Annotated in this window: 37 protein-coding genes and 2 pseudogenes; 14 read left to right on the top strand and 25 right to left on the bottom strand. The window is 60.6% G+C overall.

The genetic code is table 11. The features are described from left to right. Nucleotides 1-184: 184 nt before the first annotated feature. The 3 genes from yaaA to tapT are packed head-to-tail and all read right to left on the bottom strand — an operon-like array spanning nucleotide 185 to nucleotide 3,178. Nucleotides 185-958, bottom strand: coding sequence for a peroxide stress protein YaaA (gene yaaA / locus ACW5W8_RS15780; RefSeq protein WP_498628639.1), 774 nt, complete (start codon nucleotides 956-958; stop codon nucleotides 185-187). A 47-nt stretch (nucleotides 959-1,005) separates the two neighbouring features. Further along, nucleotides 1,006-2,115, bottom strand: coding sequence for a type IVa pilus ATPase TapU (gene tapU, locus ACW5W8_RS15775; protein WP_498628641.1), 1,110 nt, complete (start codon nucleotides 2,113-2,115; stop codon nucleotides 1,006-1,008). A 28-nt stretch (nucleotides 2,116-2,143) separates the two neighbouring features. Beyond that, nucleotides 2,144-3,178, bottom strand: a complete 1,035-nt coding sequence (gene tapT, locus ACW5W8_RS15770) for a type IVa pilus ATPase TapT (protein WP_234662958.1) — start codon at nucleotides 3,176-3,178, stop codon at nucleotides 2,144-2,146. A 39-nt stretch (nucleotides 3,179-3,217) separates the two neighbouring features. Between tapT and ACW5W8_RS15765 the strand changes: the two genes are divergently transcribed. From ACW5W8_RS15765 to ACW5W8_RS15745, 5 genes are all read left to right on the top strand, one after another. Continuing rightward, nucleotides 3,218-3,919 carry a YggS family pyridoxal phosphate-dependent enzyme gene (locus ACW5W8_RS15765; RefSeq protein ID WP_498628636.1) on the top strand — a complete coding sequence of 234 codons (702 nt, stop codon included), beginning with the start codon at nucleotides 3,218-3,220 and terminating at the stop codon, nucleotides 3,917-3,919. Nucleotides 3,920-4,061: 142 nt separating this feature from the next. After that, nucleotides 4,062-4,886, top strand: a complete 825-nt coding sequence (proC, locus tag ACW5W8_RS15760) for a pyrroline-5-carboxylate reductase (protein WP_498628633.1) — start codon at nucleotides 4,062-4,064, stop codon at nucleotides 4,884-4,886. A gap of 11 nt (nucleotides 4,887-4,897) precedes the next feature. Next, complete coding sequence (locus ACW5W8_RS15755) at nucleotides 4,898-5,449, top strand: YggT family protein (protein WP_498628631.1); 552 nt, start codon at nucleotides 4,898-4,900, stop codon at nucleotides 5,447-5,449. Then, nucleotides 5,449-5,760: a DUF167 family protein YggU gene (gene yggU, locus ACW5W8_RS15750; RefSeq protein WP_498628629.1), complete on the top strand. Its 312-nt coding sequence runs from the start codon at nucleotides 5,449-5,451 to the stop codon at nucleotides 5,758-5,760. The genes ACW5W8_RS15755 and yggU overlap by 1 nt, the downstream gene beginning before the upstream one ends. Before the next feature lie 41 nt (nucleotides 5,761-5,801). Further along, a complete protein-coding gene (locus ACW5W8_RS15745) occupies nucleotides 5,802-6,221 on the top strand; it encodes a DUF4426 domain-containing protein (RefSeq protein ID WP_498628627.1) in 420 nt (139 codons plus the stop codon). Between the two features lie 102 nt (nucleotides 6,222-6,323). Here the strand turns inward: ACW5W8_RS15745 and ACW5W8_RS15740 are convergent, their stop codons facing one another. The 7 genes and pseudogenes from ACW5W8_RS15740 to ACW5W8_RS15710 form a co-directional block, all read right to left on the bottom strand. Further along, nucleotides 6,324-7,520, bottom strand: coding sequence for a NupC/NupG family nucleoside CNT transporter (locus ACW5W8_RS15740; RefSeq protein ID WP_498628625.1), 1,197 nt, complete (start codon nucleotides 7,518-7,520; stop codon nucleotides 6,324-6,326). Between the two features lie 182 nt (nucleotides 7,521-7,702). After that, nucleotides 7,703-8,637, bottom strand: a pseudogene (locus ACW5W8_RS15735) (LysR family transcriptional regulator). A gap of 82 nt (nucleotides 8,638-8,719) precedes the next feature. Beyond that, entirely contained in the window at nucleotides 8,720-9,256 is a 537-nt protein-coding gene (locus ACW5W8_RS15730; RefSeq protein WP_139408516.1) for a glutathione peroxidase, read from the bottom strand. A 58-nt stretch (nucleotides 9,257-9,314) separates the two neighbouring features. Next, complete coding sequence (locus ACW5W8_RS15725) at nucleotides 9,315-9,878, bottom strand: NnrU family protein (protein ID WP_498628623.1); 564 nt, start codon at nucleotides 9,876-9,878, stop codon at nucleotides 9,315-9,317. A 232-nt stretch (nucleotides 9,879-10,110) separates the two neighbouring features. Continuing rightward, on the bottom strand, nucleotides 10,111-11,244 hold the full coding sequence (locus tag ACW5W8_RS15720; RefSeq protein WP_498628621.1) for a glycerate kinase: 1,134 nt from the start codon (nucleotides 11,242-11,244) through the stop codon (nucleotides 10,111-10,113). A 9-nt stretch (nucleotides 11,245-11,253) separates the two neighbouring features. Further along, the gene (locus ACW5W8_RS15715; RefSeq protein ID WP_236562198.1) at nucleotides 11,254-12,516 is read right to left on the bottom strand and encodes a GntP family permease; all 1,263 of its coding nucleotides are present in this window, start codon (nucleotides 12,514-12,516) and stop codon (nucleotides 11,254-11,256) included. A gap of 118 nt (nucleotides 12,517-12,634) precedes the next feature. Continuing rightward, nucleotides 12,635-13,750, bottom strand: coding sequence for a sugar diacid recognition domain-containing protein (locus ACW5W8_RS15710; RefSeq protein ID WP_139408522.1), 1,116 nt, complete (start codon nucleotides 13,748-13,750; stop codon nucleotides 12,635-12,637). 209 nt (nucleotides 13,751-13,959) lie between these two features. On the opposite strand from ACW5W8_RS15710, the gene ACW5W8_RS15705 reads away from it, so the two are divergent. Both ACW5W8_RS15705 and ACW5W8_RS15700 read left to right on the top strand, forming a co-directional pair. After that, nucleotides 13,960-14,334, top strand: coding sequence for a YacL family protein (locus ACW5W8_RS15705; RefSeq protein ID WP_031227767.1), 375 nt, complete (start codon nucleotides 13,960-13,962; stop codon nucleotides 14,332-14,334). Between the two features lie 53 nt (nucleotides 14,335-14,387). Further along, nucleotides 14,388-14,684: a hypothetical protein gene (locus ACW5W8_RS15700; protein WP_005348860.1), complete on the top strand. Its 297-nt coding sequence runs from the start codon at nucleotides 14,388-14,390 to the stop codon at nucleotides 14,682-14,684. Between the two features lie 119 nt (nucleotides 14,685-14,803). Here the strand turns inward: ACW5W8_RS15700 and ACW5W8_RS15695 are convergent, their stop codons facing one another. Further along, the gene (locus tag ACW5W8_RS15695; RefSeq protein WP_498628617.1) at nucleotides 14,804-15,508 is read right to left on the bottom strand and encodes a substrate-binding periplasmic protein; all 705 of its coding nucleotides are present in this window, start codon (nucleotides 15,506-15,508) and stop codon (nucleotides 14,804-14,806) included. Nucleotides 15,509-15,670: 162 nt separating this feature from the next. Here ACW5W8_RS15695 and ACW5W8_RS15690 point away from each other — a divergent pair. Further along, nucleotides 15,671-16,491: pseudogene (locus ACW5W8_RS15690) on the top strand (CPBP family intramembrane glutamic endopeptidase). A 2-nt stretch (nucleotides 16,492-16,493) separates the two neighbouring features. On the opposite strand, the gene ACW5W8_RS15685 reads toward ACW5W8_RS15690, so the two are convergent. Further along, the gene (locus ACW5W8_RS15685) at nucleotides 16,494-17,723 is read right to left on the bottom strand and encodes a DEAD/DEAH box helicase (protein WP_498628615.1); all 1,230 of its coding nucleotides are present in this window, start codon (nucleotides 17,721-17,723) and stop codon (nucleotides 16,494-16,496) included. A 144-nt stretch (nucleotides 17,724-17,867) separates the two neighbouring features. Between ACW5W8_RS15685 and ACW5W8_RS15680 the strand changes: the two genes are divergently transcribed. Then, nucleotides 17,868-18,695, top strand: coding sequence for a transporter substrate-binding domain-containing protein (locus tag ACW5W8_RS15680; protein ID WP_498628614.1), 828 nt, complete (start codon nucleotides 17,868-17,870; stop codon nucleotides 18,693-18,695). 58 nt (nucleotides 18,696-18,753) lie between these two features. Here the strand turns inward: ACW5W8_RS15680 and tpx are convergent, their stop codons facing one another. Beyond that, entirely contained in the window at nucleotides 18,754-19,254 is a 501-nt protein-coding gene (gene tpx / locus ACW5W8_RS15675; RefSeq protein ID WP_498628612.1) for a thiol peroxidase, read from the bottom strand. Nucleotides 19,255-19,438: 184 nt separating this feature from the next. Here tpx and ACW5W8_RS15670 point away from each other — a divergent pair, with 184 nt between their 5' ends. Further along, a complete protein-coding gene (locus ACW5W8_RS15670) occupies nucleotides 19,439-21,886 on the top strand; it encodes a zinc/cadmium/mercury/lead-transporting ATPase (protein WP_498628610.1) in 2,448 nt (815 codons plus the stop codon). Nucleotides 21,887-22,096: 210 nt separating this feature from the next. On the opposite strand, the gene pulA is transcribed toward ACW5W8_RS15670, so the two are convergent. Continuing rightward, nucleotides 22,097-26,161: a pullulanase-type alpha-1,6-glucosidase gene (pulA, locus tag ACW5W8_RS15665; RefSeq protein ID WP_498628608.1), complete on the bottom strand. Its 4,065-nt coding sequence runs from the start codon at nucleotides 26,159-26,161 to the stop codon at nucleotides 22,097-22,099. A gap of 262 nt (nucleotides 26,162-26,423) precedes the next feature. Here pulA and ACW5W8_RS15660 point away from each other — a divergent pair, with 262 nt between their 5' ends. After that, on the top strand, nucleotides 26,424-26,837 hold the full coding sequence (locus ACW5W8_RS15660; protein WP_498628606.1) for a hypothetical protein: 414 nt from the start codon (nucleotides 26,424-26,426) through the stop codon (nucleotides 26,835-26,837). Between the two features lie 47 nt (nucleotides 26,838-26,884). Here the strand turns inward: ACW5W8_RS15660 and dmeF are convergent, their stop codons facing one another. Then, entirely contained in the window at nucleotides 26,885-27,850 is a 966-nt protein-coding gene (gene dmeF / locus ACW5W8_RS15655; protein WP_498628604.1) for a CDF family Co(II)/Ni(II) efflux transporter DmeF, read from the bottom strand. A 71-nt stretch (nucleotides 27,851-27,921) separates the two neighbouring features. On the opposite strand from dmeF, the gene ACW5W8_RS15650 reads away from it, so the two are divergent. Further along, nucleotides 27,922-28,197, top strand: a complete 276-nt coding sequence (locus ACW5W8_RS15650; RefSeq protein ID WP_108572003.1) for a metal/formaldehyde-sensitive transcriptional repressor — start codon at nucleotides 27,922-27,924, stop codon at nucleotides 28,195-28,197. A gap of 39 nt (nucleotides 28,198-28,236) precedes the next feature. On the opposite strand, the gene bcsC is transcribed toward ACW5W8_RS15650, so the two are convergent. The 7 genes from bcsC to bcsG are packed head-to-tail and all read right to left on the bottom strand — an operon-like array spanning nucleotide 28,237 to nucleotide 40,101. After that, entirely contained in the window at nucleotides 28,237-31,680 is a 3,444-nt protein-coding gene (bcsC, locus tag ACW5W8_RS15645; RefSeq protein ID WP_498628602.1) for a cellulose synthase complex outer membrane protein BcsC, read from the bottom strand. Beyond that, nucleotides 31,662-32,771 (bottom strand): cellulose synthase complex periplasmic endoglucanase BcsZ, encoded by a 1,110-nt coding sequence (gene bcsZ / locus ACW5W8_RS15640; RefSeq protein WP_498628600.1) that lies wholly within the window; start codon nucleotides 32,769-32,771, stop codon nucleotides 31,662-31,664. Before bcsZ ends, bcsC begins: the two co-directional genes overlap by 19 nt. A gap of 3 nt (nucleotides 32,772-32,774) precedes the next feature. Further along, on the bottom strand, nucleotides 32,775-35,000 hold the full coding sequence (gene bcsB / locus ACW5W8_RS15635) for a cellulose biosynthesis cyclic di-GMP-binding regulatory protein BcsB (RefSeq protein WP_498628598.1): 2,226 nt from the start codon (nucleotides 34,998-35,000) through the stop codon (nucleotides 32,775-32,777). Beyond that, the gene (bcsA, locus tag ACW5W8_RS15630; RefSeq protein WP_498628597.1) at nucleotides 34,997-37,561 is read right to left on the bottom strand and encodes a UDP-forming cellulose synthase catalytic subunit; all 2,565 of its coding nucleotides are present in this window, start codon (nucleotides 37,559-37,561) and stop codon (nucleotides 34,997-34,999) included. Before bcsA ends, bcsB begins: the two co-directional genes overlap by 4 nt. Beyond that, on the bottom strand, nucleotides 37,555-38,223 hold the full coding sequence (locus ACW5W8_RS15625) for a cellulose synthase operon protein YhjQ/BcsQ (RefSeq protein ID WP_498628595.1): 669 nt from the start codon (nucleotides 38,221-38,223) through the stop codon (nucleotides 37,555-37,557). The genes bcsA and ACW5W8_RS15625 overlap by 7 nt, the downstream gene beginning before the upstream one ends. Then, a complete protein-coding gene (gene bcsR, locus ACW5W8_RS15620) occupies nucleotides 38,220-38,426 on the bottom strand; it encodes a cellulose biosynthesis protein BcsR (protein WP_139394945.1) in 207 nt (68 codons plus the stop codon). The genes ACW5W8_RS15625 and bcsR overlap by 4 nt, the downstream gene beginning before the upstream one ends. A 13-nt stretch (nucleotides 38,427-38,439) precedes the next feature. Beyond that, nucleotides 38,440-40,101, bottom strand: a complete 1,662-nt coding sequence (gene bcsG, locus ACW5W8_RS15615) for a cellulose biosynthesis protein BcsG (RefSeq protein WP_498628592.1) — start codon at nucleotides 40,099-40,101, stop codon at nucleotides 38,440-38,442. 407 nt (nucleotides 40,102-40,508) lie between these two features. Here bcsG and ACW5W8_RS15610 point away from each other — a divergent pair, with 407 nt between their 5' ends. Beyond that, on the top strand, nucleotides 40,509-41,705 hold the full coding sequence (locus tag ACW5W8_RS15610) for an amino acid aminotransferase (RefSeq protein WP_498628590.1): 1,197 nt from the start codon (nucleotides 40,509-40,511) through the stop codon (nucleotides 41,703-41,705). 60 nt (nucleotides 41,706-41,765) lie between these two features. After that, nucleotides 41,766-42,698 carry a LysR family transcriptional regulator gene (locus ACW5W8_RS15605; RefSeq protein ID WP_498628588.1) on the top strand — a complete coding sequence of 311 codons (933 nt, stop codon included), beginning with the start codon at nucleotides 41,766-41,768 and terminating at the stop codon, nucleotides 42,696-42,698. Between the two features lie 63 nt (nucleotides 42,699-42,761). On the opposite strand, the gene ACW5W8_RS15600 is transcribed toward ACW5W8_RS15605, so the two are convergent. From ACW5W8_RS15600 to ACW5W8_RS15590, 3 genes are all read right to left on the bottom strand, one after another. Beyond that, the gene (locus ACW5W8_RS15600) at nucleotides 42,762-43,085 is read right to left on the bottom strand and encodes a DUF1820 family protein (protein WP_498628586.1); all 324 of its coding nucleotides are present in this window, start codon (nucleotides 43,083-43,085) and stop codon (nucleotides 42,762-42,764) included. 138 nt (nucleotides 43,086-43,223) lie between these two features. Continuing rightward, nucleotides 43,224-44,111: a YjjW family glycine radical enzyme activase gene (locus tag ACW5W8_RS15595; RefSeq protein WP_498628584.1), complete on the bottom strand. Its 888-nt coding sequence runs from the start codon at nucleotides 44,109-44,111 to the stop codon at nucleotides 43,224-43,226. A 10-nt stretch (nucleotides 44,112-44,121) separates the two neighbouring features. Next, entirely contained in the window at nucleotides 44,122-45,648 is a 1,527-nt protein-coding gene (locus tag ACW5W8_RS15590; RefSeq protein ID WP_498628582.1) for a YjjI family glycine radical enzyme, read from the bottom strand. Nucleotides 45,649-45,905 lie beyond the last annotated feature (257 nt).

The raw sequence follows: 45,905 nt of genomic DNA, 5'->3' as shown, positions 1-45,905 counted from the left end.
TGGGGTATCCATGATGGTAGACCTCAAGGTGATGGCCTACTTCAAGCTTAGCCTTTCAACACGTAATTGGGACATAGCCATAAAAAAGCCGACGTATCAAACGTCGGCGAATAAAAAGTGCTTACAACAGAGGATTCACATATTCAGACCCGCGGGTCGAAAGATTGGTTCCCTCTTTTTGTAATTAATTTTCGGCGCGTTTAAACATCAGGGTATTGGCGTCCGACTCTTCCGGCACGAAGTAGTAGCCATCGGCGTTGAAACCGGTCAGCTGCTCCACCTCGGTCAGGCGGTGTTTGATGATGTGGCGAGCCATCATGCCGCGCGCCTTCTTGGCGTAGAAGCTGATGATCTTGAACTGGCCGTTCTTCTCATCCTTGAACACCGGGGTAACGATCCGCCCTTTCAGGCTCTTGGGTCGTACCGACTTGAAATACTCGTCGGAGGCCAGATTGATCAGCACCTCATCCCCCTGCGCTGCCAGCGCATCGTTGAGGTGGTGAGTGATCACCTCCCCCCAGAACTGGTAGAGATCCTTACCGCGGCTATTGTCGAGCTTAGTCCCCATCTCCAGCCGGTAGGGCATCATCAGATCGAGGGGGCGCAGCACGCCGTAGAGGCCGGAGAGCATCCGCAGGTGCGCCTGAGCGAAGTCAAAATCAGCCTCACTGAAATCCTCTACCGCCAATCCGGTGTAGACATCCCCCTTGAAGGCCAGCAGCGCCTGACGGGCGTTGGCAGGGGTAAAATCTGGCTGCCACTCGGCAAACCTGGCGGCGTTGAGGCCCGCCAGCTTGTCGCTGATCTTCATCAGAGTGGCGATCTGGTCCGGGCTCAGTTGGCGGGCCCGGCTAATCAGTTCGGCGGAGTGATCCAGCAGCTCGGGTTGGGTGAAACGGGGGGTCACCAGCGGTGACTCGTAATCCAGCGTCTTGGCCGGGGAAACCACAATCAGCATAACATTCCTTTATGGCGAGGGGCCGAACGGCAAAACGGCCCCATGATTCATTCATCCAGCGTCACATTGTCCAGCACGCCAGAACCCAGCGCATCCTGGCCTGAGAGCTTGATTTGCAGACGCAAATCATTGGCCGAGTCGGCATGGGCGAGGGCCTCACTGTAGCCAATCTGGCCGGCGCAGAACAGGCTGAAGAGCGCCTGATCGAAGGTCTGCATACCCAGCTCGGTGGATTTGGTCATCACCTCCTTGAGGCGATGCATCTCTCCCTTGCGAATGATGTCGGTGATGAGCGGAGTATTAAGCAGCACCTCGAACGCGGCAAAACGCCGCTTGCCATCCATGCTTGGCACCAGTTGCTGGGCAACGATGGCTTTCAGGTTGAAGGAGAGATCGAACAGGAACTGGCGGTGTTTGTCTTGCGGCACCAGATGGAGGATGCGATCCAGCGCCTGGTTGGCGTTGTTGGCATGCAGAGTGGCGAGGCAAAGGTGACCGGTCTCGGCGAACTGCAGGGCAAACTCCATGGTCTCCTGGCTTCGGATCTCGCCGATCAGGATCACGTCCGGCGCCTGACGCAACGAGCTTTTCAGCGCCACATCGAACGATTCGGTGTCGATCCCCACCTCCCGCTGGGTCACCAGACTGCGACCATGCTGATGGACAAACTCCACCGGGTCTTCCACCGTCAGAATGTGACCATCGGCATGCTGGTTGCGATAGCCGATCATCGCCGCCTGGGTGGTGGACTTGCCCGCCCCGGTGGCCCCGACAAACAGCACCAGCCCCCGCTTGGCCATGGCGACCTCTTGCAGGATCTTGGGTAGCTGCAGATCTTCAAAGGTAGGAATGCGGGTCTCGATACGCCGCACCACCATGCCGGGCAGCTCCTGCTGCCAGAAGGCGCTGACCCGAAAACGACCCAAAGTTTCGCGGTGAATGGCGTAGTTGGCCTCCTTGGTGCGGATATAACGTTCGAAGTGATCGCTGCTGAGGGTCTCCCTCACCAACGTCAGCGCCCCCTTCTTGTCGAGCGCTTCCCCCCCCAGCGACACCAGATGGCCATTCACCTTGAGGGTGGGCGGCGATCCCACCGTCACAAACAGATCCGAGCCCTTTCGTTCGACCAGTTCGGCCAGCAATTCATCCAGATTCATCATTTATCCCTCCCTGGGTTCGACGCTCTTAAACGCTGTTGGGATCGACGGCCTTGGCCTTGGCATCGAGGGATGCCACCACGCCGCGGCTCACCAGCTGTTTGAGGCTCTGATCCATGGTCTGCATGCCGTGGGTCATCCCGGTCTGGATCACCGAGTAGAGCTGGGCGATCTTGTCCTCCCGGATGAGGTTACGCACCGCCGGAATGCCCATCATGATCTCGTGTGCCGCCACCCGGCCGCCACCAATGCGCTTGAGCAGGGTCTGGGAGATAACCGCCCGCAGGGATTCAGACAGCATGGAGCGCACCATGTCTTTCTCCGCGCCGGGGAAGACGTCGATGATACGGTCGATAGTCTTGGCCGCCGACGAGGTGTGCAGGGTGCCAAACACCAGATGGCCGGTTTCGGCGGCGGTCATGGCCAGACGAATGGTCTCAAGGTCGCGCATCTCGCCCACCAGAATGATGTCCGGGTCTTCCCGCAGTGCCGAGCGCAGAGCGTTACTGAAGCTCTTGGTATCCCGGTGAACTTCCCGCTGGTTCACCAGACAGCGCTTGTTCTCGTGGACGAATTCGATGGGATCTTCGATGGTGAGAATGTGGTGATGGAAGTTCTCGTTGATGTAGTTGACCATGGCCGCCAGGGTGGTCGACTTACCGGAACCGGTCGGCCCGGTCACCAGCACCAGACCCCGCGGGAACTCGGCGATCTTGCGGAAGATCTCCGGCGCATCAAGATCTTCGAGGCTCAGCACAGTGCTGGGGATGGTACGAAATACCGCGCCGGAACCGCGCGCCTGCTGGAAGGCGTTGACCCGGAAACGAGCCAGATTGGGCACCTCGAACGAGAAGTCGACCTCGAAGTTCTCCTCCAGCTCCTTGCGCTGATGGTCGTTCATGATGTCATAAATGAGGGCATGCACTTCCCGGTGTTCCAGGGCGGGCAAATTGATCTTGCGAACCTCACCATCAACCCTGATCATCGGGGGAACCCCGGCCGAGAGGTGTAGATCCGAGGCTTTATGCTTTACACTGAAAGCCAATAACTCTGTGATATCCATAGACTTGTCATTCTCCCATCACAAGATCACTAACGAAATATGAACCAGATTGCCCAGCACCTGTTTCAGGTAAAGGAACGTATTGCCCAGGCCGCCAAACGGGCGAGCCGCAACCTGCAGCAGATCCGCCTGCTGGCCGTGAGCAAGACCAAGCCCGTCGAGGCCGTCATGGCCGCCCATGCTGCAGGTCAGCGCTGCTTTGGCGAATCCTACGCCCAGGAAGCGGCGACCAAGATCGATACCTTGCGCCAGCAGCCGGAATATTGCGACATAGAGTGGCACTTTATCGGCCCTTTGCAATCGAACAAATCCAAACTGGTCGCCGAACGGTTCGACTGGGTGCAGAGCGTGGATCGGGACAAGCTGATCGACCGCCTCAACAACCAGCGTCCCGCCAGCATGGCACCGCTAAATGTTTGTCTGCAAATCAATATTAGCGGAGAGAGCAGTAAATCCGGAACGTCGGAACAAGAGATTTTCCGCCTTGCCGAGCTGGTCTCTCAAAGTGAGCGACTGGTGCTGCGGGGGCTGATGGCCATTCCCGAGCACACCAGTGACGAGAGCGTACTGGCCGCCCAAATGACCCGTATGCAGACTCTGTTCACCGAGCTTGCGCGACAATACCCCACGGTGGATACCCTCTCGATGGGGATGACCGAGGATCTTGAACTGGCGATCGCCCACGGCAGCACCATGGTGCGGGTCGGCACCGCCATCTTCGGCGCCCGTGACTACTCATAGGCAAGGCTGGCGGATAACTGACAGATCCGCCTCTTGCCGCGACTTCATCAATAGGAGCGTTTGATGGAACACCGAATTCTGGCGTCAGGTGGTGCAGGCAGCGCCAATCCCGCCGCGACCCCATGTGCAACAGGAGCATCTGATGCAGCATAGAACGCTGGCCTTTATCGGCGCGGGCAACATGAGCCGCAGCATCATCGCCGGACTGGTCAAGGCAGGTTATCCCGCCAAGCAGATCACTGCTGCCAACCCCAGTCTGCCCAAGCTGGAGGCGCTGGCAAGCGAACATGGCATTCGCATCACCCAGAGTAATGCCGAGGCGGCCCGAGACGCCGAAGTGATCGTGCTGGCGGTCAAACCACAGCTGATGGCCGGCATGCTGGCCGCGCTGGTTGCTGAGCTGGGCTCCCTTGAGGGCAAGCTGCTCATCTCCATCGCGGCTGGTATCAAGGTGGCGCGCCTTGGCGAGATGGCCGGCGGCCATCACCGCATCATCCGCACCATGCCCAATACCCCGGCCCTGCTGGGTCTGGGCATGACCGGCCTATACGCGCCCGAGCATATTGGAGCCCACGATCGCGACTTTGCCGAGCAGATGATGCAGGCGGTCGGCAAGACCCTCTGGGTGGATCAAGAGTCTGGCATCAACGGCGTCATCGCCGCGGCGGGCAGTGCTCCGGCCTACTTCTTCCTCTTTATGCAGGCGATCGCCGAAGAGGCCGAAGCGATGGGCTTCTCGCCCGAACAGGCACGCCAACTGGTTCAACAAACCGCCCTCGGTGCAGCAGCCATGGTGGAGCAAAATCCCGAGCTGTCGCTGCAGACCCTGCGTGAGCAGGTGACCAGCAAGGGCGGCACCACAGCCGAAGCCATCAAGACATTCCAGCAGCAGGGGCTGATGCCGCTGACTGCGCAAGCCATGCAGGCGGCCGTTGCTCGTGCCACCGAAATGGAAACCCTCTTCTAACAGGAGCCCAGATGAACACTGCTTACTTTCTGATTAACACCGTTTTCGATCTCTACCTGATGGTGATCCTGCTGCGCGTCTGGCTGCAGTGGGCCCGCGCCGACTTCTACAACCCGATGAGCCAGATGGTGGTCAAGCTGACCAATCCGCTGGTGATCCCGCTGCGCCGGGTGATCCCGGGCTTGGGCGGCATCGATCTCGCTTCCGTGGTGCTGGCGCTGGCTGTCGCCTTCCTCAAGCTGGCCCTGCTCAAGAGCATGAACGTGCTGCTGGCGGACTGGCTCAGCATCAGCCTGTTTGCCGCGCTGACCGTGCTGAAGAAAGCGGGCTCGATGATCTTCTGGGTACTGCTGATCCGCGCCATCCTGAGCTGGGTCAGCCAGGGCCGCAACCCCATCGAATACGTGATGTATCAGCTGACCGAACCGTTCCTCGCCCCTATCCGCCGCGTACTGCCGGCGCTGGGCGGACTGGATCTCTCGGTGCTGGTCGCCTTTATCGGCCTGCAAGCCATCAACTATCTGCTGGGTGACCTGTTCGGCCAGCTGTGGTGGATGATTTGATGCCAGCCGTCCTGCAACAAGGGGATGAACTGGTACTACATCTGGTGATCCAGCCCAAGGCGAGTCGGGATCAGATCATCGGATTGCATGGCGAAGAGCTGAAAGTGGCCATCACGGCGCCGCCGGTCGATGGCCAGGCCAACAGCCATCTGATCAAGTTTCTGGCCAAGCAGTTCAAGGTGGCCAAGGTGGCCAAGGGCCAGGTAACCATAGTGAGGGGCGAGCTGGGGCGACACAAAACCGTCGCCATCGACAGCCCCAAACAGTTGCCGCAAGAAGTGAGTGCACTGCTGAATGACACGCAAGGCTGAATGAATCGGCCTGCGCCAACCGTATATGAGAGGGATGACAGATGAAAACAGCCTGGATGAGTGGCCTGCTGGCACTGCTGATGACCCTGCCGCTCAAGGCAGAACAGATGAAGGAGCTGGGGCCCTGGCTGGTGCACTACAACGCCTTCAACTCCAGCTTCCTCACTCCCGAGGTCGCCAAGGCGTATGGGCTGGAGCGCAGCCGCTACAACGCCATCATCAATATCGCGGTACAGGACAAGCAGAAAGTGGCGCAAGCCGTGGGGATCACCGGTGAGGCCAAGAACCTGACCGGCACCATCCGCACCCTGAGCTTTCAGGAGGTAAAAGAGGGCGATGCCATCTACTATCTGGCGACCCTCCCCTACCGCAACGAAGACACCTATCAGTTCACCCTGAAGATCATGGGCGGTGGGCAGCAGCAGAGCCTCAGCTTCCAGCAGACCTTCTACGTCGACTGAGTACCAACAAGAAGCCCAGACCAAGGTCGGGGCTTCTTTTATCCATATGACAAGGGCGCCATCGCGGCGCCCTTGTTGCATCTATTCCGTGCCGCCCGTCAGTTATAGGGCGAGGAACAGACCCGCCAAACAGGCGCTCATCAGGTTCGCCAGCACGCCGGAGAGGATGGCGCGCATGCCGTAACGGGCGATGAAGGATTTGCGCTCCGGCACCATGGAGCCCAGACCGCCGATCAGGATCGCCATGGAGGAGATGTTGGCAAAGCCGCACAGGGCGAAGGTCACGATGGCCTTGCTCGACTCACTCAGGGTCTGATCCTGCACCAGACCGATAAAGGCGACGAACTCGTTGACAACGATCTTGGTGCCGATCAGGGCGCCAGCGGCTTGCGCCTGATCCCAGGGCACACCGATCAGCCAGGAGACGGGGGCAAACAGCCAACCCAGAATGATCTGGAAGCTCAGATCCAGCCCTACCAGACCGCCAGCCCAGCCGAGCAGGCCATTCAGCATGGCGATCACGCCGACGAAGGCCAGCAAGGTGGCACCGACCGCCACCGCGATATTGAGGCCGGACATGGCGCCATCGGCCGCCGCCTCAATCACGTTGGTGGCGCGGGGGATCTCGACATCCTGATGGTGATCGACCTCTTCAGCTCCCGGCGGCACCAGGATTTTGGCCATCGCCAGACCGGCAGGGGCTGACACGAAGGCGGCAGCGATCAGGTATTTCAGCTCAACCCCGAGGCTGGCATACCCCACCAGGGTGCCACCGGCGACGGAAGCGAGACCACAGCTCATCACCGCGAAGAACTGGGAGTCGGACATCTTGGAGAGGTAGGGTTTGACCACCAGCGGCGCTTCCACCATGCCAACGAAGATGTTGGCGGTCGCGGAGAGGCTCTCGGCACGGCCGGTGCCGAGCAGCTTCTGCAGACCGCCGCCCAGCAGGGCGATCACCCGTGGCATGATGCCGATGTGATAGAGGATGGCGATCACCGCGGAGAAGAAGATGATGACCGGCAACACGTTGAAGGCAAAGATGAAGCCCAGCTTGAACTTGGCCAGATCACCGAACAGGAAGGCGATCCCCTCCTGACCGTAGCCAATCACGCTGCTGACACTCTCGCTCACCCCGTTCAGCACGTGCTGACCGGCAGGCAGCCAGAGCACCAGACCGGCAAACATGATTTGCAGGCAGAGGGCAAGGCCAACTGTTCGCAACGGGATACGACGACGATTATCAGAGCAGATGACGGCAAGCGCCAGGATACTCAGGATGCCGAGCAGGGCAATCATAGGGACTCCATCAGGTGGGGCAAAAGATGGGCGCGGATTCTGCGCCTCTCCCCCCGTCACTGCAAGTCCGCTTGGTTACAACCCTGTTAGAAAAAACGTTTGCACGATATCGGTTGCGCCAACTGGCTGATTTGGTTCGATTTTAGTATCAGGAGAAATCGAGAGTTCTTATATGGAAACAATCATTCCTCACCGCCGGACAATTTACCCCCGAGCCAGGGGCCAGTCGCTGCTCCCAATAGGGTTCGGGGCCAAAGCGGGCCTTGAGGAAATCGATGAAGAGACGGATCTTGGGATCCAAATGTTCGCGCCGGGCATAAACGGCGTGTACCGCCATCTGCTGGTTCGGTCGCCACCCTGGCAGCACCGGGATCAGCTTGCCGCTCTGTAACTCCTTGTCCAGCAAATAGTTGGCGATATAGGCGATGCCGAGCCCGGCCAGTGCAGCATCCCGCACCGCCTCCGCCATATCCACCCGATAGTTGCCCGCCACCTGCACCGTTTGGCGCTCCTTGCCCTGGCGAAACGACCACTGGTGATAGCGCCGCTCCCGGCTCTGGTAAGTGATGCAGTTGTGCTGGGCCAGATCCTTGGGATGGAGCGGCGTGCCGTGGCTCAACAGGTAATCCGGCGAGGCTGCCACCACGAAACCGATGTCGGCCAGCCGCTGCCCGACCAGCCCTTCGGGCTTGTCCTCATAGGTGGTGAGCCAGAGATCCAGCCCCTCATCCACCAGATTGGTTCTGTGGTCGAACAGCGAGACTTCCAGCTCCAGCTCGGGATAGCAGTCCTGAAACGCCTTGAGATGGGGAATGACATGCAAACGACCGAAGGATTGGCCCACCCCGAGATGGAGCACACCACTCACCTTGCCACGCCGCTCGGCAATCATGGAGTCCGCCTCGTGCGCCACCGCCACCAGCGCATGACAGTGACGGGCATACTCCTGACCCAGCTCGGTCAGGACGAAGCGGCGAGTGGTGCGCTGCACCAGCTGGGCGCCGAGGGTGGTCTCCAGCAACGCCAGCTGTTTGCTGATATGGGATTTGGAAACCCCGAGCCGACGAGCGGCAGCAGAGATCCCCTGCTCGCGCACCAGCGCATCGAAGATCACCATTTGAGGAAGACGTTGCAGCACAGGATAACCGGATTGAGTGGCGGGAGCCCATTATTCCAGAGCCGCCCGCCAAGGGGTAGGGTCAGAGCCCCAGCGCCCGAGTGATCTGCAGTTTGAGGGGGTCGTCAGCCGGATTCTGGTTGGCGCCGTAGCTGGCGATCAGCTTGCCATCGCGCCCAACCAGATACTTGTGGAAGTTCCAGTTCGGCTCATCCCCGTCAGCGGCCGCCGCCAACCCCTTGAACAACGGTACCGCATCGGAGCCCCGCACCGCCACCCGGTTGAACATGGGGAAGGTCACGCCATAGTCGCGACGGCACACCTCGGCGGTCTTGGTCTCGTTGCCCGCCTCCTGCCAGAAGTCGTTAGAGGGGAAACCGAGAATAATCAGTCCTTTATCCTTGTAGTTCTGATAGAGCTTCTCCAGATCGCGAAACTGGCCGCTGTAACCACAGTAGGAGGCGGTATTGACCACCAGCACCACCTTGCCCTCGGTCAGCTGACAGAGGTTGTGGCGCTGAGAGTTGTTGAGCTCCCGCATCTCCACATTGAAATAATCGGGGCACGCCGCAGAGGCCGCTCCGGCCCCCAATAACAGCAACAGAGTGAACCATTTCATCGCCAAGACTCCTTTTGTTTTGTCCATCATACGCGGTTACCAGAGCCGCAGTTCACTCTCAATACAATGGAATGCCGGTCAGCCAGCCGTGGCCCCAGAACACCAGCAGCGCAGTGGCAGCAAGGCCCGCCCCGAAGCTGATGCCGGTGCCCGTCCAGTTAGCCGCCGGACGGGGATATCGCTGCCAGTCCCGCACCGAAATCCAGACCATGCTCACCAGCGCCCAGAGCCCGATGCCGCCAAACAGCACCAGAGATCGCGCCTCGCTGTTGACCAGCAGATGGGCCACCGCCCAGAGCTGGGTACCGAGCAGTTGGGGATGCACCAGCCAGCGGCGCAGATGGTTGGGCCCCTGGCCGGAGAAAAAGAGGATCAGCGCAAAGGGCATCATCACCGTCATGGTCATCGGCCCCCACTCCGGCAGGAAATAGAGCGGCAGCAAGCTGGCCGACCGCCAACCGGCAATGATGCAGGCGATGGCGACAAACACCAGCAGGGAGAAGAGCCCCTTGTAGCGGTTCTCACCCAGCCGCTCGCGCAGTCGCGCCCGATGGGCCACCGCAAAACAGGGGTAGAGATGGATCAGGGTAAACAGTGCAACCCCCAGGGTCAGCAGGAACATGCGTCTCTCCTTGTACTTGGTACGACCACTATGCCGTAAAGGGAGATGTGCGCCTATCAAAACCGCGCTGACCCATGGAGTCAAAAGTGTGGCAAGACAAAGGAACGGAAAGAAAAGAGCCGATCACGATGGATCGGCAAATAAGTGCCAGGGCAGTCAGACATCTCTCGGGATGGGAGATGCCCCAAACGGGGATATTGAGTGGCCGATGGGACGCATCGGCCGAACAGGATCAGCCCTTGAGCTGATAGAGCGCTGCTACGTTGCGCGCAGTGAGTTGAATGTTGGTGCTAGCGCTCTCCAGCGCCTCCGGCAGAGACATGGCACGGTTGACCACGGCGAACACCGCATCCAGCCCGTGCTCGTGCACCACGCCGCAATCATCGGTCAGGCAGCCGGAGATACCGATCACCGGCTTGCCGAACTGCTTGGCACAGCGTGCGACACCGATTGGCGTCTTGCCGTGGATGGTCTGGCTGTCGATACGACCTTCACCGGTAATGACCAGATCCGCATCGGCCACTTCCTCAGCCAGTTTCAGGGCTTCGATGACGATCTGGATGCCGGGCTTGAGCTCGGCACCGAGCAGACCGACCAGCGCGGCCCCCATACCACCGGCAGCGCCCGCCCCCGGAATATCCTTCACCTGCTTGCCAAGGGCCTGCTCGATGCAGTCGGCATAACGGGAAAGGTTGGCATCGAGCTGCTGCACCATCTCCGGGGTCGCCCCCTTCTGCGGGCCAAACACCGCGGAGGCACCTTTCGGGCCGCACAGCGGGTTGTTCACATCGCACGCCACCTCGATAACCAGCTCGCCCAGACGCGGGTCCAGACCGCTCAGGTCGATGGTCGCGAGTTCGGCAAGACCGGCGCCACCCAGCTCGATGGCTGAGCCATCGGCTTTGAGCAACTTGCCGCCGAGCGCCTGGATCATACCGGCACCGCCGTCATTGGTGGCACTACCGCCGATACCGAGGATGAGGTGCTTCACCCCCATCTCCAGCGCGGCCAGGATCAGCTCGCCGGTACCGAAGCTGGAGGTGAGCAGCGGATTGCGCTGCTCGGGAGCGACCAGATGGATACCGGAGGCGGCGGCCATCTCGATGACGGCGCGCTCGCCATCACCCAGCAGGCCGACGAAGCCCTGCACCTTGTTGCCAAGGGGGGCGGTCACTTCGACCGGGAGGATGCGGCCGCCGGTGGCATCGACCAGCGACTGCACCGTGCCCTCGCCGCCATCGGCCATCGGCAATTTGACGTAGGTGGCGTTTGGCAACACCTGTTTGAAACCGGCCTCGATGGCATCAGCCACCGCCATGGCGCTCAGGCTCTCCTTGAATGAATCGGGGGCAATAACAATTTTCATATCAATTCCTTAGGCGAGGCCAAACACGCCAAACATCAGGGTAGAGACAGCTGCAATGGTCAGACCGACTGCGGTTTCGTAGGGGATGAGCTTGAGTCGCTCACCCACGCCCATGTGGACGCTGCCACCGGTCGCATGGAAGAAGGAGCCGTGGGGCATGTGGTCAAACACGGTGGCACCGGCATGGATCATGGCTGCTCCGGCCAGACTGCTGATCCCCAGTTCAATCAGGGTGGAACTAAATACGTTGGAGGCCACCACGGTACCGGCGGTAGTCGAGGCGGTTGCCAGCGACATCAGGGCACCGGAGATAGGCGCCAGCAGGTAAGAAGGCAGACCGGAGGCGGTCAGGCCGCTGATCAGCACATCTTTCAGGCCGGAGTTGGCAATGATGCCCGCCAGGGTACCGGTACCCAGCAGCATGATGGCGACCGGCGCCATGCGGGCGAGGCCGGAGACCGCAAACTGGTTCACCTTGCTGAACTTGCCCATCATCAGGGCACCGACCAGACCACCGAGGGGCAGCGCAATCAGTGGATCCACCACGATACCGGCGACCGGGCGCAGGGCCAGCAGCAGGATGGCGACCAGCGGCGCGCTGATGGCGGCGGCAAAGCCTGGCAACTTGGCACCGGCAAAGCTCACCACTTCATCAGCAGCAACCTTGCTGCCCTTGTTGTTCAGCCGCTTGGCGAGCCAGTAGGCCATCACCAGACCGAACAGACCCGGGATGATGCCCGCCGCCATCACCGAAGTGAGGGGCAGATGGAAGGCGTCAGCCGCGGCAATGGCGTTAGGGTTGGGGGACATGACGTTGCCCGCCTTGCCGCCGCCGATCATCGCCAGCAGGATGGCCGCCTTGGAGAGATCGGCACGGCGGGCGATGGCCAGCGCGATGGGCGCCACCGTGATAACTGCCACGTCAACGAACACGCCGACCGCAGTCAGAATCAGGGTTGCCAGCGCCAGCGCCAGCAAGGCGCGGGTTTCACCGAGTTTCTTGACGATGGTTTCGGCGATGGTGGTGGCCGCGCCCGATTCGATCAGCACGCCGGCCAGTACACCGGCCGCCAGGATCCGCATCACCGCAGTGGTGATCCCCTGGGCACCGCCGATCATCAGGGCGACGGTCTGGGTCAGATCGGCACCGCCAATCAGACCACCGGCCAGGGCACCCACGATCATGCCGTAAGCGGGCGGCACCTTCTTCAAAATGAGGATGATGGCGATGGAGAGCGCCGCGATGGCGCCAAGGGCTGTAACCGGGATCATGACGGACACCTTCAATGGGAGTGAATGGCCGCCATTATGGAGATCTACAATCAGAATGCTTTGGCTTACAAACCAAAAATTGCGTCATGTAAAAGTGATTTTTTGTCTAAATTTACAATCACAAGTCGAGATTAAGGCCGAGATAGAGCAAAAATTTGTCGTCTAACTTGTTGAAATTCAATCCGGTTATCTGCTCTATCCGCCCCAGCCGATAGCGCAGGGTATTGGGGTGAATGAACAGCGCCTCGGCACAGCGATGCAGATCACAATCCTGCAAGAAATAGTGGCGCAGGGTCTTCTGCAGCGCCCCTTTGCCATCTTCCCGGGCCAGTTTCTGCAGCGGTGTGCGCAGCTGATCCGCCTGCCAGGAGTCCGCCAGACTGCCGAGCAACACCGGCAAGCGGTAATCCTCGAAGAAGTAGACCTGCTTGCGCGGCGCTTGGCGCATGCCACGGCGCAATGTATCGCGCGCCGTCTGGTAAGAGCGCGCCAGCCCGTCGATCCCGGCGAAGTAATCGCCCACCGCGATATGCACCTTGAAGTGGGGAATGCGGGCCAGCAACTGCTTGATCCGGCTGCGCTCCTGCGCCGATTGCCAGACGCCCTCACTCAACTGCGCCGGTTTGAGCACCACTATCTCGTCGAGCCCGTTGATGGCGACCAGATTGTCCCGCTCCGGGTTCTCCAGCTGATGAACCAGCTCCCGCAGACGCGCCGGATCCGCCTCCTCCAGCGCCAGCACGGCCACCACCCTAGGCTGGGCCAAGTCCAGCCCGAGGAAACGGGCCGCCTGCTGCAATTGATCGACTCGCCCCTCGCCACGAATGAGCTGCAACACCAGCTCCTCCTTGTGGCGCTTGTCCCACTGCAACTGCTCGGTAAGCGCCGCCTGCTCCAGGATCAGCTCTGCCGTCATTCGCACCAGCTCGGCGTAAGCACGAACGATGTCCGGATCGCCTGAGATACCGATCACCCCGATCAGCTCCCCCTGATAGGAGATGGGCAAATTGATGCCGGGTCGCACCCCTTTGAGCTGCAGGGCAGTCGCTTCGCTGATCTCCACCACCCGGTTTTCTGTCAATGCCAGCACGGCCCCTTCGTGACGCTGATGGATCCGCTCCGGATTGCCGGACGCAATGATGAGGCCGTGTTCGTCCATCACGTTGACCGAGAACGACAGGATCTTCATCGCCCGTGCGACGATCTGGCGGGCAAGATTATCGTTTAGCTGCATAACATCTCCGGACAAGGGGCTGATCTGGCGACGCCACCACGGGCCGATTCAGGGCACATGGGCGCAAAGATGCCACATCATCAAGACAAGCGAGAGGGGGATCGCTAGAATAGGCCACTTTACCCGATGTGTGCCCCGCCATGGAGCAGGAATTGCGTGCTTGCACCCGCCTGCCCGTGATGGCCCATCCCTCCGATCTGGACTGTGCTATGGATTATGAATTTCGCCGCGACCCGTTTGGTGGCTATCGCGCCCGGTTCTCCATGGGCCATGAAGCCATCGGTCAGTGGCTGATCGACGAGGTTGGCAAGGATGAGGAGAAGCTCGACGAGCTCTTCTCCATCATTGATCAGCTCTCCAACCGCACCCGAGTCGAATACCGGCTCAACGGCGGTGACTACTCCCTGCTGCTGACCCATGAAGAGGCGGAGGTGAAAGCCAACGCCCTCAATATCGAGCTGGGTGAGGATCTTGACGATCTCGCCTACTACGATGATGAACAGCTGGCCATGTGCGGGCTGGAAGATTTTGCCCAGGTGCTCGGCTCCTGGCGCGCCTTTATCCGTAACGAGGATATGGGCTGATTGACCCAATGTCGGGCAAATGTGCCCTTTTGCCTAACTCAACAGGATTGACTATGTCTATTTACGATTTTGATGACGAACTGCCGGAAGACGAAGAACAGGAATCCACCAAGAAAGCGGCTGCACCTGCCAAGAAGAAAGGCAAGCAGGTGATGAACACTCAGGTCAACCTGAGCCCGCGCGATGCCAGCCGTCTGAACGGTATGCACGTTGAAGCGATCGCCACGCTGGACGATGTCAGCCTGCCGAAGAACGTCATCTTCAAGGCTGGCCTGATCGCCCTGGGCGAACTGGAAGCCGGCAAGCGCGCCGATATCATCGCCCGCGTGATTGCCGAATCAGGCCGCTAATCCCCCAGCATAAGCTGGAAAACCAGCTTATCGCCCATGCTGATCGATCGTCATCGCGGCAAAAAATCAAAGCCGGAGCCACCGCTCCGGCTTTGTTGTTTCTGCCATCCCCCCATCCATTAAGGTTTATCACAGCGAAGCAGACGGGGCAGCGTGCCGGGAACCAGCTTGTCGTAATGACCGCTGGCACGACTCGCAGCCAGCGCCTCGTTGAACCGATCGATCAGCTCTCGGCCATCGGGTGCCTTGCGCGATACCAGCAGATAGAAGGTATCCCGCTGGCGAAAATAGGGGAGCGGTTGCAGATAGTTCGGGTCGCCGAACACCTGCATGCTGGCGTCCGCCGTCACCGCATCGTTCATTGGCATCAGATCAACCCGTTTGAGTTCGAGCAATTGCAGACACTGCGCCAGACTCTTGGGGCGAACGAGCTGTAGAGAAAAACGGGTAATAACCTCATCCGCATGGCTGGTGCTCCAGCCGGCAGGAATACAGACCCGTAACCCCTGCCACTTGCCATCGAGCACCCGATCGCTGCCGTGATAGCTGAACCAGGAGAGGTAATCGATATGGATAGGGGCGCTGTAATAAAAGAGTTTGGCCCGCTCACTCGTCCAGGCGTAGGGATAGATGGCGGATGCCAGGCCGTTGCGCGTCAGCTCATAACCCCGGTTCCAGGGCAAAAACTCCACCTTCAGCTCGTCATAGCCCGCCTCACGCAGCAGGGTCGTCACCAGCCGGGTGCTCTGCCCACCATCAGGCAGCCCGGCCCCGGAATAGGGCGAAAAATCTCCGGTTACCAGCGACAGGGGGGCGCATGACAACCATCCACACCAACAACAGAACAACCAGCCATAGTGCTTCATCGCCATCCCTCTCTTTACTCTCCAGTTCAGTATAGGAGGCTGACCCAAATAACCCGGTCTGGTTGCCTTTGCGCCAACGCCCCTGCTAAGGTGCTGCGATTTTGTTACAGAGGAGTTCCGATGTTACCCCTACCTGACATACTGATCTGGGCAGCACTGGCACTGGCAACCCTGCTCTGTATGGCACGCCAACGCCTGCCAGGTTTCCTGCTGCTTGCTGTGGCTCTGCTGCTGGCGCTCTGGCTGGATCGCATCACCGCGACCGCACTGCTGGTAACGCTTGCAGCCCTGCTGCTGGCATGGCGCCTGCCATTATTGTCCGGCTATGGCCGAATTCTGGTATGGGGAGCCCTGTTGACATGGGCGGTGGCGCTGACCCTGCATCTGGTTCCCGGCTTCAGCAATCTCAAGGTACTGGATCAGGCGCTGGCAGGCCCCGCCAGCGTGCCGTTCAATATGTATCTGAACCTCGACAAGCCGCTGCTATCCTTTGGCTTGCTGCTGGCCTGCCCGACACTGCTCGGCAAGGGAGGAAGCATCCGCTGGCTCTGTTGTTGCTGCCGCTAGCCGCCCTGTTGCTCATAGCCTGTCAGTTGGGGGCACTGAAACCGGAAGTGGGACTGCCCCACTGGTGGTGGCTGTTCGCGTTGAACAACCTGCTGTTCACCTGTGTGGCAGAGGAGGCGCTGTTTCGGGGGGCGATCCAGCAAGGGCTGGCCGAACGCTACCGCCCCTGGATCGGTATAGTGGTGGCCGCCAGCCTGTTCGGGGCGGGCCATCTGGCGGGTGGAACCCTATTGGCTCTCTTCGCCACGCTGGCGGGCATCTGCTACGGTCTGGCATTCCAGCTGAGCGGACGACTCACGGTGGCGATCCTGCTGCACTTCGCCTTCAACTTCGCCCATCTGGCGCTCTTTACCTACCCGCTGGCACGGGGCTGATCTCAGCCGCGTGGCACCTTGCCTTTAAACGCTTTGACGCTGCGCTTGGCCTGGGTGCGGCGATTGGCCTGCTTGTCACGAGGGGGGCGCTTGCCCTCCCCGCTGGCTGGCTGGTCGGTGACCGGGAAGCCGGCCAGCTCACTCACCGGCAACTCACGTCCAGTAAGGGTGCGGATCGCAGTCAGCATATCGGCTTCACCATGACAGGTGAGCGAGATGGCGAGCCCGCTGCGCCCGGCCCGGGCGGTGCGGCCGATGCGGTGCACATAGACGGGGGCGCTGGCGGGCAGATCCAGATTGATCACCACCGGCAGCGCCTCCACATGGATGCCGCGCGCCATCAGGTCGGTGGCCACCAGCACCCGAATTTTGCCCTCTTTGAAATCGCTGAGCGCCTGCTCGCGCACCGCCTGTTCTTTTTCGCCATGGAGGGCAGCCACAGCGATACCTGCCTTGGCCAGCTTTCTGGCCACCCCGTCGGCATCATCCCGCGCACTGATAAAGACCAGCACCTGCGGCCACGCCTGCTCCTTGAGCAAGCTGATAAGCGCCGGGACCTTGCTGCTCTTGTTGACTAGATAGAGCCGCTCTTCGATCTCGTTCACCACACTATTGAGGGGGTTTGCCTCGATACGGTTAGGCTCGCGCAGCAGGCCGTGGGCCAGCGCCTCCAGCTCGGCAGGCAAGGTGGCGGAGAAAAGCAGGGTCTGGCGATCCGCCGGAATAAAGCCGAGCAGTGCCTTGATGTCGGGAGCAAAGCCCATCTCCAGCAAGCGATCAGCTTCATCCAGCACCAAGAGTTGTAAACCATCCAGCCCCAGCAGTTGCTGGGTCAGCAGATCCCGCAGCCGTCCCGGTGTGGCCACCAGCAGCTGTGGCCCCTGCGCCAGTTCGGCCTGCTGCCGCTCCTGCGCAACGCCCCCACACAACGTCACGATGCGCAGCCCCAGCGCCTCGGCACCCTCTTTTAGCGCAGCAGTGACCTGAATCGCCAGCTCGCGGGTCGGCACCAGCACCAGACCCAGCACCAGACTGGAGGCGGGATCCAGCCGCTGCAACAGCGGCAAGCCAAACGCCAGGGTCTTGCCGCTGCCGGTCTGGGCCAGTGCCAGCAGATCCTGCCCCGCCAGTGCCGCCGGAATGGCCAGCTGCTGGATGCGGGTCGGCGTCTGCAAGGTGGCTGGTAAAGAGGCCAGCAGGGCGGGATGGAGGGCAAGTTCACTAAAGGTCATGGCGCTACGTCAACAAAGGAGTGGGAGGCGAAGTCTAGTGAGCGGGGGAAGAGAAGTAAAACCCTATCCATCATGGGCCGACCGCACGGTGCGGGCGGCAGGCTGACTACACTTCACCTGACACCTTGCCAAGAGAGACCCGCCATGACCAGACACATCCCCCTTCTGCTGCTCGTGGTCACCCTGCTCGGCAGCGCGACTCTCGGCCTGTCGCAGACTCCGGAAAACGACGCCGCCCCCGAGCCGCCGAAACCGGTGCGCATCCTCAATGCCCACCTTGGCGAGCTGCCAGGGCTGATCAATGCCGACAAGACAGGCCTCTTTGTCGACCTGGTGCACGCCATCGATGATCTCTACCCCGATGTGACCATCAAGATCACCATCTACCCCATCGCCCGTGCCATGGCTGGGGTGATCTCCGGCAAGGCTGACCTGGGGCTGCCCGCCATCCGCAACCTCAAGGATATCGATATGCTGGCTTATCGCTTCAGTACCCGCAGTTTTGGCAAGGTTGCCCATGTGATTTACAGCAATACCAGTTATCCAGTCACCACGGATATGGCCTACGGCATAGTGCCCACCAAACGGGATCTGCTGATCGAGGCCATTCCCGACTATATGCCCTTCCCGGTGCAGCGCTCGATGAGTATCGAGCAGTCACTGCGCAAGCTCTCACGCGGCCGTATCGACGCCTTTGTCTGGGCGCAAGAGGAGGCCGACTTGATGCTCAAGCAGCTGGGGCTGACCAATATCAGGCGAGAATTTTTCGGGGATTTCGAGGATGTCTTCATCATCCAGAAAGGGGCTGCAGGTGATGATATGGACGAATTTCTCCGCCAAGCCATTGATCAGCTGGCCGCCACCGGCAAACTGGCCGAGATATACGAGAAGATCCACCGCCCCTATGTGGAGTGGCAACCCTCCCCTGCCGCCAAGGTCGAACCGGCAACCACCCCGCCCGCTACGCCCTGAACGGACAATTCCCGCATAAAAAATCCCGCCGAAGCGGGATTTTTTATGGCTTGCAGCCTTACAGCACGGCCAGCGCCGCAGCGTAGTTCGGCTCGTCGGCCACTTCGGCGACCAGCTCGCTGTGCAGCACCTTGTTGTCACCATCCAACACCACGATGGCGCGAGCGGTCAGACCGACCAGCAGGCCGGAAGAGAAGGCAACGCCGTAATCTTCCATGAAGGCCGCACCGCGCAGGGTGGAGAGGGTCACTACCTTGTCCAGACCTTCGGCGCCGCAGAAGCGGGACTGGGCGAACGGCAGGTCGGCGGAGATGCACAGCACGACGGTGTTATCCAGCGCACTGGCCTGCTCGTTGAACTTGCGCACAGAGGTGGCGCAGGTCGGGGTATCGACGCTCGGGAAGATGTTCAGGATCTTGCGCTGACCGGCAAAGCTTGCCAGGGTCACGTCGGAGAGATCCTTGGCCACCAGAGAGAAGGGCTTGGCTTGCTCACCAGCTACCGGGAAGTGACCAGCGACGGAAACCGGGTTGCCTTGCAGAGTGACTGAGTTGCTCATGTGTTATGTCCTTTATTGGTGTAGTAAAAATCCGGGTGATCAGTATAGGGGCGGCGGGACCAGACAAACACCCGCGAAGACAAGGGATATAAATGGGTTGACCTTGGACTTAACACCAAGGTTTAGACTCCTTCTCAGTAACCAGGGATCTCGCAGGGGCGGGACCCATCAAGAGGGACTCATCATGAGCAAATCCTGCTGCAATCATCAGCACGGCGCCCCCATCAAGGCCGTCAGCAAGGCGGCCTCCGGCCAGAGTGAACATCACCACGATAGCCACTGCTGCGACAACACCACGCCCGTCAGTTGCTGTTCAACCCAGACGCCTCATGAGCACGCATCCCGTGACGACAATGAATCACCCGGGGATGAAGAGCCTCCCCGAGGAAGCTGCCACGATCAAGCGTGCTGCAGCGCCCCCTTATCGCCAGCTCACGATCATAAGCATGAGCATGAGCACGATATGCCCCCTGCCGACCCGCTAGTTGCGCCGGAGCAAGGTAATAGTCGCCATAGCTGGCAGGTATTGGGGATGGATTGCCCCAGCTGCGCCCGCAAGATCGAGACCGCCGTCAGCCGGGTGAGCGGCGTACAACAGGCGCGCGTGTTGTTTGCCACCGAGAAGCTGGTGGTGGATCTGGCTCCCGGCCTCTCCCCCGATCCCGTCACCGCCGCCGTGCTGGCCGCCGGTTTCCAGCTCAAGGGGGAAAGTGCTGGCAAGCAGGCAGCTGGCCGCGAGCAAGCGTCACAACAGCCCCTGCTGGGCAATCTATTCGGTAACTTTTTGGGCAAATATTGGCAGCCCCTGTCACTGGCCGGCCTGATGCTGGTCGCAGCCCTGCTGCCGAAAGAGTTCGGTCAGCCGCTCTTTACCCTGGCGACCCTGTGGGGGCTGTGGCCCATCTCCCGCAAGGCGTGGGCGCTGACCAAGAGCGGCTCTCCCTTCGCCATCGAGACCCTGATGACGGTGGCCGCCGTGGGTGCCCTGTTCCTCGGTGAAACCGCCGAAGCGGCCATGGTGCTGCTGCTCTTTATGCTGGGTGAACATCTGGAGGCCTACGCCGCCGGACGCGCCCGGGCCGGAGTGACCGCCCTGATGGCGCTGGTACCCGACAAGGCGCTGCGGATCCGTACCACTGCCGAGAACGAGGTGCGGGAAGAGGTAGCTGCCGATGAGCTGCGTCCCGGCGATATCATCGAAATCGCCCCGGGTGCTCGTCTACCTGCCGACGCCCGCCTGCTCGATGAGCTCGGGGCATTTGACGAGAGCGCCCTGACCGGTGAATCCATTCCGGTGGAACGCCGTCAGGGTGACAAGGTACCGGCCGGCAGTCTGGCTGCCGATCGGGTACTGCGTCTTGAAGTCGTCTCCGAGCCCGGCAACAACGCCATCGACCGCATTCTGCACCTCATCGAGGAGGCCGAAAGCCAGCGCGCCCCCATCGAGCGCTTTATCGACCGCTTCAGCCGCTGGTACACCCCGGCCATGATGCTGGTCGCCCTGCTGGTGGTGCTGGTGCCACCCCTTGCCTTCGGCCAGAGCTGGGACGAGTGGATCTATCGCGGGCTGGCGCTGCTGCTGATCGGCTGCCCCTGCGCGCTGGTCATCTCCACCCCGGCTGCGGTTACCTCCGCACTGGCGGCGGCAACCCGGCAGGGGGCCCTGATCAAGGGGGGGGCCGCACTGGAGCGATTGGCCCATATCGACACCGTCGCCTTTGACAAGACCGGCACTCTGACCCTGGGCAAGCCGCAACTGACCGAACTGGTCAGCCTCAATGGCCAGCCGGAGACCGAGTTGCTGGCACTGGCGGCTGCCATCGAGCAAGGTTCCCACCACCCGCTGGCCCGCGCCGTGGTCGCCAACGCGACCGAACAGGGGCTGACTCTGGCGGAGGCCCGAGACTTGCGTGCCCTGCCGGGCATGGGCGTTGAGGGACGCATCAACGGCGAGCTGTGGCAACTGCTGGCACCGAGCCGGATAGCTACGCTGAGCAAAGATCAACAGGCCCAGATTGCCATGCTGGAGAAGCAGGGCAAGACGGTGGTCGTGCTCTGCCAGAGCAGCAGCGAACAGGCTCTGCCGGTGGCCCTGCTGGCGCTGCGGGATCAGATCCGGCCGGAAGCGGCAGCCGCACTGCAAGAGCTCAACCGGCTCGGGCTCAACAGTATTATGTTGACCGGCGACAACCCCCGTGCCGCAGAGGCGATCGCCGGTGAACTGGGGATGGGATGGCGCGCGGGTCTGTTGCCGGAGGGCAAGGTGGAAGAGATCGCCAAGCTCGCCAGCTCGCAGAAAGTCGCGATGATCGGTGATGGCATCAACGATGCCCCGGCCATGAAGCGGGCCAGTATCGGCATCGCCATGGGCGGCGGCACCGATGTGGCGCTGGAGACCGCCGATGCGGCGCTGACCCACAACCAGCTCGGCGGTATTGCCGCGATGATCCGGCTGTCGCGGGCGGCACTGGCCAATATTCACCAGAATATTGCGCTGGCGCTGGGGCTTAAAGCCATCTTCCTGGTCACCAGCCTGCTCGGCATCACCGGCCTGTGGATTGCGGTGCTGGCCGATACCGGCGCCACCGCGCTGGTGACCGCCAACGCCTTGCGGCTGCTGCGCAAGCGTTAAGCCAGCCAATGGCATCCCAGCCAAAAGCCGTCCCCCAACCGGGACGGCTTTTCTTTTTCCTCTCATTTCTCTCACGGCACCCCGTAAAAGAAAAAGCGCGCCTGCCGGTCGGCAGTCGCGCTTTGCTTACTCTCTCGGAGTTATCCCATCCTTGGCAAGGTGGAATTCAACCCGGGGGCGCCGAGCCATCCCCCGGACTCAATGGCTTGCTTACTTGACGCTGCACTCCTGAATGACGGCAGTACCCGCCTTGACGCCAGCCGGGTCAACCTTCACCAGCACACTCCACAGCCCCTGCGGCAGGGTGATGCTGTTATTGGCACTGCCACCCTTGGAGAAGGCGAACGAATAGCCGGTTTCAGCGTTCACCGCGCCGCCACCGTTGAGCAGGTACTCCTTGCTCCAGTCCTCGTTGGCGACCTTGAACTCGGAGCTGCCGGCGTAGTTGAACGCCGCCTGATAGATGGCGAGATCGCCGTCCATCCCCTTGTAGCTCAGCTGGTACTGAGGTTGGGCTCCCCAGCCGGAGAGCTCACCCTTGACGAACAGGTTGTAGCCGAGCGGATTGCCCGCCACCGTATCCAGCACCTTGCAGCTCTGCACCGGCTCGGTGAAGCTGACGCTCAGGGTCGGTTTGTCCTTGTTCATGGCGGTAAAGACAAACTTGTAGCTGCCTGCCTTGGCCAGATCGACACCGATATTGCCGGTTTCGCCCCCCTTGCAAAGGGTCAGCGGAGTGCCGACCACCAGCTTGTCACCGTCGTTGCAGCTGCCGTAGTTGACCGGCCCCCAGCTGGCGTCAGCGATCTTGACGTTGGTGGTACCCAGCTTGTCGGTGCTCACCTGGGTAGTGAACTCGTACATAAAGTTGCCGCTGAAGGTCATCTGGTTGGTGTTGCCCCACTCATTGAGGAACCCCTTCAGATAAACATCGGTGTTGCCAAACGGTGGCAGGGTGCTCAGGTCGGTCTTCTTGCTGACCGGCAGGCCCGCGCCCTGTGCACCAGACTGCGGCTTGACGAACACGGCGGCAGACCAGGCCCCCAGCGTCAACTGGCCGTTATCATAGGCGGCGCCGCTGGCGATGCTGTCGACAGCGCGATGCTTGCTGCCAAGCACCATACCGCTCAGATCGATGAGCTGATCGTTGCCGTCACGGAAGTCACCGATGCTCTGGCTCTGGTTGCTGGCGTTGATCATCACCACCAGACCGTCGATGGCCGGATCCAGATCCGCCCCGGCACTGACGCCATCATCCACCGTCATGACGATAAGACCGGGCACCTGATCCGGGCCGGTATTGCGGAAGTCGACCCGCTTGATCACCTCGGCACCACTGCCCAGACGCAGCAGACGGGAGGAGTTGCGCAGCTCCGCCAGCTCCTGATAGAAGCTCACCATCTGCGCCATCTCGGCCGAGCCCGGCTTGGCATGCTTGCCGAGCACCTGCTCGATCAGCGGATAGTTGTCGCCATCCTTGTCCTTGCGCGGCAACCCCTTGTCGAAGTTGTTGTCGCCCAGGGTGTAGTCGACCTTGTTGTACCAGTCGCCCGAGTCATAGCTGTCCCGCTCCATGGATTTGGAACGCAGCAGCTCGACACCGGCATGGGTGAAGGGAATGCCCTGACCCAGCATGGCTGTCGCCAGCGATACCCCCTGCATCCGCACCAGATCGGTTCCGGCAGGTGCCTTGTAGATCAGGTTGTCGAACAGGGTCTGGTTGTCGTGCTTGTCGACGTAGTTCTGCACTTCCACCGGATCCTGGGCATAACCGGCAGGCTGACCGTTGTAGTCGATCTCAGCGCCTTTCTTTGGCATGCCATCCTTGTCGGTCAGCACGAACTCCTTGAGGTTGCCCGCCATGCCGAGCCGTACCAGATCGGACTGGTGCAAGGCCGTAGCCAGCTCCACCTTGCTCATTTCGTTAGGATCGACAAAGGCACCGTTGCCAAAGCCCTGGGTCTTGCGAATGGTATCGCCACCATCAAACGGACTGCCGCCGCGCACCGCATCGCGCAAGCGATCCGAGAAGGAGCCGATACCGGTACCGCCCAGATGCTTCTGGGTCGCCTGCACGAAGCGCTTGTCATCCTGCACTTCGCCGAAGTTCCACCCCTCGCCGTAGAAGTACATCTCGGGATTGACCTTCTTCACCGCGGCCAGCGCCTGCACCATCTGATCTTTCGGATGGTGGCCCATCAGGTCGAAGCGGAAGGCGTCGATCTTGTAGTCGCGCGCCCAGGTGACCAAGGAGTCATCCATCAGCTTGGCGAACATGGCGTGTTCCGGCGCCGTGTTGGAGCAGCAGGTGGAGTTCTCCACCGAGCCGGTCTCCGGATTGAGGCGCTGATAGTACCAGGGCACTATTTTGTCGAGCACCGACTTGGGGCCGAGCCCGGATTCGTTGGTGTGGTTGTAGACCACGTCCATCACCACGTTCATGCCGATATTCTGCTTGATGGCCTTGACCATCTCGCGGAACTCCAGAATACGTTTGGTCCCCTCGGCGTTGGTGGCGTAAGAGCCTTCCGGCGTGGTGTAGTGGTAGGGGTCATAACCCCAGTTGAAGGAGTCGACGCCACGCAGATAGCCGGAAAGCTCCTGCACCTGCGGATTATCCTTGCTGTCGCCCCCTTGCAGGTCGGCCAGCACATCTCCCACGGTCTGGCCGCCTCCGCAGTAGGTGCCAAATTTGGATGTTTTCACATCCGGGTTAACCTGACAGAGCTTGCTGAAGTCGTCGCTGATGTTGGCGACCTTGGCCGGCTCCTCGTTGACGGTGGCAATGTCGAACACCGGCAGCAGGTGCAGATGGCTGACGCCGCTCTTGGCCAGAGCCTGCAGATGTTTGACCGGCGCTGTATCGGTATCGGCCAGGCCGAGGAACTTGCCGCGATGCTCCACCGGGGTGGAATCATCGTTACCGGTCAGATCGCGGACATGGGCTTCATAGATGGTGATGTCGGCGGGGTTCTGCTGGCTGTGGGGCGCCTTGAGGCTATCCCAGCCTGCCGGTTTCAACGCCGGATCGTCGAGATCCACCACCTGACTGAACTCGGAGTTCATAGCCAGACTCAGGGAGTAGGGATCGGTCACCTCGTAGTGCTCGACCTTGCGGCTCAGCGGATGGTAGACCTCCATGTCGTAGCGGTAGAACTTACCGATCAGCTCGCTGCCCCCTTCGTAACGCCAGCTGCCGCTGGCGTTGTCAAAGGTCATCGCCACCTCGCCACTCTTCTGGTGACTGGCATTGTAGAGAGCCAGCTTGACCGACTTGGCGGTCGGCGCCCAGAGACGGAAGGTCACCCGGTTGCCATCTACCACGGCACCATAGCTCAGCTTGGTCGCCTCTGGGGCATAGAGTGCATCGAGGGCGCCGGCACTCTGCACCAGGGTCGCCCCCTGCAGGATACCTTCGGCATCGGTGCCGATAGCCACCAGTTCCCCCTTGAGCAGGGGCTTGAGATCCTTGCCGCTGGGCAGAGCAAAGGCTGCGGCATCCTTGAGGTGCGGATATTTGGCCTGCTGCTCGGCAGTGAGGCTGGTCGCCGTCAGGCTGATATAGGGGAAATCGAACACCCCATCGGCATTGGCCTTGATGGTGCCCGAGTCGGTGTAATAGAGGCGAACGTGGGGCTTGTCCTTGCCCCCTTGCCAGATCAGGGTATTGCCATCGATAAGATGAGCGCTGGCCCCCGCCACGCCAAAGGCGGCGGTAAAGGCTTCGGCACGGCTGCCAAACAGATCTTTCTTGCCCGCGACGATGGCCACGGTGCGATCCGGGTGCTCACTGAAGCTCACCTTCATATCGCTGCCGGTCAAGTTGGCCAGATCGCCGTTGCGAGCGATAAAGTTGATGCACCCTTCCACATTTTTGAGCGGAACAACCCAGGCCGGACCAAAGCTGTCGGCAGTGGCTGGTGTCTTGCTCTTGTCATCCCACCCGGTATTCAGACCACTATCAGCCGTTGCCTTGCAGGCGTCGTTGTTCCAAAGGTGCAGGCTGTGGCTGTCAAATGGTGCCTTGGCGCCTTTGGCTGCCGACTGGGTATCCACCAGCGCAATGACCACCTGATTTTCGCCGGCAACCAGCAACTCTTTCGGGGGATCCATCTTGGGCAGACGGGCGACAGGCCCATCGGTGACTTCAGGTGTAGGCGGTGTAGGAGGGACGGGGTTCACACCGGAGGCATCAGAGCTGTTGTCATTACAGCCAGACAAAAGCGCGAGCAGTGAGGCTGTTACCAGCGCCACTTTGGTCTTTTTCATATCCATATTTTTATAATTCCCGCTGTAGTTAGTCTCGATAGTCGAGCACCCGGTCATTGCCAGGCGGTGCCATATTAATCAGCGGCAATCGATTCAAATGTGAGCGGAAGGGCAAAAAAACCATCCAGTTTCAACAAGATAACGTTTTCAGACTGAAACTTCGATCCGGCTCACAGACCTCGTGGCCATTTGGCCTCATATCTGGAAAATGGCAGTCACGGGGTCAGAAAAGCAATGTCTGATCAAGTGGATAGACAAGGAGTAAACAATGAAACGGATTGAAGAGCAGGCAAGACGACTCGATCAGGAGTATCAGGCGATCGGGCAGCTGTTCGACCAGTTTTGCCAGCAGGCTGGCACCCTGGCCGAGCAGTATCACTTCTTCAACTGGCCCGATTATGAAGACTCGCCCCCGCTGAGCCGCGCCTTCACCCTGCTGGGGGAACCCCGCGAACTGCGGCTGCGCTGTCAGCCCGGTGAACGCTCCACCCTCAATGGCCTGATCCAGGTAGTCTCGGAGGATGGCACCATAGATGCCAGCCTCGGATTTCGCGCCGATGGCCAGCTGCTGCTGGAGTCCGGCAAGCTGCTGGACAACCCGCCCGGACTGCTGCTCAAGCTGCTGCTCGGCGCTGTGTGGCAACACAAGCCCCAAGAGGAGATCACCGGGCAGCCGCACTGACATCAGAGTGCCAACCGCACTGAAACCAAGGGGGCCAACGGCCCCCGTTATTTATCCTGTTCGCTGGCGATTTCGATGGTCACATGCACCAGCTCTTCATGGATCGCCAACCGTTCGCGGATCTGCTGCGCCGGTAGCGGATTGACCATCAGCAAAGAGAGCACGCAGGCATACTGCTGCTGCCCTACCCGCCAGACGTGCAGATCGCGGATCTCGGTCTGTGGCAGTTCGGCGATGACCTCGCGGATCTCCGCCACCAGCGGGGTATCCATCTCTGCATCCAGCAGCACCCGACCGGAGTCGCGCAGCAGCCCCCAAGCCCATACCGCGACCAGTCCGGCACCCACTATGCCCATCAGCGGATCCAGCCAGTCAGCCCCCCACAGCATGCCCCCCACCAGCGCCAGGATCGCCAGCACGGAAGTGGCCGCATCCGCCAGCACGTGGATATAGGCGGCGCGCAGGTTGAGATCCTGATGGCCGTGGTGATCGTCATGGTCATGATGATGATCGTGGTCGTGATGCTCATGATGGTGGTCATGCCCATGGTGATGGTGGCCGTGATCATCCTTGAGCAGCCAGGCACAGGCGAGGTTCACCAGCAGCCCCACCAACGCGATAGCGATCGCCTGTTGATAGTGGATCGGGCTGGGATCGAGCAGCCGGAACACAGACTCGAACAGCATCAACCCGGCCACTCCCACCAGCAAGAGAGCGCTGATGAAGCCACCCAGCACCTCGATCTTCCAGGTGCCGAAGCTGAATCTGTGGTCACGGGCGAAATGGCGAGCGGCGCGGTAGGCCAACACCGAGAGACCGAGCGCCAGCGCGTGAGAGCTCATGTGCCAGCCATCCGCCAGCAGCGCCATGGAGTTGTAGAACCAGCCACCGCCAATCTCCGCCACCATCATGATGACGGTCAGCAATACGGCCCAGCGGGTCTTCTGTTCGGCCAGCGGATTGCCCTCGTGGATGACGGGTTGATGACAGTGGGATTGAGCGAGGGATGACATGGATTTCTCCTGAGAGCGATGATGCAATATACTATACCCCAGTATAGTTTTATTGATCGAGAGGATCCGTCATGTCCCACACCATTCACGACAAAAAGAAGTTGCTGGCACGGGTGCGCCGCATCAAGGGACAGGCCGGGGCGCTGGAGAGCGCGCTGGAGCAGGAGAGCGACTGCAGCGCCATCCTGCAGCAGATCGCCGCCATCCGCGGGGCCGTCAACGGCCTGATGCTGGAGGTGCTGGAGGGGCACATGCGCGAACACCTGGGCGCCGAAGAGGCGACCCACGCCGAGCGGCTGGAGGATCTGGATCAGGTAGTGCGGGTCTTGCGATCCTATCTGAAGTGACACCATGCAAAGATGCCCGGTGTCAAACCGGGCATCTCGTCAATCAAACTCCGCGTACGGGGTCAGAGGCAGTGGCGGCATATCGAGATCTCCCCGCCACGGCTTGAAGGTGTAACGTAGGAACAGAGTGGCATGGCTGGGGGCATAGTCATCCGCCTGCTGAATGTCGATGCGACCACCGATACGCCAATGATCGGTCAGGCGGTGCTCGACCATCCCATTGAGGGTATAACCCATGCCACTGCTGCTGCCCCCCGCTACGGGGGCATCCTGATCCGGCAAGCCATCCGGCAACAGACCGGGCAGAGGATAGCGGCGACTGTCATCGGTTCTGGCCTGTGACCAAGAGACAGAACCACCAAGCTCCCAGGACCAATCCTGCACGCGCTGGCGATAGCTGACCGGCAGCGATACCGAGAGATAATGCTGGGGACTGTAATACCCCCCTTGCCCCAGGGTGTAACCACTCAGATCCTGCTGATAGTGCCACCACATGGCATTCAACCCGACACTGACCCGACGGTGATCCTCATTGATCAGCTTGTAATAACTGCCGCCCATCAGTCGGGTACGCCAGTTGTCAGGCACATTCTTGCCCGTCAGGAGATGCTGCTGAACGCTCCCCCAGAGACCTGTATCCCCACCCTGGTCACGGCTCAGGTCCAGGCGTATGCCATTGGCTCGCACACCTCCCCAACGAATACCACTGCCGGGGTCGCTGACACCGGCATAGGAGAGCAGAGAGCTATTGAGCGGACGGCGTGACGCGGTGGCCCGCCATCCCAGGCTCTGCCAATCCCCTCTCACACTCGCACCGCCGACCCAGTCCACCACCTCGAACCCGACCGGTGTTGTCCCCAGATCAAAGGACCAGCGCTCATCGTGCCAACCGGCGGCGACCGCAGTACCCTGCTGTCGCTGTTGCTCCATGCCACTGCAACTTGTCTCGGCACAGGTGCCCAGTTGCGCCTTGTAGGGCGAAGCAGGCAGAGTTCCCGCATCCATCTCGACCAGCTCGATGCGATTGAATAATGTGCCGCCAGCCAATGGCATATCCAGCTGCAGCATCTGGGTCAGGGCACGGAGGTTTGACACCCCCGGCGTACCGCTGGAGCCCCAGTAATCACTGTCAAACGATAAGGTGCTCTGCACCTGACGATAGTGCCGATCAAGATCGCTGCGCAGGCCGGAGAGCAGCCAGTCGTCACCACGCTGGCGACGCGCCTGCTCGCTCAGCTCGCCATCGGGTATATCCTCCCGGGGGATAATGCCGCCAGCCAGCAACGCCTTTCTATCCAGGGCCAGGGCCCCCTCGTTGTCTCCGCTGGCAAAACGCTGGCGTGCAGCGTCACGCCAAAACAGGGTGGTCTCTTGAGAGGATGGCAACCCGGACACCAGCGGGGCATAGGTAGCAAAGATCTCCTGTGCAAGGTCAGGATCCCCCAGCAGCTGGTAAAGATTGGCGACCTGACGATAGAGATTCATCTTCTCCGGCGACGGCGTATCAGGCCATGCAGGCAGCCAGCGATAAGCAGCTTGGCGATCCCCTCTGGCCAACGCGATTTCAGCCATGCCAAGGCGCGCATCGGGATGCTGCGGATGTTCAGCCAGAATACTCTGATAGAGCTGCGCTGCGCGTACCCTGTCACTGCGAACCATCGCCCATTGCACCAACCGCAAAGCGATATCCTCGTCAGGCAACAAGGGTTGCAGCAACCGCTCGGCCGCAGCCTCATCGCCCTGCTCACGAAGTCGGGTCACTTGTGCCACCAGTTCCCGGCGAGCAAGCCGGCTATCCAGCTCACGCATATCGTCGCTCCAGCGGGCTGCGGGCTCTTCGGCCAGCAGAGTGCGGGCTTGCGCCAGGTGGCCCTGTCCGGAAAGAAAGAGTGCGGTGGCATAACGCAACGAGAGATCACGAGGCGTGGCTGCAAGGCGTTGCCGCAGCAGATGCTCACCCGCGGCAGAGCCATCGACATGAGCCAAATCTTCAGCCAGCCGATACGCCAGCCAGACATCATCAGGTCGCAAGCGCAATGCCTCCTGACGCCGCGCCACTGCCTGCGGCCATTTGCCCGCCTGAACAAGCATGTCGGCCTCCTCCTCCAGCTGCTTTGCCTTGAGCAGCGCAGCTTGTGCCTGCAAGCGAGGAGATCGACTCTGTTTGGCCAGCGCTACTGCTTTGGCCGGGTCCTGCTTTACATAAAGATCAAACAGACGCCCCAGCGCCCGCTCGTTGCCGGGAGCAAAGGCAAGCACCTTGCGATAGGCCTGCTCTGCCTCCCGCTCTTGTTGACGAGCGAGTTCGCTGTCACCCACCCCAAGCCACCCCTCCGGTTCCTGCGGATCAAGCAGGGTAGCTTGCCGGTAAAGCGTCGCAGCCTCTTCCCACTGCCGGGTGGCGGCCGCTTTGTCGGCGCGTTCAAGCAATAACCAGTAACGGTTGGTCGCCAGCAAGCTCTCCCACTTTGCGCGCTGGGCTACGTCAGGCTGCCGCAACAGCTGCTCCAGCTGGGCTACCGCTTCCGCACGCCGGTTGTTGCGTGAGTAGGCTTCGGCCAGGGCGCCTCTCAGCCCCTGATCATCAGGGTTGGCAGCCAGCGCAGCGCTAATCTGCCGCACCGATGCCTTGCCGACACGGTTGCGTGCCAGTGCTTCCTGACGCTGGCGAAAGGCCGGAGATGCCCACTGCTGCTCCTGGGTATCAAGCAGCTTCAAGGCCTCATCCACCTCGCTGTCAGAGCCAAACGTCACAACGAACTGGCGCAGCGCATCCATGCTCTCAGTACCAACCGGCATATCGCGGATCGAAGCGAGCCAGAGAGAGGCGGCCGCATCTCGGCTACCGGGATGAAGCGCCATGCGCTTGAGCAACACCATGGCCTCCTGATAGCGACCATCCTGCTGCAGGTTGCTCACCAGACCGGCCCGCAACCCGGCATGACCGGGATAACGCAGCTCAAGATCCTGCAAGGTAGCGATCGCAGCCTTGTGGCTAGCGGGAATGCGGGCCTCAAGCAGCGCATATTCCACCGCAAGATCCAGCGTCGGCGGCCCATCAGAACCAAACAGCTTGCGGTATTCGGCTTGCGCCTCCTGCAAGCGCCCTGCGCTGGCAAGCACGCGAGCCTGCTGCAACTGCTGGCGTACAGCGGGAGCTTCCAGCGCCAGTGCGGCCATGATCTGCCGGTACTGGCTCGAATCCGGCGCCACGCTGGCCAACTTTGTCAGCGCTTGCCGGGCATCGACCAGCTTGCCAAGACGCAGCGCCTGACGAGCCCTGGCAGCCAGCAGCTCGGGATGGTTCGGCTCAACCAGAGAGAGAGAGTAGAGCGAATTGCTGATCAGCGCCTCGTTATGGATCGCCTCCCCGATGCGTACCTGCTCCAGCAACCAGCTGACGGGCTCAACCGCACTCTGGGCCTGACCGCTCATCAGTAACCCGAGCGCCAGGCAGAGGGATGTCACTCTGGCTGATGACATTGCTCGCTCCAGCGGGGGATCAGATTGCCATTTGCCGCAAAACGATAACGCAGCTGATCCCAACCTAAGCCGAACAGCGTCAGCACGCTGCCATAGTAGGCATGGGCATCCCAGCCGCGCTGGCCGACTTGTGCACGCAGCGCATCAAGTGCAGGTTCTCCTTGCATCAGGGGGAGCAGGGCCGCGGCAAAACCGCCCGCACTACTTCCCTCAACCTTGCCAGTGGCGGTATCGATGCGCTCCGGAACCTGGCCGGTTCGATTGATATAGGCCTGCATGGGCGAGAAGTGGGCCACCAGTTGCTGTTTCGCCGGATCGTCAGCGCTGAGCATCCCGACCCAGAGATAGACCCGAATCGCATCATAGCTGCCGCGATCACCATGCTTGGCGTTGCTCACCCAGCCTGTCGGCTGCTGCCAGTCGATCCAGTCTGGGGCAAATCCCTTGGGGGCACTTGCCATCAAGATGGCGGGCCACTGCTTGTGCATCTCTTGCCACGGCCCCTGCATGCCGACGACTCGCGCCAGCAACTGGGGAGGCAAATAGGCGGGGTTGATCGTCCAGCGATTTTCCGCAACAAACCCTTTGGGCCCCGGCAGCAGCACCGGCCCCAAGCCCGGCACTCGTGCCACCTCTTCCCGGGCGATACGACGCAGCAGCATAGTGCCGATGGATTCGTAACTGTGGTTCTGCCACAAACGCCCGGCCTCCAGCAGGCTGTAGGCGATCCAGAGATCCGAATCTGCCGCGCTATTGGCATCCAGCACCCCCCACTTATCTCCCTGCTGCCCCCATAGCCATGCCGGCAGGAAGCCGGTCAAATCCCCTTTTGCCAGCTCGCGTTCGGTCCAGCTCAGCACCAGCTCGAACGTCTCCCGATCATCGTTGACCAGCGCAAAAAAGAGCGCATAGCTCTGCCCTTCCGAGGTGGTGATTCGGCGCACATCTGACGGGTCAACCACCCGTCCCTCGGCAGTCATGTAATCCCGCTTGAACTGCTGCCACTCGGGCCAGTCACACGCTGCTCGTGCCGGGAGTGCGCTGGCACACCAGAGCAGCAGTAACGCGATCTGTCGGATCATCTTTCTCATCTCTTACTCTTCCTTCAAACGATGGCGACTGATCCCGGCCAACAGCAACCTGAGACCCCATCCCAGCAACAGCATGCTGAGCAGGGTGATCCCGGCCAATCGCACCGGATGATTGGCCAACATATGCCACAAGCGCTCCCACCAAGGGAGATAACCCACCTCGTAGCGATCGCCGACATCCAGCGCGGTGACCCCGGCCTCGCGGATAATCGCCACCGAGCCCTCAACCTGAGCCCGCAGCGAAGGAGCTTGCATCGTCTCGTTCAGCAATCGGATACCGGCGTTACCATCTGCCAGCAGGGCCACCACACTGCGCTGGGGGTGAGCAGGAGATTGCAGACCAAGTACCACGGCTATCGCATCATTCCCGCTGATCCCGACCCTTGCCTCTGGCTGGCGGTCGCTGGCCGACGAGTGCTCGACCGACCTGAACTCGCGCCTCGGCTGATTTATCCAGCTCTGCAGCGAGGCGAGCTGCGCATCCGGTTCGGCATCATGGCGAAATTCAGCGGGCAGATCGCCGATCAGCAGGGTATCAAGGTCAGCATCCCGCACCTTCTGCCACTCATTGGTCAGGGTCACCGCCAGGGCCGGATAACCGGTTTCCGCACCGATCGCGCCCAGGGTATCGAGCAGGGTAGTTATCTGCTCTGAAGATGGTTTAAGCGGCATAACTATCTGAGTTTCAGAGAGATCAGCCAGCTTGCTGAACGGGAAACCAGAGCCGGAGAAGGCCTTCAGATTCGGCATCTCGATCAGATGGCGATAGCCGGTAAAGTCGAAGGTCGAATTCTCATCAATCCGAACCTGATGGGGCGGTGGCAACAGCAGATCGCAGCGCCCATTCTCGTGCCCGCCCATGAACTGCTGACCATATTGGAACGCGAAACTGAGACGATTGGGTTGCCCGCTCTTGAGCCCGGGCATCCGCAACGCTCTGGACTCATCGTCGCCAGTCAACCAGAGGGGCAGCGTCAGCAACTGCTTGCCCTTGATCTCGTCTGGCTGCAGGGGATACGACTTCATCAACTGATCGTTCACCTTCACATCCAGCCGGGAGCCGTCATGCAAAACCGGCGATGTGTAGTGATAATCCAGCTGCAGCTTGATCCCGTTCGCCCCCGGCTGATAGAGGTCTGGTGGCAATTTGACGGTGAGATCTAGCGGCCAGATTGCTCGCCCGCTGGCTTGCAACTGACCCGGATAGTCGAGCAACTCAGCAAAACGCACCGGCCGATCCAGCCTGACCCAGTTGGGTGCGTCATAGGGCGCTCTTGGCGCCAGAGGCTTGAGCTCTTCAACCCGTACACTCTGACCACGCAACAAGACATTCCCCTGCGCGATCCCCTTGCTGGCAAGCAGCAGGTCATCCTCATTTCGCCCCGATATCACCAGCAACTTCACATAGGAGTTGTCAGGCGCACTCACCATGTCGATGGTGGGCCCCGTCACCTTGGGGTAATCGACCAGAAAGTCGGGGCGACTCTCGTTGGTGATAAAAACGATGGCATTGCGTGTCGGGATCTCATTGATCAGCACAGGAAAATGCTGGCCGCGCCATTGCGCCTTGGCCCCGAACCAGGACGCCAGCACCGCTGCCGCCTGTTGCTGCTCCAGCGAAACCACCCCGGCAAATACCATGGGCAGCACCAGTTGCGCATCATAGCGCGTGTCGAGAAACGGCATCGGGAAGAAGGAGAGCTCATTGCGCACCGGCAGGGTCTGCAACTGCAGATTGAGGCGGGTATCCCGATTGATATTGAGCCACAGGGTATCGCTGGCCGGGTTTTCACAGACCTTCTGATAGTGGCCGATGAAGTTCAGTTTGAGCCGGTTGAAATCTTTGCTGTAACGGGGATCAAGCACCATAGAGGCGTAGCTCCGCTGCCCCATCTGCTTGTCAACAAAGGGCTGCACGCCCATCAGCTCGTCATTGAGATAGACCTTGAGCTGCGAAACCAGCGGCAGCAGGGAAGGCGAAGGAGTGAAATCCAGATCCAGCGTGGCCTGGGTCACCACCTCGTCACGCCGTACGGTGAAATCGGCGAGCCCATCTGGCAAGTTGCCGCGCAGGGAGAAAGTGCCTGGCTGTGCAGCCATCTGCTCCAGCGTCATGGAACGAGTACGAACCGGGGCATCTACCGCAGGCAGCGGCCCCGTCATCTCCGTCGCCGATACCGCGGGGGCCGCCAGGAGCAATGCAAGCAGGTAAGGTTTTGGTTTCATCATGCTTTTACTGTCTGTGCTGTCGAGGCTCGGGAGCGAAAATCCGCAGAGACGCGACGTGGAACAAAAGAGAGCAGCCAGAACACCAGCCTCTCACTGAGGATACAGAGCGAAGCCAGCGGCGTGGAGCGCAGCAGACGCCAGTAAGCCCCCCAGCCAAGCTGAACTATCTGGAAAAAACTGTGCAGCAGACGATCTCTGCCCAGCCGTTTTTGCCACAAAGACCAGGTATCGGCGCGAGCAAAGGTGCACTGGATAAACGCAATATGTTGCGCCTTGTCCATTGGCTCCAGCTCCAATCCGAGGCGATTACCAAAGATCCGTTGAACCCGGGCCGGGAATGCAGCCTCTCGGTGTCCGTAACGCAGCAGCCAGACCCGCTCCTTGCCAACCAGAGGCAGAGGCGCATCGAGGCGAATGCCCACACCACCGTTCGAGTAGTCGCTGAGGGTGCAGGGGTAGATGTGTCCGTCGGCCAGCTTGATCGCAGCAGGCATCACCATCTCCACCCGGGGATTGCTGCGCACCTGGCGGGATTCGAAGGCAACGGCCAATGCGCCCCCCAGAATGGTCATGTTATAGAGGGCCCACAACATGCTGAGGATCAGGGTCGGGATCTCGTCGGACGGCCCGACCAGAATGCGCCAGATGCCGAATCCCAGACCGCAGATATTGAGCAAAACCAGGATCAGATAGGGGCGCGATACCTCCAGATCGAGATAGACCTCCTCCGTCAATCCGCCCTTGGCCGTCACATTGAACTTGCCTTTATGCGGGGCAAAGAGGGCCACAGTGGTAGGCCGCGCGATATACCAGGCCAGCACTGTCTCGTAGACCTCCCCCCAGAAGGAGTGACGCACCTTGCCCTGAAGCCGGGAGTTGGTCAGGGCGCTGTGGAACAGATGGGGCAACATGTAGAGGGCGATCGCCGCTGCGGGGGCGTAGATGACATAGGCATGAAGGATCAGAAAGGCCAGCGGAGCGGTCAGAAAGATCAACCGCGGAACCCCAGCCAGGAAATGGAGCATGGCGTTGAAGTAGCAGAGTCGTTGCCCCAGGTTGATCCCTTTGCCAAACAGCGGGTTGTCCAGCCGCAGGATCTGCACCATGCCGCGGGCCCAGCGAATGCGCTGGCCGATATGAGCCGACAGGCTCTCGGTCGCCAACCCTGCCGCCTGGGGGATCCGCATATAGGCAGAGGTGTACCCCCGGCGATGCAACCGCAACGAGGTATGGGCATCCTCGGTCACCGTCTCGACCGCCAGCCCGCCAATCTCATCCAGTGCCGAGCGCTTGATGACGGCACAGGAGCCGCAGAAAAAAGTGGCATCCCACATGTCGTTGCCATCTTGCACCAACCCGTAGAAGAGGGCCCCCTCGTTGGGCATCTTGCGAAAACGGCGCAAATTGCGCTCGAAGGGATCGGCCGAGAAGAAGTGGTGGGGAGTCTGCACCAGACCCAGTGCGGGATCCTTGAAAAACCACCCCACCGTCATCTGCAGGAAGGAGCGGGTCGGCAGGTGATCGCAGTCGAAGATCGCCACCAGCTCCCCACTCGCCAACTTGAGGGCATGGTTGATATTGCCCGCCTTGGCATGCTCGTGAGTAGGACGCGCCACATAGCGGATCCCGACCTCCTCGGCGAACAGTCTGAACTCCTCGCGCCCGCCATCGTCGAGCAGCCAGATGGTCAGTCTGTCTTTTGGCCAGTCCAGCGCCAGCGAGGCATAGACAGTCCCTTTGACAATGGCCAGATCCTCGTTGTAAGTGGGGATCATCAGATCCACCGAAGGCCAGCTGGCAATATCGGCCGGCATAGGTACGGGTGGGCGATTGAGTGGCCATGCGGTCTGCCAGTACCCCAGGATCAGGGCAACCCAGGCGTAGGTCTCCGCAGCCAGCAGTAACAGGCCACAGAAGAGGCTTATGGGATCAAGCCAGTCGAGGGTGGAGGTATAGCGCCACCAGATATAACGGCATGAGACGGTCAGGGAGAGCACCATCATCATCAGCATGGGATAACGCCCCGGTACGGCGCGCAGCACGAATGCCATCACGGCCAGCATGAGGACAAAGACCAGCTGGGCATAAAGATCAAAAGGCTGGGTAATACAGAGCAGGCTCAACAGCCCCGCCACGGTACAGAGCAACACGCTCTTCCATCTGGCAACAGCCACGGCATTGCGTGACCGCTGCAACTGGCTGCGCTCGAAGTGTGCCAGGCGCCCCTCCAGCCACAAGGTACCTTTCTGCCACAGCCGCAGGCACCATGCCGGCCAGCGGAACGGTCTGGGTTCTGGCCTGCAGATAAGTAGCCAGAGTGACTGCAGTAGCCAGCGAAGCGGGTCCCCGGGGCAGGTATGCGTCACATGTGGATAAAGGGTATCGCTCCGGGCAAGCAAGCGTTGCCAGGCTGGTTGCTCAAGTGGAAACAGTGCCCACGCCAGCAACCGCAACAGCGTCACTGACACCGCGGCCCAGCGGGATGAGCCAGCACCCCGCAACTCCCGGTAACTGCCACGCAACCAGCACATGGCGGCAGGTGTCAGCAAGGCAACTAGCATGAAGCGTCTCTATCGTGACTGAGGCACCAGCGCGCCAACGCATCCAGCTCATGGGCAATCAGGCTGTCGGGCGCATGGTCACCAACCGGCAATTTGGCTGCCATTGCCTCCGCCATCGATTCATCCCGATGCAGGCGAATGGTGAGCAGAGGGATCCCCCCCTCCATCCAGAGATCGAGCAGATCCTGCTGCAGTGCACGCCGACTGGTAAATTGAGTGACCACAACCTGCTCATGGGGAAGAAATGAATGGCGATAGAGCCGCGTATGGGCGTTAGCGTCGGCATTGACCACGGTGAGCAATCGGGTTGATGCCACCGGCGTCACGCCAGCCGGCAGGTCCAGCAGCACCAGATCATACCCCTCAACCGCAGATAACCACTCAGTAGATAACTGCCCCGTAACACCGCCCTGAGCCAACAGATCCAGACCGGGTTGCCAGCAATGGATGGCGGAGCGCCAGGTGTTTGCCGGATCAGCCAGCAAGCCCCAACCGCACGCCTCATCGTGAGGTCTCCCGAAATGGAGCGGCAATTGATTGTCAGCACAGAGATCGACAGCAAGCACCCTGGCGCCCTGCCGCCTGGCAGCCAGCGCCAACCCCGCAACGATTGAGGTCGTTCCCACGCCCCCTCTTATCCCTTGCAGCGCAACGGTAATCACTCTTCATTCCTCTTTTTCAAATCCAGCTCGGCGAGCAGAGGAAAGCGCGACCGGATCTCTGTCAGATGCTCTTCCAGAGCGATATCGTGATAAAGAAAACTGACACCAAACGCCTTCTGGACAAGCTCGATATCAGTGACCCCATCCCCTTCTACGGGGACATCAAAAGGTGCCGATTTACTGACCAGCTCATCAGTCGTCATGCTGCTCTCCGGATCATTGTGGATAGGGAACCCAGTCGCCCTGCCCCAGTTTGATGTGGTAATCATCCTGATAATGCACCACCACGGTTCCCTGATTCTCCGACACCATGGGGGTCTTCGGCAGGTTGTTGATCAACCCATTCCAGTCGATGGTCGGCGTGCCGAACAGGTCGCTCGCCAGCGTTTTGGCCACCAGCTCGGAGATGGCAAGGTAGCTGCTTTCCTCCTGGATATGGCGCGTCGGCTCATGGGGAGCCTGGGTGCCGATAAAGGCCACGCCAACGGGAATGCGGGTAATCGCAGGGCTGGGTATATCTCGCAGCCCCGACATCTGCATACGGTCACCGGTCAGGGCGGCACCATGTTCAGGCACGACGACCACCATCACCTTGCGACCGGAGCGCTCCAGCTCCGAGAGGAAGTGATCCAGTTGATCCAGCAGGGTGCGCAGCCTTGCTTTATAGGGGGCTGGCTGCCGGTTTTTGGCGTAACGATTGCCATCATGCAGGGAGATGAGGTTAAAGAAGGTGGCATTACGAACAGCCTGACTCTCGCCTCGCGCCTTCAACCAGCGGGCAAACAGGGCATCATCCCGATAGATAGGCTCACCATCAAAAGAGGCCAGTTCATGAGGCAATCCCTCCCTGCTCATCGGTTCAATATCGAGATCAACCAGCGCCTTCAGCTCCTTGAGGTAATTGCCAAACACCCCGGAGTGATCCATTGCCACCTGTTTCTCGAAGCCCAATTGAGACAACTGTTCCATTAACAAGCACTGTTTGGGAGCGGCCAGATAGAGATCCTGATGGCTGGGCTGACCACAGCTGGCGCGCAGCAGACGAATGGAGGCAGGGCCACTGTAAGAAGTGGCTGAGTTGAAGCTGTCGAACATCAAATCGAAATGACGCCATACCGGATGTTGCTGCAGGCCACTCGCCTCCACATCACTCCACGCCAAAGAGCAGATGTTGATGATAAGCACGTCAAAAGGTGTCGCCCTGGCCGGCAACTGCTGCGGAAATCTGGTTTCACGCCCACGCTCTGCAAGGTAGAAATTATTGAGATAAGCATCGAGGTTGGCCGTAGTGGGAGGAGCGCTTTGCTCAAGCTGCTGGCCAGCTTCAACCAGACCGGGTTTATCATCCGCGGGCTCTTTCACAGGCTGTACCGTGCTGCTTGCGGTCATCACCTTCCCCTCTGGCATAACATTCACCAGCAGGGGTGATAACCATAGCCAGAGCAGAGAGGCCATTACCCAGGGCGTAAACCGTAGCCACTGCACCAGAAACAGATAGGCCGTCAGCATGACAAAACCGATACCAACCATTTCCCAATTGATGAATCGCCCGAAAAGCTCCAGCAAGTAGTCGGCACTAAAAGAAAAAACATATCCCCCTTGGCTGGCGATACTCTCGAATCCCGGCAACCAGGTATCGTGATAGAAGAGCCCAATACCGGCAGGCAAGGCAATCCACGCCCTCGCTCGTCGCAGCCCCGGTGAGGAGAGCGGGAACAGAAGAAAGGCAGCAAATACCAGATTGGCTAGGGGATGAAAATTGAGATATCCCCCCCACAGCAGCGCCAGTTTGCCCAGGAAATAGAGGTTCCAGCCCCCCAAACCAAACCAGTTCAAGGGAGGGGGAGAAAGAGAGTCTGAAGATGTATATTGCGTCATTAAAGTCGGTCTGCCTGTCGTCACCAAACCGGATAATTGCAACCAGGGCACAGTTCCAGATTGATAATGGGATCACCAGACACGGCTCAATAGCCGGTGCCAAGTGGTATGTCGCTGGTCTGCTTAATGGACTAATTAAGATGCTTGTTTGGACACAGCCGAGATTTCATTCGCAAGTGATTTTACTATCATTTAACCTCTACAGGCGTGTAAAAATCCGTTTGAAGCTATTTTTTTGTTTCAAAATGTGACACGAGCTGCCTGCTCCCTACATCTTTACCGACGTGCAAAGCGAGTCGCCAAGATGGCCGAGGGGCTAACTGCTTGAGACCAAACGGCGATTACGCCATGATGTCCAGCCCGGCTGACCGCCGGTTTTACTGGACAGTCAATTTCAAGGACCCCCCATGTTTGAACACGTCGATGCCTATGCTGGCGACCCCATCCTGACCCTGGTCGAGACCTTCCACAAAGACACCCGCGAGCAGAAGGTGAACCTGGGGATCGGCCTCTATTACGACGAGCAGGGGCGCATTCCGCTGCTGCCGTCGGTGCAGCAGGCCGAAGCCCAGCGCGCAGCCGCCCCGGCCCCACGCCCCTACCAGCCGATGGAAGGCGCCGCCAACTACCGCACCGCGGTGCAGCACCTGCTGTTTGGTGCCGACCATGAAGCGGTCAAGGCGGGTCGTATCGCCACCATTCAGACCATCGGTGGCTCGGGCGCACTCAAGATCGGCGCCGATCTGCTCAAGCGCTACTTCCCGACCTCCGAGGTGTGGGTCAGCAACCCGACCTGGGATAACCACAAGGCGATGTTCGAAGGGGCCGGCATCCAGGTGCATGACTATCCCTACTACGATGCAACCACTGGCGGCGAGCAGTTCGATGCGATGATCGACTGCCTGAGCAGCCTGCCGGCCAAGAGCATCGTGCTGCTGCACCCCTGCTGCCACAACCCGACCGGGGTGGATCTCTCCCGCGCCCAGTGGGATCGGGTGATCGCGCTGGTGGTCGAGAAGAACCTGATCCCCTTTATGGATATCGCCTATCAGGGCTTCGGTGACGGACTGGAAGAGGACGCCTACGCCATCCGCGCCATGGTGGCCGCCGGTGTCAGCTTCTTCGTCAGCAACTCGTTTTCCAAGAACCTCTCCTTCTACGGCGAGCGCTGCGGCGGCCTGTCGGTCATCTGCAAGGATGCCGAAGAGGCGAGCCGGGTACTGGGCCAGATGAAGGCCACCGTGCGTCGCAACTACTCCAGCCCTCCCACCCATGGCGGCCAGATCACCGCGGCAGTGATGAGCCAGCCGGAGCTGCACGTCATGTGGGTCGAGGAAGTGACCGAGATGCGCACCCGCATCAAGGCCATGCGCCAGAAGCTGTTCGAGGTGTTGAGCGCCAAGGTGCCGGGCCGCGATTTCAGCTACTTCATCAACCAGCGCGGCATGTTCAGCTACACCGGCTTCACCCCGGAGCAGGTGGACCGCCTGCGCGAGGAGTTCGCCGTCTACCTGGTGCGCTCCGGCCGCATGTGCGTGGCGGGCCTCAACAGTCGCAACGTTGACTATGTGGCTGACGCCATGGCGGCCGTGCTCAAGAGCTAATCCGCATCAGCCCCGCTTTCGCGGGGCTTTTTGTCTGTTTCATTCGCTTGTGGAGTCTTTATGGATCTGATCGCACTCTCTCGGCTGGGAGGTCGCCATCTGGTCACCCTGCACCTGCTGCTCGACAACCAGAGCGTCACCCGCACCGCCGAGCGGCTCTGCACCACCCCCTCCACCGTCAGCAAGACCCTCAACCAGCTGCGGGATCTGCTGGGGGATCAACTGCTCTACCGTCAGGGCAACCAGCTGCTGCTCACTCCCATGGCCGAGCGACTGGCCCCGACCCTGCACCGGCTGCTGGGGGAGCTGAACGGCCTCACCCGCCAGAACGCCTTCAATCCGCAGCAGTGGCAGGGCCGCTTGCGGCTGGGATTGCGCGAGAGCGTGATGACCTGGCCGGTGGGCCCCATTCTGGGTCAGCTGATGAAGGAGGTGCCGGGCATGGTGCCGGAGATCTGGAACAAGGATGAGCAGGGGCTGGAGGCGCTGGCAGCGGGCAAACTCGACTTCGTGATCCTGCCCCATGACCAGAGCCAGCCATTGCCGCGCCAGCCCGGGCTGGTGTGGGAGACCCTGCGGGAAGAGAAACTGGTCTGCCTGCTGCGCAAAGACCACCCGGCGCTGGCCAAACCCTGGGATCTCGATGCTTACCTGAGCTGTCGCCATATCGCCATCCGGGATCAGGAGCTGGCCAACCCCTTCTTCGAGCAGAGCCTGGCCCAACAGCAGGTGCGTCGCCAGATTGGCGCCACCCTGCCCGATTTTGCCAGCGCCGCGGCCCTGCTGCCCCAGACCGACCTGATCCTCACCGCCATCGGTGGCTGGGCGGCCTGCATGGCCAGTCAGCCGGATCTGGTGATGCGTCCGGCACCGTTCGATTACGGCAAGGTGAGTCACAGCCTGGTCTGGTATGGCCCGGCCGGTGATGGCTCGGCCCGCCACTGGTTCCGCCAGCGGATCCTGCAACTGGGTCGCGAATTGATTGAGCCCTGAGCCGGATGACAACGAGAAGAAATTGATGTTTCACCGCGGCGAAACATCAACGGCAATGAGGGATCAAGGGCGTTTGGTATAGATGGGACTGGGGAAGGAGGCAACGTTGTTGCCCAGTTCGGTGATGCGGGCCGCCCCCTGCTTTTTCACCTGATCGATGCGCAGCACCTGATGCATGGGGATCAGGGTGTGGCGCACATCGGCAAATTCACTCTTTAGCTTCTCGTGGCCGGGATCGACGATAAGCGCCGTGTGGTTGTCCCAGACAAAGTCGGCAATTTCGATAAAACCGAACAGCGGGCCCTGATTGACTTCGCGCACATACACTTCGTAGCGCTCGCTATGGCAAATAAACTGAACCCGATATAACGCCTTGCTTTCACTCATGATTATCTGTCATTGAGGGGGAAGAAAATGGCCATTATTCTAGCCACCGTTCTCGCCCCCTCCAATAGACAGAAATCACAGTTGCGGCCTTTTCATGCCACTCCTCACGCCATGACGGTCACAGGATGACGCAGCCACTCAACGCATCAGAGCGGGCAGTGAGATCGGCCCCAATCCCGCTGCGCGCAAGCGGCTGGCCAGCAGTTCCAGCTCGTCACGGGTTGCCTCGGGCCAGCGGGTCGCTTCTCCCCGCACCCCGTGGTGGCGAAAGCCGTTGAGGCGAATGGGCACAGGCCCAAGCTGCTGCAAGAAGGCGGCAAGATCCGCGTCAAGCTCACCCTTCGCATCCAGAAAATCACTCTTGCCCGGCACATGGAGCAGCCGCAGTTCGGTCAGCTTGCCGTGGCGTGCCAGCAGCACCAGCGACCCTAGCACACGTTCGCGGCCATAGCTGGTCAGGGTGTGATGCACCGAGTCGCGCCACCCCTTGAGATCGAGCATGGCGCCATCGAGCACCGGCAGCAGCCGCTGCCAGCCGGTCTCGGCGAGCGAACCGTTGCTGTCGAGCAGGCAAGTGAGATGGGCCAGATCCGGCGCAGCCTTGATGGCGGTAAAGAGCGCAACCACGAAGGGGAGCTGGGTGGTCGCCTCGCCGCCGGAGACGGTAATCCCGCTGAGCAGCGGGCCGTAACGGCGCAGCAGGGCCAGCACGTCGGCCACCGACATGGTGGCGGTTTTGGGATTGGCGCTGCGCGGGCAGGCCTCCAGACAGGCGTCACAGTCGGTGCAGAGCGCCTCCTGCCAATGAACCTTGCCCTCGCTCATGGTGAGGGCGCCACTCGGGCAGACCGCGAGGCAGTCGCCGCAATCGTCGCACAGACCTATGGTGTGGGGGTTATGGCAGCCAGGGCAGCGGAAGTTGCAGCCCTGCAGAAACAGCACCAGCCGGTTGCCCGGCCCGTCGACACAGGAGAACGGCAGCACCCTGCTTACCAGGGCGCTGCGTGTTGGCAAAACATCAGCCATCGGTGCGAACTCAATACTCGCAGATGGTCGATTCGTGAGCGACCACTCGCAGTGCCCGCTGACGAATGGCGGTCACTTCACTCGCCTCGGCACCGAGACAGGTTGTCTGCAAGCGCGACCCTTCCTCTGCGAAGCGGGCCAGATCACTCTTGCGGATCATGTAGCCAGTCACCCGCATCAGATCGCTGTCGGCCACGTTGGCGGTGAACTCGCGCATGCCGATGGCGAGCGCCCCCTTGCAGAGCTGCAGCAGCGCCTGCGGGTTCTGGCGGATGGTGGGATCCAGCGTCAGGATCTCGCTGATCCCCGAGTGGTAATAAGTGTGATGCGGCGCCAACGCCAGCACATGGCTGGCCGGATCCGGCTCATGACCGTAAGGAATGCGTACCCCCGGGGTAACGGCTACATCGATACTCAGGCCACCCTGCGAGTGCAGCAGCGCATGGCCACCCCAGGCGTGGGTTTGCGGGGTTGTGGTCACATAGGCGGAGAGCTGGGCCGAGATGCGATAGCCAAGCTGGTTCGCCTCCTCGCCGTGGCCGTAGCGATCCGGCAGATTCTCTTTATCCATCAGGATATTGACCGCTTCCGCCATACCGTAGATGCCGAACATGGGGACGAAGCGATCCTCATCCAGCAGCCCCTCTTTCACCAGGAAGCTGTCGAAGAAACCGGACTCATCATGGAGGAAAGCGGCACGCGCTTCGATCAGCTGGGAGGCCAGACGGCAGTAGTGGGGCAACAGGCAGCCAAGGAAATCATCGATCCCCTGACACTGCTCAGCGACCCGCTTGAGGGAGATGCGCACCAGGGTATTGGCGCCACCGGCCTGCGGCAGAGCGTTGTAGCAACTGACGATGCCAAAACCACGCTGGTCGAAGGTATCTCGGTGGATCGGGTAGTTGGCGATGTGCGGCTTGCTGCACTCGGCGATGCTCTTCACCGCCTGCAGCAGCAGGCTGTCCGGGGTCTGCTCCGGATCGTGGAAGAAGGTGAGGTTCGGCGCCACCTGCTTGAGCTCGTTGTCGATGCGCAGGATCAGGCGGCAGATACGGTTGTCATCCGGTCCGATGTTGACGTGCATGAAGGCGTCCGGCAGCACCCGATCCAGATAGACCCAGAACCCCTTCAGCTTGCGATAGAGGGTCTCGTCATCCAGTTCGCCGACAAACGGCAACAGCAGATGGTCGAGCCGCCCCAGCCAGACCGGCATGCCGGTGACGGAGGGGACGTGGTGATAGAGAATGCGCAACGCGTTGAGCGCCTCGTCGAAATCCTGCGGCGCCGCCAGCTCTAGCCAGGCAGAGCCCTGACTCAGGAATTTTTCATAATCCGGCAGTACATAGCGCGGCTTGTAGGGAGCGTGCCCTTCGAACATGTCGCAGATAAATCCCTGCTCCATCGCCTCGGCGACTGCGCCTGGCAGATCGGGGTAAGGCAAGGCATTCTCGGCGGCCAGCGCCAGCGCATGGCTCTTCTGGGCGGCAGAGAGATGGGGATCGCGCACGATGCGCTGACAGGTTTCGGTCAAAGACATGGGACACTCCTTCACAGACAGAGCCTATATCCTCACCTTTTGCAGGCTTTTTTTGAAGTGACATTCACAACAATGCGAATATCTCAAAAAGACATCCGCGAGAGGGGATCACAGCCCAAACAGAGCGGGGGGGGGGGGGGGGGGGGCCGCCCCCCCCCCCCCCCCCCCGGCAAGCGGTGGAGCAGGCGCTGACCGTGCTGGCACAGAGTGACAAGCTGATGCAACTGCGCAGCGACTGGCTCGGCAAGGGAGAGGCG

The sequence above is a fragment of the Aeromonas aquatilis genome (genome assembly GCF_054052405.1).
This window is presented reverse-complemented; position numbering and strand designations above follow the sequence as displayed.

Coding starts and splice junctions, on each gene's coding strand:
- ACW5W8_RS15660 (WP_498628606.1), top strand. CDS start 26,424: ATGAAACGGATTGAAGAGCAGGCAAGACGACTCGATCAGGAGTATCAG.
- ACW5W8_RS15595 (WP_498628584.1), bottom strand. CDS start 44,111: ATGGCTGATGTTTTGCCAACACGCAGCGCCCTGGTAAGCAGGGTGCTG.
- bcsC (WP_498628602.1), bottom strand. CDS start 31,680: ATGTCATCAGCCAGAGTGACATCCCTCTGCCTGGCGCTCGGGTTACTG.
- bcsG (WP_498628592.1), bottom strand. CDS start 40,101: ATGACGCAATATACATCTTCAGACTCTCTTTCTCCCCCTCCCTTGAAC.
- ACW5W8_RS15740 (WP_498628625.1), bottom strand. CDS start 7,520: ATGATTGCCCTGCTCGGCATCCTGAGTATCCTGGCGCTTGCCGTCATC.
- ACW5W8_RS15725 (WP_498628623.1), bottom strand. CDS start 9,878: ATGTTCCTGCTGACCCTGGGGGTTGCACTGTTTACCCTGATCCATCTC.
- ACW5W8_RS15610 (WP_498628590.1), top strand. CDS start 40,509: ATGTTTGAACACGTCGATGCCTATGCTGGCGACCCCATCCTGACCCTG.
- ACW5W8_RS15710 (WP_139408522.1), bottom strand. CDS start 13,750: ATGCAGCTAAACGATAATCTTGCCCGCCAGATCGTCGCACGGGCGATG.
- tapT (WP_234662958.1), bottom strand. CDS start 3,178: ATGGATATCACAGAGTTATTGGCTTTCAGTGTAAAGCATAAAGCCTCG.
- yaaA (WP_498628639.1), bottom strand. CDS start 958: ATGCTGATTGTGGTTTCCCCGGCCAAGACGCTGGATTACGAGTCACCG.
- ACW5W8_RS15705 (WP_031227767.1), top strand. CDS start 13,960: ATGGATTATGAATTTCGCCGCGACCCGTTTGGTGGCTATCGCGCCCGG.
- ACW5W8_RS15605 (WP_498628588.1), top strand. CDS start 41,766: ATGGATCTGATCGCACTCTCTCGGCTGGGAGGTCGCCATCTGGTCACC.
- ACW5W8_RS15765 (WP_498628636.1), top strand. CDS start 3,218: ATGAACCAGATTGCCCAGCACCTGTTTCAGGTAAAGGAACGTATTGCC.
- ACW5W8_RS15600 (WP_498628586.1), bottom strand. CDS start 43,085: ATGAGTGAAAGCAAGGCGTTATATCGGGTTCAGTTTATTTGCCATAGC.
- bcsR (WP_139394945.1), bottom strand. CDS start 38,426: ATGACGACTGATGAGCTGGTCAGTAAATCGGCACCTTTTGATGTCCCC.
- dmeF (WP_498628604.1), bottom strand. CDS start 27,850: ATGTCATCCCTCGCTCAATCCCACTGTCATCAACCCGTCATCCACGAG.
- ACW5W8_RS15755 (WP_498628631.1), top strand. CDS start 4,898: ATGAACACTGCTTACTTTCTGATTAACACCGTTTTCGATCTCTACCTG.
- ACW5W8_RS15715 (WP_236562198.1), bottom strand. CDS start 12,516: ATGATCCCGGTTACAGCCCTTGGCGCCATCGCGGCGCTCTCCATCGCC.
- ACW5W8_RS15590 (WP_498628582.1), bottom strand. CDS start 45,648: ATGTCTTTGACCGAAACCTGTCAGCGCATCGTGCGCGATCCCCATCTC.
- yggU (WP_498628629.1), top strand. CDS start 5,449: ATGCCAGCCGTCCTGCAACAAGGGGATGAACTGGTACTACATCTGGTG.
- proC (WP_498628633.1), top strand. CDS start 4,062: ATGCAGCATAGAACGCTGGCCTTTATCGGCGCGGGCAACATGAGCCGC.
- bcsB (WP_498628598.1), bottom strand. CDS start 35,000: ATGATGAAACCAAAACCTTACCTGCTTGCATTGCTCCTGGCGGCCCCC.
- tapU (WP_498628641.1), bottom strand. CDS start 2,115: ATGAATCTGGATGAATTGCTGGCCGAACTGGTCGAACGAAAGGGCTCG.
- ACW5W8_RS15745 (WP_498628627.1), top strand. CDS start 5,802: ATGAAAACAGCCTGGATGAGTGGCCTGCTGGCACTGCTGATGACCCTG.
- ACW5W8_RS15700 (WP_005348860.1), top strand. CDS start 14,388: ATGTCTATTTACGATTTTGATGACGAACTGCCGGAAGACGAAGAACAG.
- ACW5W8_RS15650 (WP_108572003.1), top strand. CDS start 27,922: ATGTCCCACACCATTCACGACAAAAAGAAGTTGCTGGCACGGGTGCGC.
- bcsZ (WP_498628600.1), bottom strand. CDS start 32,771: ATGAGAAAGATGATCCGACAGATCGCGTTACTGCTGCTCTGGTGTGCC.
- pulA (WP_498628608.1), bottom strand. CDS start 26,161: ATGGATATGAAAAAGACCAAAGTGGCGCTGGTAACAGCCTCACTGCTC.
- ACW5W8_RS15670 (WP_498628610.1), top strand. CDS start 19,439: ATGAGCAAATCCTGCTGCAATCATCAGCACGGCGCCCCCATCAAGGCC.
- ACW5W8_RS15720 (WP_498628621.1), bottom strand. CDS start 11,244: ATGAAAATTGTTATTGCCCCCGATTCATTCAAGGAGAGCCTGAGCGCC.
- tpx (WP_498628612.1), bottom strand. CDS start 19,254: ATGAGCAACTCAGTCACTCTGCAAGGCAACCCGGTTTCCGTCGCTGGT.
- bcsA (WP_498628597.1), bottom strand. CDS start 37,561: ATGCTAGTTGCCTTGCTGACACCTGCCGCCATGTGCTGGTTGCGTGGC.
- ACW5W8_RS15730 (WP_139408516.1), bottom strand. CDS start 9,256: ATGAAATGGTTCACTCTGTTGCTGTTATTGGGGGCCGGAGCGGCCTCT.
- ACW5W8_RS15685 (WP_498628615.1), bottom strand. CDS start 17,723: ATGACCTTTAGTGAACTTGCCCTCCATCCCGCCCTGCTGGCCTCTTTA.
- ACW5W8_RS15680 (WP_498628614.1), top strand. CDS start 17,868: ATGACCAGACACATCCCCCTTCTGCTGCTCGTGGTCACCCTGCTCGGC.